Origin of the sequence: Caldivirga maquilingensis IC-167 (assembly GCF_000018305.1) — an archaeon.
Classification (GTDB): domain Archaea; phylum Thermoproteota; class Thermoprotei; order Thermoproteales; family Thermocladiaceae; genus Caldivirga; species Caldivirga maquilingensis.
Genome location: NC_009954.1, coordinates 1153429 through 1211099 on the forward strand (window position 1 = coordinate 1153429; position 57671 = coordinate 1211099).

General features: G+C 42.7%; 60 protein-coding genes and 1 tRNA gene (2 of these 61 only partly in view). 32 read left to right on the forward strand and 29 right to left on the reverse strand.

Features of this window, described 5'->3' with window-relative positions; translation table 11 throughout:
* Positions 1-97, forward strand: partial view of a hypothetical protein gene (locus tag CMAQ_RS05600; RefSeq protein ID WP_012186142.1) — the final stretch only. The gene continues 1517 nt to the left of window position 1, outside the view; 97 of the gene's 1614 nt are visible here — the last part of the coding sequence; its start codon lies off the left edge, out of view; its stop codon occupies positions 95-97.
* Between the two features lie 175 nt (positions 98-272).
* Here the strand turns inward: CMAQ_RS05600 and CMAQ_RS05605 are convergent, their stop codons facing one another.
* Both CMAQ_RS05605 and CMAQ_RS05610 read right to left on the reverse strand, forming a co-directional pair.
* Positions 273-1202: an MBL fold metallo-hydrolase gene (locus CMAQ_RS05605; protein WP_012186143.1), complete on the reverse strand. Its 930-nt coding sequence runs from the start codon at positions 1200-1202 to the stop codon at positions 273-275.
* 126 nt (positions 1203-1328) lie between these two features.
* On the reverse strand, positions 1329-2216 hold the full coding sequence (locus CMAQ_RS05610; protein ID WP_012186144.1) for an NAD(P)-dependent oxidoreductase: 888 nt from the start codon (positions 2214-2216) through the stop codon (positions 1329-1331).
* A 168-nt stretch (positions 2217-2384) separates the two neighbouring features.
* On the opposite strand from CMAQ_RS05610, the gene CMAQ_RS05620 reads away from it, so the two are divergent.
* The 3 genes from CMAQ_RS05620 to CMAQ_RS05630 all read left to right on the forward strand — a co-directional run bounded on the left by CMAQ_RS05620 (position 2385) and on the right by CMAQ_RS05630 (position 5590).
* Positions 2385-2570 (forward strand): hypothetical protein, encoded by a 186-nt coding sequence (locus CMAQ_RS05620; RefSeq protein ID WP_012186145.1) that lies wholly within the window; start codon positions 2385-2387, stop codon positions 2568-2570.
* Between the two features lie 104 nt (positions 2571-2674).
* A complete protein-coding gene (locus CMAQ_RS05625; protein ID WP_232203732.1) occupies positions 2675-4168 on the forward strand; it encodes a radical SAM/SPASM domain-containing protein in 1494 nt (497 codons plus the stop codon).
* A gap of 9 nt (positions 4169-4177) precedes the next feature.
* Entirely contained in the window at positions 4178-5590 is a 1413-nt protein-coding gene (locus tag CMAQ_RS05630; RefSeq protein ID WP_012186147.1) for a B12-binding domain-containing radical SAM protein, read from the forward strand.
* Positions 5591-5634: 44 nt separating this feature from the next.
* Here CMAQ_RS05630 and CMAQ_RS05635 read toward each other — a convergent pair whose 3' ends face one another.
* The 3 genes from CMAQ_RS05635 to CMAQ_RS05645 form a co-directional block, all read right to left on the reverse strand.
* The gene (locus CMAQ_RS05635) at positions 5635-6291 is read right to left on the reverse strand and encodes a hypothetical protein (RefSeq protein ID WP_048062700.1); all 657 of its coding nucleotides are present in this window, start codon (positions 6289-6291) and stop codon (positions 5635-5637) included.
* A 77-nt stretch (positions 6292-6368) separates the two neighbouring features.
* Positions 6369-8900 (reverse strand): Ig-like domain repeat protein, encoded by a 2532-nt coding sequence (locus CMAQ_RS05640; protein ID WP_012186149.1) that lies wholly within the window; start codon positions 8898-8900, stop codon positions 6369-6371.
* A gap of 48 nt (positions 8901-8948) precedes the next feature.
* Entirely contained in the window at positions 8949-9494 is a 546-nt protein-coding gene (locus CMAQ_RS05645; protein WP_012186150.1) for a 30S ribosomal protein S4, read from the reverse strand.
* Positions 9495-9674: 180 nt separating this feature from the next.
* Here CMAQ_RS05645 and CMAQ_RS05650 point away from each other — a divergent pair, with 180 nt between their 5' ends.
* A complete protein-coding gene (locus tag CMAQ_RS05650; protein WP_012186151.1) occupies positions 9675-10529 on the forward strand; it encodes a carbon-nitrogen hydrolase family protein in 855 nt (284 codons plus the stop codon).
* Positions 10530-10618: 89 nt separating this feature from the next.
* Here the strand turns inward: CMAQ_RS05650 and CMAQ_RS05655 are convergent, their stop codons facing one another.
* Together CMAQ_RS05655 and CMAQ_RS05660 are read right to left on the reverse strand one after the other, a co-directional pair.
* A complete protein-coding gene (locus CMAQ_RS05655; RefSeq protein ID WP_156769853.1) occupies positions 10619-10825 on the reverse strand; it encodes a hypothetical protein in 207 nt (68 codons plus the stop codon).
* A 161-nt stretch (positions 10826-10986) separates the two neighbouring features.
* A complete protein-coding gene (locus tag CMAQ_RS05660; RefSeq protein WP_012186153.1) occupies positions 10987-12294 on the reverse strand; it encodes an L-fucose isomerase-like protein in 1308 nt (435 codons plus the stop codon).
* Positions 12295-12482: 188 nt separating this feature from the next.
* Here CMAQ_RS05660 and CMAQ_RS05665 point away from each other — a divergent pair.
* Positions 12483-12556: transfer RNA gene (locus CMAQ_RS05665), tRNA-Met, on the forward strand.
* Between the two features lie 137 nt (positions 12557-12693).
* On the forward strand, positions 12694-13656 hold the full coding sequence (gene speE, locus CMAQ_RS05670; protein ID WP_198002054.1) for a polyamine aminopropyltransferase: 963 nt from the start codon (positions 12694-12696) through the stop codon (positions 13654-13656).
* Positions 13657-13769: 113 nt separating this feature from the next.
* Here the strand turns inward: speE and CMAQ_RS05675 are convergent, their stop codons facing one another.
* On the reverse strand, positions 13770-14627 hold the full coding sequence (locus CMAQ_RS05675) for an NAD+ synthase (protein ID WP_012186155.1): 858 nt from the start codon (positions 14625-14627) through the stop codon (positions 13770-13772).
* Positions 14628-14856: 229 nt separating this feature from the next.
* On the opposite strand from CMAQ_RS05675, the gene CMAQ_RS05680 reads away from it, so the two are divergent.
* Positions 14857-15852: a phosphate signaling complex PhoU family protein gene (locus tag CMAQ_RS05680; RefSeq protein ID WP_012186156.1), complete on the forward strand. Its 996-nt coding sequence runs from the start codon at positions 14857-14859 to the stop codon at positions 15850-15852.
* Between the two features lie 17 nt (positions 15853-15869).
* Here the strand turns inward: CMAQ_RS05680 and CMAQ_RS05685 are convergent, their stop codons facing one another.
* On the reverse strand, positions 15870-16388 hold the full coding sequence (locus CMAQ_RS05685; protein WP_156769854.1) for a hypothetical protein: 519 nt from the start codon (positions 16386-16388) through the stop codon (positions 15870-15872).
* A 73-nt stretch (positions 16389-16461) separates the two neighbouring features.
* Between CMAQ_RS05685 and CMAQ_RS05690 the strand changes: the two genes are divergently transcribed.
* On the forward strand, positions 16462-16653 hold the full coding sequence (locus CMAQ_RS05690; RefSeq protein ID WP_012186158.1) for a DUF1922 domain-containing protein: 192 nt from the start codon (positions 16462-16464) through the stop codon (positions 16651-16653).
* Here the strand turns inward: CMAQ_RS05690 and CMAQ_RS10405 are convergent.
* Positions 16619-17185, reverse strand: a complete 567-nt coding sequence (locus tag CMAQ_RS10405) for a metallophosphoesterase family protein (RefSeq protein ID WP_012186159.1) — start codon at positions 17183-17185, stop codon at positions 16619-16621. The two genes, CMAQ_RS05690 and CMAQ_RS10405, sit on opposite strands and share 35 nt — an antisense overlap.
* Positions 17186-17276: 91 nt before the next feature.
* On the opposite strand from CMAQ_RS10405, the gene CMAQ_RS05700 reads away from it, so the two are divergent.
* Together CMAQ_RS05700 and CMAQ_RS05705 are read left to right on the forward strand one after the other, a co-directional pair.
* Positions 17277-17708, forward strand: coding sequence for a helical membrane plugin domain-containing protein (locus CMAQ_RS05700; protein WP_012186160.1), 432 nt, complete (start codon positions 17277-17279; stop codon positions 17706-17708).
* Positions 17686-18342, forward strand: a complete 657-nt coding sequence (locus tag CMAQ_RS05705; RefSeq protein ID WP_012186161.1) for an HAD family hydrolase — start codon at positions 17686-17688, stop codon at positions 18340-18342. The genes CMAQ_RS05700 and CMAQ_RS05705 overlap by 23 nt, the downstream gene beginning before the upstream one ends.
* Before the next feature lie 276 nt (positions 18343-18618).
* On the opposite strand, the gene CMAQ_RS05710 is transcribed toward CMAQ_RS05705, so the two are convergent.
* On the reverse strand, positions 18619-19422 hold the full coding sequence (locus tag CMAQ_RS05710; RefSeq protein ID WP_012186162.1) for a hypothetical protein: 804 nt from the start codon (positions 19420-19422) through the stop codon (positions 18619-18621).
* An 86-nt stretch (positions 19423-19508) separates the two neighbouring features.
* Here CMAQ_RS05710 and CMAQ_RS05715 point away from each other — a divergent pair, with 86 nt between their 5' ends.
* From CMAQ_RS05715 to CMAQ_RS10570, 5 genes are all read left to right on the forward strand, one after another.
* Entirely contained in the window at positions 19509-20387 is an 879-nt protein-coding gene (locus tag CMAQ_RS05715) for a hypothetical protein (protein ID WP_012186163.1), read from the forward strand.
* 122 nt (positions 20388-20509) lie between these two features.
* Positions 20510-21055 carry an RNA 2',3'-cyclic phosphodiesterase gene (thpR, locus tag CMAQ_RS05720; RefSeq protein ID WP_012186164.1) on the forward strand — a complete coding sequence of 182 codons (546 nt, stop codon included), beginning with the start codon at positions 20510-20512 and terminating at the stop codon, positions 21053-21055.
* A gap of 67 nt (positions 21056-21122) precedes the next feature.
* Positions 21123-22199: a DNA repair and recombination protein RadA gene (gene radA / locus CMAQ_RS05725; protein ID WP_012186165.1), complete on the forward strand. Its 1077-nt coding sequence runs from the start codon at positions 21123-21125 to the stop codon at positions 22197-22199.
* 127 nt (positions 22200-22326) lie between these two features.
* Positions 22327-23214 (forward strand): CBS domain-containing protein, encoded by an 888-nt coding sequence (locus CMAQ_RS05730; RefSeq protein WP_012186166.1) that lies wholly within the window; start codon positions 22327-22329, stop codon positions 23212-23214.
* Positions 23214-23507: a hypothetical protein gene (locus CMAQ_RS10570; RefSeq protein ID WP_012186167.1), complete on the forward strand. Its 294-nt coding sequence runs from the start codon at positions 23214-23216 to the stop codon at positions 23505-23507. Before CMAQ_RS05730 ends, CMAQ_RS10570 begins: the two co-directional genes overlap by 1 nt.
* On the opposite strand, the gene hemC is transcribed toward CMAQ_RS10570, so the two are convergent.
* Positions 23457-24374: a hydroxymethylbilane synthase gene (gene hemC, locus CMAQ_RS05740; protein WP_012186168.1), complete on the reverse strand. Its 918-nt coding sequence runs from the start codon at positions 24372-24374 to the stop codon at positions 23457-23459. The genes CMAQ_RS10570 and hemC overlap by 51 nt on opposite strands.
* A gap of 47 nt (positions 24375-24421) precedes the next feature.
* Complete coding sequence (locus tag CMAQ_RS05745; RefSeq protein ID WP_048062702.1) at positions 24422-25663, reverse strand: glycosyltransferase family 4 protein; 1242 nt, start codon at positions 25661-25663, stop codon at positions 24422-24424.
* Between the two features lie 124 nt (positions 25664-25787).
* Here CMAQ_RS05745 and CMAQ_RS05750 point away from each other — a divergent pair, with 124 nt between their 5' ends.
* Positions 25788-27140, forward strand: coding sequence for an FAD-dependent oxidoreductase (locus CMAQ_RS05750; protein ID WP_012186170.1), 1353 nt, complete (start codon positions 25788-25790; stop codon positions 27138-27140).
* A 104-nt stretch (positions 27141-27244) separates the two neighbouring features.
* Here the strand turns inward: CMAQ_RS05750 and CMAQ_RS05755 are convergent, their stop codons facing one another.
* On the reverse strand, positions 27245-29056 hold the full coding sequence (locus tag CMAQ_RS05755; protein WP_012186171.1) for an ATP-dependent DNA ligase: 1812 nt from the start codon (positions 29054-29056) through the stop codon (positions 27245-27247).
* A 152-nt stretch (positions 29057-29208) separates the two neighbouring features.
* The gene (locus CMAQ_RS05760; protein ID WP_012186172.1) at positions 29209-30945 is read right to left on the reverse strand and encodes a SelD-related putative sulfur metabolism protein; all 1737 of its coding nucleotides are present in this window, start codon (positions 30943-30945) and stop codon (positions 29209-29211) included.
* A 98-nt stretch (positions 30946-31043) separates the two neighbouring features.
* Between CMAQ_RS05760 and CMAQ_RS05765 the strand changes: the two genes are divergently transcribed.
* From CMAQ_RS05765 to CMAQ_RS05785, 5 genes are all read left to right on the forward strand, one after another.
* A complete protein-coding gene (locus tag CMAQ_RS05765; RefSeq protein ID WP_012186173.1) occupies positions 31044-31274 on the forward strand; it encodes a sulfurtransferase TusA family protein in 231 nt (76 codons plus the stop codon).
* A 76-nt stretch (positions 31275-31350) separates the two neighbouring features.
* The gene (locus CMAQ_RS05770; RefSeq protein WP_048062979.1) at positions 31351-32157 is read left to right on the forward strand and encodes an aldose 1-epimerase; all 807 of its coding nucleotides are present in this window, start codon (positions 31351-31353) and stop codon (positions 32155-32157) included.
* Between the two features lie 40 nt (positions 32158-32197).
* Positions 32198-33412: an Nre family DNA repair protein gene (locus CMAQ_RS05775; RefSeq protein WP_012186175.1), complete on the forward strand. Its 1215-nt coding sequence runs from the start codon at positions 32198-32200 to the stop codon at positions 33410-33412.
* Entirely contained in the window at positions 33405-34106 is a 702-nt protein-coding gene (locus CMAQ_RS05780) for a hypothetical protein (RefSeq protein WP_012186176.1), read from the forward strand. Before CMAQ_RS05775 ends, CMAQ_RS05780 begins: the two co-directional genes overlap by 8 nt.
* A 73-nt stretch (positions 34107-34179) precedes the next feature.
* Positions 34180-34596 (forward strand): FHA domain-containing protein, encoded by a 417-nt coding sequence (locus CMAQ_RS05785; protein WP_048062981.1) that lies wholly within the window; start codon positions 34180-34182, stop codon positions 34594-34596.
* A gap of 429 nt (positions 34597-35025) precedes the next feature.
* On the opposite strand, the gene CMAQ_RS10410 is transcribed toward CMAQ_RS05785, so the two are convergent.
* Positions 35026-36612, reverse strand: coding sequence for a serine/threonine-protein kinase (locus CMAQ_RS10410; protein WP_012186178.1), 1587 nt, complete (start codon positions 36610-36612; stop codon positions 35026-35028).
* 53 nt (positions 36613-36665) lie between these two features.
* Between CMAQ_RS10410 and CMAQ_RS05795 the strand changes: the two genes are divergently transcribed.
* Entirely contained in the window at positions 36666-37679 is a 1014-nt protein-coding gene (locus CMAQ_RS05795) for a 2-(3-amino-3-carboxypropyl)histidine synthase subunit 1/2 (protein ID WP_012186179.1), read from the forward strand.
* A 60-nt stretch (positions 37680-37739) separates the two neighbouring features.
* Here the strand turns inward: CMAQ_RS05795 and CMAQ_RS05800 are convergent, their stop codons facing one another.
* A complete protein-coding gene (locus CMAQ_RS05800) occupies positions 37740-38435 on the reverse strand; it encodes a DUF72 domain-containing protein (RefSeq protein WP_012186180.1) in 696 nt (231 codons plus the stop codon).
* Positions 38436-38644: 209 nt separating this feature from the next.
* On the opposite strand from CMAQ_RS05800, the gene CMAQ_RS05805 reads away from it, so the two are divergent.
* Positions 38645-38977 (forward strand): DsrE family protein, encoded by a 333-nt coding sequence (locus CMAQ_RS05805; protein WP_012186181.1) that lies wholly within the window; start codon positions 38645-38647, stop codon positions 38975-38977.
* Between the two features lie 58 nt (positions 38978-39035).
* Here the strand turns inward: CMAQ_RS05805 and CMAQ_RS05810 are convergent, their stop codons facing one another.
* Positions 39036-39662 (reverse strand): DNA-directed RNA polymerase, encoded by a 627-nt coding sequence (locus CMAQ_RS05810; protein WP_232203733.1) that lies wholly within the window; start codon positions 39660-39662, stop codon positions 39036-39038.
* Positions 39663-39744: 82 nt separating this feature from the next.
* Here CMAQ_RS05810 and CMAQ_RS05815 point away from each other — a divergent pair, with 82 nt between their 5' ends.
* Positions 39745-41592: an aldehyde ferredoxin oxidoreductase family protein gene (locus CMAQ_RS05815; protein ID WP_012186183.1), complete on the forward strand. Its 1848-nt coding sequence runs from the start codon at positions 39745-39747 to the stop codon at positions 41590-41592.
* On the opposite strand, the gene CMAQ_RS05820 is transcribed toward CMAQ_RS05815, so the two are convergent.
* Genes CMAQ_RS05820 through CMAQ_RS05835 form a run of 4 tightly spaced genes read right to left on the reverse strand, consistent with a single transcriptional unit; the run spans position 41566 to position 44852 of the window.
* Positions 41566-42174 carry a LysE family transporter gene (locus CMAQ_RS05820; RefSeq protein ID WP_048062705.1) on the reverse strand — a complete coding sequence of 203 codons (609 nt, stop codon included), beginning with the start codon at positions 42172-42174 and terminating at the stop codon, positions 41566-41568. The genes CMAQ_RS05815 and CMAQ_RS05820 overlap by 27 nt on opposite strands.
* 57 nt (positions 42175-42231) lie before the next feature.
* On the reverse strand, positions 42232-43374 hold the full coding sequence (locus tag CMAQ_RS05825) for a mandelate racemase/muconate lactonizing enzyme family protein (RefSeq protein WP_012186185.1): 1143 nt from the start codon (positions 43372-43374) through the stop codon (positions 42232-42234).
* Between the two features lie 6 nt (positions 43375-43380).
* Complete coding sequence (locus CMAQ_RS05830; protein ID WP_012186186.1) at positions 43381-44556, reverse strand: UxaA family hydrolase; 1176 nt, start codon at positions 44554-44556, stop codon at positions 43381-43383.
* A complete protein-coding gene (locus CMAQ_RS05835; protein WP_012186187.1) occupies positions 44553-44852 on the reverse strand; it encodes a UxaA family hydrolase in 300 nt (99 codons plus the stop codon). Before CMAQ_RS05835 ends, CMAQ_RS05830 begins: the two co-directional genes overlap by 4 nt.
* Before the next feature lie 139 nt (positions 44853-44991).
* Here CMAQ_RS05835 and CMAQ_RS05840 point away from each other — a divergent pair, with 139 nt between their 5' ends.
* The 4 genes from CMAQ_RS05840 (at position 44992) to fni (ending at position 49024) form a co-directional block, all read left to right on the forward strand.
* Positions 44992-45348, forward strand: a complete 357-nt coding sequence (locus CMAQ_RS05840) for a hypothetical protein (RefSeq protein ID WP_012186188.1) — start codon at positions 44992-44994, stop codon at positions 45346-45348.
* Between the two features lie 37 nt (positions 45349-45385).
* Positions 45386-46585, forward strand: coding sequence for an MFS transporter (locus CMAQ_RS05845; protein WP_012186189.1), 1200 nt, complete (start codon positions 45386-45388; stop codon positions 46583-46585).
* A 69-nt stretch (positions 46586-46654) separates the two neighbouring features.
* Complete coding sequence (locus CMAQ_RS05850) at positions 46655-47821, forward strand: aminotransferase class V-fold PLP-dependent enzyme (RefSeq protein ID WP_012186190.1); 1167 nt, start codon at positions 46655-46657, stop codon at positions 47819-47821.
* Between the two features lie 78 nt (positions 47822-47899).
* Positions 47900-49024, forward strand: a complete 1125-nt coding sequence (gene fni, locus CMAQ_RS05855; protein WP_012186191.1) for a type 2 isopentenyl-diphosphate Delta-isomerase — start codon at positions 47900-47902, stop codon at positions 49022-49024.
* 59 nt (positions 49025-49083) lie between these two features.
* On the opposite strand, the gene CMAQ_RS05860 is transcribed toward fni, so the two are convergent.
* Entirely contained in the window at positions 49084-49980 is an 897-nt protein-coding gene (locus CMAQ_RS05860) for a hypothetical protein (RefSeq protein WP_012186192.1), read from the reverse strand.
* A 166-nt stretch (positions 49981-50146) separates the two neighbouring features.
* Between CMAQ_RS05860 and CMAQ_RS05865 the strand changes: the two genes are divergently transcribed.
* On the forward strand, positions 50147-50302 hold the full coding sequence (locus tag CMAQ_RS05865; protein ID WP_012186193.1) for a 50S ribosomal protein L40e: 156 nt from the start codon (positions 50147-50149) through the stop codon (positions 50300-50302).
* Here CMAQ_RS05865 and thyX read toward each other — a convergent pair.
* The 3 genes from thyX to CMAQ_RS05880 all read right to left on the reverse strand — a co-directional run bounded on the left by thyX (position 50292) and on the right by CMAQ_RS05880 (position 52774).
* On the reverse strand, positions 50292-51080 hold the full coding sequence (gene thyX, locus CMAQ_RS05870) for an FAD-dependent thymidylate synthase (protein WP_232203734.1): 789 nt from the start codon (positions 51078-51080) through the stop codon (positions 50292-50294). The two genes, CMAQ_RS05865 and thyX, sit on opposite strands and share 11 nt — an antisense overlap.
* An 82-nt stretch (positions 51081-51162) precedes the next feature.
* Positions 51163-51894 (reverse strand): transcriptional regulator, encoded by a 732-nt coding sequence (locus CMAQ_RS05875; RefSeq protein WP_012186195.1) that lies wholly within the window; start codon positions 51892-51894, stop codon positions 51163-51165.
* A gap of 115 nt (positions 51895-52009) precedes the next feature.
* Positions 52010-52774, reverse strand: coding sequence for an alpha/beta hydrolase family protein (locus CMAQ_RS05880; RefSeq protein WP_012186196.1), 765 nt, complete (start codon positions 52772-52774; stop codon positions 52010-52012).
* Positions 52775-53412: 638 nt separating this feature from the next.
* Here CMAQ_RS05880 and fbp point away from each other — a divergent pair.
* Entirely contained in the window at positions 53413-54621 is a 1209-nt protein-coding gene (fbp, locus tag CMAQ_RS05885) for a fructose-1,6-bisphosphate aldolase/phosphatase (RefSeq protein WP_012186197.1), read from the forward strand.
* Between the two features lie 874 nt (positions 54622-55495).
* On the forward strand, positions 55496-55765 hold the full coding sequence (locus CMAQ_RS05890) for a hypothetical protein (protein WP_048062706.1): 270 nt from the start codon (positions 55496-55498) through the stop codon (positions 55763-55765).
* 55 nt (positions 55766-55820) lie between these two features.
* On the opposite strand, the gene hjc is transcribed toward CMAQ_RS05890, so the two are convergent.
* From hjc to CMAQ_RS05905, 3 genes are all read right to left on the reverse strand, one after another.
* A complete protein-coding gene (hjc, locus tag CMAQ_RS05895; protein WP_012186198.1) occupies positions 55821-56243 on the reverse strand; it encodes a Holliday junction resolvase Hjc in 423 nt (140 codons plus the stop codon).
* Between the two features lie 64 nt (positions 56244-56307).
* A complete protein-coding gene (locus tag CMAQ_RS05900) occupies positions 56308-57411 on the reverse strand; it encodes an MFS transporter (protein ID WP_012186199.1) in 1104 nt (367 codons plus the stop codon).
* A gap of 42 nt (positions 57412-57453) precedes the next feature.
* Positions 57454-57671, reverse strand: partial view of a hypothetical protein gene (locus CMAQ_RS05905; protein ID WP_012186200.1) — the 3' portion only. 136 nt of this gene lie beyond the right edge of the window; only the last 218 of its 354 coding nucleotides appear in the window; its start codon lies off the right edge, out of view; the stop codon is at positions 57454-57456.

Genomic DNA, 57671 nt, shown 5'->3' on the forward strand with positions numbered 1-57671 from the left:
GTGGCTTGACTTCGCGCTGGGCCTCTGGGATTACTGCTGGTCTAAGGCTGTTCACGACGTCGAGTCAGTTATATCCACATTCAGAGAACTAATGTAAATAGAGATGCAGTTAAAGAGTAACGAAGGCCACACTGTGTAAGTGAATTTTCTTAATTGCATCGTGGTTTACACCGCTCGCCTACTTCTAATCACTCTATTTATTAAGTAGGGAAATTAAGTGTTACTGCAGTTTATCATGAGATTAAATTACTAGTGATGTGCAGTATGGTGATTCACTTAATTGAGTAAAGTTCAACATCACCCTCCTTAATAATCCTAAGCAGCCTCCTCCTCTTATAGAATCTTATTATAGCGTTGGCTGTTATTAAGGCCTGTGGGTACAGGCTCCTCTTAACCCCATACTCATGTATCAGGTTATCCGCAAACTCGCAGATTGTTAATGGTCTTTCACTGAGGAGTACCTTGGCTATCCCCAGTAGCCTATTCATAGCCTCAATTGAGGCTTCAATAAATTCTTCAACTTCATTCCCCTCAAGAACCCTCTTGGAGAATGGTAGGTAATTATGCCCTGGTACAAGCATCTTAACCTTAATACTCTTAAGCGTATTCAGTGTCTGTAAGTAATCGTCAATCGATGAAACCTGTGGTATTGAATCTGTTGTACTCAACCCCCTTATGCCTAAACCCTGCACTGCGTCTGATGTAAACATTACATCATCCACAATACACACCACAGTACCTGAAGTGTGGCCGAAGGCTTCAATACACTTAACGCCATTTAAATTAAGCATACCTCTAAAGGATTCGTGAACCACTGGTGAACCAACTTTACTCCTAAAGTCTCTTATGAAGGATTCCGTGAATTCAGGGGTGAAGCATGACCTATATTTAAGTGAGAAGAAGGAATCCACGTTAATGACATTATTGTATAAGAACCCTCTGGCAGCCTCATGCGCAATCACCCTAACACCCCTACTGGCTAAGTAACCGCTTCCACCTGCATGATCCTCATGGGGATGCGTTATTATAGCCACCTTAGGTAGCCCTATTACCTTAACCACATCCTCAATTATGCTTGAGGTTGATGTATCGAGTAATACTCCACTATCCTTTACGTAAACCATGTTTAACTCAACATCACCGTAATACGTACCTACGAGACTAACCCTACTGGTTAAATCCCTAATAGTAACCTCAACCATACCCTAAGCCTAGGTGTGATATTTAAAGTATTACACCATTAATATATTATTCCTCATTACGTAGGCGTCTCATTAAGGTTAATTATTGAAGCTGTTTAAATCATCACTAAGACTCCTGATGCGTTATTAACGTTGAGTTGAGTTACGTCTCTTAAGTATCTTAATTACTGCTGAGAAATCATCATCACTTAACCCATCTGCCTCGCTCATTCTATATAATTGAAGCGCCAATGCAGCCATTGGTACTGGGACCCCTAACCTGCTAGCCTCCTTATTAACCAAGTCGAGGTCCTTTCTCATGTGTTTAGTGGCGAATTGAGTGGTGAAATCATTGTTAATCATCTTAGGTACCTTAAGTTCCGAGGTTGGTGACCTAGCACTTGACAGTTTAGTTAAAACATCCATTATTACACTACTGCTTAACCCCATGGCTTCACCTAAATTAACCACCTCGGCTAATGCTGCTACGTAGGAGCCGAGTAGGGCATTATTAATTAACTTTGCGTAGAGTCCATACCCATTTGGCCCAACGTGAACTACATAGCGGGCAAAGTGCTTAACTACCTCGTAGGCCCTCTCGTAAGCTTCCCTCTCACCACCAATAAGTACCACAGCCTCACGCTTCTCAATGAGTATTGAAGTACCTATGATTGGTGCATCAACCATTAACCCACCCTTCTCCTTAATCTTGTTAGCTAACTCAATTGATGTGGAGGGTGATATTGTTGACATTTCAATCACTAGGGAACCTTGCTTAATCCCATTAATTACACCGTTCTCACCCAGCATAATGGATTTAACGGCATCATCATCAGACACTATTGATAATACTACATCAACGTTCCTAGCTAATTCAGCAGGGTTATTGAACACATTAACCTTATTCTCCTCAGCGAACTTAATGGCCTTGCTCATAGTCCTATTAAACACCCCTATTAATAATCCATCATCCTTAAGATTCTTGGCAATCCTCCAGCCCATTGTACCTAACCCTATTAACCCTACATTAACCATAAGCCCACTTACCCTGATTAAAGTTAAACTTAACGCTCACGTTAACCCCTTCAGAGCATTAGCTTACTTCCTTAAATCCAAGGCCTTGAGTAGGTTTAAGGCATCATGTCTATTAATGATGATTACGCTTAGGCTAAACTATATTTACCACCCTGATGTTGATTAGTTATGGAGTTGGATCCAAGTGTAGCACGCTTAGCATATACGCTATCTATAATATTCCTAGTCCTGGCTCTCTTCGCATTACCCTTTGATATTCATGTTGAGGCAGCCTTAATAATCGACCTAGTGGTAATAGGAATGTTGGCTGCATTCCTAGTATTCATCATAGTTAACGTTAAGAGGAGTTCATGAGTAGGTCCACCTTAATGTGGAAGCATCATTGTGCAGTAAGTTGGTTTAATGGGTAAACAGGCTAATATTCAGGTAATGCATTATGAGGAATTATGTCCTCAATCATGGATAATATTACTAATAAAGTCTCTGAGAGAAGTGGTACGGGTGCATTAATCGCCGCCATTAGGATGCTTAATAGGGGTGCTGTACGTCATGCATTATCAGCCTTAATGAAGGAGGTTGAGTTTAATGGTGAGAGGAAGCCACTGCTTGAGTGGGTTATGGCGGCCTACGCTGGTAATGAACCCTGCCCAACCATTGCTCATTTGGCGTCACCGTTCTTTAAGGCTATGGTTAAATTAACCATGAGCTACTTCCATGCTGATGAGGATGAGGTTAAGCAAATACTGAGTGACCCAGCTATTAGGAGGGGTATTGTTACTACACTTAAAGGTATTGCACTATTCGGTGTAACCACGCCTCAGAAGCTTCCAGCCCCATTCTTCATAGTTTGGAACTTCACTAACCTATGTAACCTTAAGTGTATTCACTGTTACCAGAATGCTGGTAGGCCATTACCAAATGAATTAACCCTAGAGGAGAAGCTTAGGGTTGTTAAGGAGCTTGATGAGGCTGGTGTACCGGCAATAGCCTTATCAGGTGGTGAACCAACAATACACCCAGACTTCTTAACAGTATTAAATGAAATGAATAGGAGGGGTTTCTACTCCGCAGTGGCCACTAATGGGCTCATGTTCGCTAATATGGAGTTCGCTGAAAGGGTTAAGAAGGCTGGGTTAAGGTACGTGGAGATTAGTATTGATGCTGCTGATCCAGCAGTCCACGATAAGTTTAGGGGTGTTGAGGGGGCTTGGGATAAGGCGGTTAGGGGGCTTATTAACGCCGTTAAGTTAGGCTTCAGCACTGCCTTAGCCTTCACAGTGACTAAGACTAATATTGACCAGGTTGATAAGATACTTGACCTAGCCCAGGAAATAGGCGTGAGGAGGGTTGTCTTCTTCAACTTCGTCCCAGTGGGGAGGGGTCGTGAAAACCTGGATATTGACCTATCCCCCGAGGAGAGGGAGAGTTTCATGAGGCATATTTACATGGAGATGAAGAGGAGGAACATGGAGATAGTCACCACGGCACCATACTACGGTAGGGTTGTTAACCAATTAAGTAACAATAAGGACAATGCCCCAACACACTTCGTGATCGCCAATGACCCGATAACAAGGGAATTAACAGAATTCATCGGTGGCTGTGGAGCTGGCAGAATATACGCGGCCATTGAACCAGAAGGCACTCTCACTCCATGCGTCTTCTTACCTTACCCAGTGGGTAACCTTAGGACTAAGTCGTTCTGGGATATTTGGATGGATCCGTTTATGGAGAATTTCAGGGATAGGGGTAGGCTTAAGGGCTTCTGTGGTCAATGCCCATATAAGATGATTTGCGGTGGTTGTAGGGCTAGGGCATACGGCTACTTCGGCGATGTCCTAGCCCCGGACCCAGGCTGCATATATAATTCCAAGGAGTGGAGGAGGCTTAAGGAGGAGGCTGAGCAGTGGGCTAAGATTAAGGTCACTGCTTCTAAGCTAGGGTTTAAGTGAGGTGATTAAATGAGGGTGCTGTTGGCGGTTCCACCGGGTATTGATAAAATGGAGATATATAAGGTCCTTGGACTCAGGGCACCACCACTTGGGTTAGCTTGGATTGCAGCGGTCCTTGAGAAGGCTGGTCATGAGGTTAAGATAATTGACTCACCCACTGAGGGTATTGACTTAGGAGCCTTCATCAATGAGGTTAAGGCATGGAGCCCTGATATTGTTGGCTTAACATCATTAACCCCAACAATATATAAGGCTTATGACACAGTTAAGGCAATTAAGGAGTATGATAAGGACTTACCTGTAATAATGGGTGGACCACATGCATCATTCATGTATGAGGAGGCTTTAAATAATGGGGTTGACGTAGTGGTTAGGGGTGAGGGTGAGTACACTACCCTGGATCTCGTTAACACCATTGAGAAGACTGGGATGAATAGGAATGGGCTTAAGGAGATTAACGGTATAGTATTCAGAAGTGGTGGCGAGATCATTAAGACGAGGGATAGGCCACCAATAAGGAACCTGGATGAGTTACCATTTCCAGCACGCCACTTATTACCAATGGATAAATACACCATATTCGGTAAGCCAATTAAGATAATTCACGTAATGGCCAGTCGCGGTTGCCCATATGGTTGCTCCTTCTGCTCAACCTCATACTACTGGGGTAGGTTAATTAGGTATAGATCCGCTAAGAATGTTGCAGATGAGATTGAGGACGCTGTTAATAAGTATGGTGCAAACACAATAGTCTTCACTGATGATGAATTCACCCTAGGTAAGAGGTTTGTTTACGAATTCCTAAGGGAACTGGAGGAGAGGAAACTGGACATAAACTTCTCCTGTGGTTCAAGGGTTGATACCATTGATAAGAAGATGATGAGTGAGTTATTAAGGCATGGGTGCACTGCACTGTACTTCGGTGTTGAGTCAGCAAGCCAAGACACAATAAATAGGATTGGTAAGAAAATAACCATTGAGCAGGCTATTAAGGTGTTTGAATGGGTTCATGAACTTAAGGTTAATGCAGTGGCGTCATTCGTCATAGGCTTCCCGTGGGAAACCATAGATGACATGAAGAATACTGCTAAATTCGCGGTTAAGCTTAACCCATCATACGCTCAATTCACGGTAGCTACACCATACCCTGGCACACCCCTTTACTACCAGGCTGTTAACGAGAATCTCATTGAGGATTGGAACTGGGAGCATTATACAACATTAAGGGCCATCATGAGGGGTTACAGGTTCACTAGGCAGCAGGCTGATAAGATGCTTCAATACGCCTACAGGGTCTTCTACCTAAGGGCAGGATTCCTAGCGAAGGAGCTGTTAAGCGGTAGGTTAAGCATGGTTATTACAGCTATTAAGAATTCAATTGTCCCATGGTTCATTGATAGGTTAATGAGGCGGAGTGAGTAATCACTTATGTAAGGATTTTAATTTAAACACTAAGTTAATTTAAACTAAGCATCCCTTATTATTCGTAGAATCCTCTTCGTCGGCAGTAAGGCATTCTCAAACTGCTCCTTACTTATTCTCAACCCCAGTAGATTAACCATGTTTAATACTGTATTAACCTCACCGGAGAGTTCACCTCTCTCCATGTAATTATGAACCAGGTCCAGGATTGATACAGCAGTCTCCTTACCGAAAACCTTCGCAATCCATATTAATGCATCGGGAACATTAATGAGCACCATATTCCTACCGGAGAGCCGTATAAGTAGGTAAATGTAGAGTAGGGTCACGTTATTCACCGTTATGCAGCCATTTAACCTACTGCAGTCACGGTTACTCATCATGTAGCCATCATAAATGTGGATACTACCCTTGGTTTTTGAAATCCTTAAGTAAACCTTAATATCACCTAACTCAAGTAGCTTAATGTTCTTACCCAATTTATTCCTCATTCTAAGTAACCTCCTAATTAATTTATATACAGAATCCCTATCGCAATTCCTCATTGTTAACACTGATGTTGAAACAACTGGTAATCCCATACAGTCTAAGCCCAGTGATAAACATAAGTTCGCCCTACGGTAAAGTATGTGTAAGATTAGATGCATTGCATCGAAGTGTAAGATTGGACAGGTATGTTCTGGAATTGATTTATAATCCACAGCTAACTAAAGTAGTGGCATATTTATTAAACATACCCCATGGTAAAGCCATGAAGAGGTATAGGCTTTATTCATTGTTAACTATGGCGCATGAGTAGTGATATTATGAGACCCATTATGATGGCTAATGCATATATTGTGAAAATATACCATGGGATTCCAAACACACCTGAGACAACGTAGACCACAATGGGGCCTACGTAAGCATCATTAAGCCACTCATTCCCAAGGTACTTAACGTAAATAATCCAGGGCCCAGCCTTATCAGTAACTATCCTTAATACCGTTTCATTACTCACCACAGTATTAATACTTCTTACTCTTCCACTTGAATTAACCAGTATTGATGCATTAGCCCTTGTTGGTAAATTATTATTAACCTTAATTAGTATGAGCATTATTATTGAGCTGCCTGAGGCTATTGTACCATTATTAAGTACCCTAATTGATACCCTTGGATTAGCCTTAATTACCTTCACAAACTCATTGAGGCCACATGATAGGTAATTATTGTTACCGGGCCAGTATACGGTAATATTGTATAATCCTGGGTAAGGTGGTTTATATGATTCTTGAAACTTACCGTTAGTTACATAGGCTATGATTAATGACTTATTTACGTAGATTGGTATTTGACTAATTGGTGCAGTTACATTACCACTTATTGAGAGTTCACTCCCCACTATGAATGATCCATTAATACTCATTCTAATTGTGCAGGGAGCCTTCAACACCATTAGTGATGCCTCAGCCACTGATGGTAAGTAATTACGGGAACCTGGGTAGTATATTGTTAAGTTAAAGTAACCTGCCTCATTAGGTTTCACATGCGTGTAACCTGTACCATTGATTACATTAATGTAACCTATGAATGATTTATTTAAGTATAGGTAAACTGAGGCTGTGATTCCTGGATTTAAGTTAACCATTACTGTTAATGAATCCCCGTACACTATGGTTGAGTTAACTAAGTAACTTATATTGACCTTAGCCGGTGCAACAATTACCTTAGCTTGGCTAGTTATTGAGAATGATTGCGATGGGGAGTATGTTACGTACACTACGTAAACACCAGTATCATTAGGCTTAAATGTTAATGAGGCGTAACCACTTGAATTCGTGGTTATTGAGCCTAATGCAACGTTAACCCCATTTAAGGTTACTTGGTATTGAAGGGTTTGATTAACTATACCGTATCCCTCAGCTGTTAAGTTAACTAGCATACTGGCTAATTCCCCGTAAGTTATGTTAAGTAACTCAGGTGTAATACTCATGGTTGGCTTGAGTACGTTAAGTAGAATTATGGTGCTGTAGTAGTATGAGTATCCCCCGTAATCAACCATGATTAGAGATACGTTTAAAGGCATTGGGCCGGGTTGAAGCGCCAGTAAACCAACTTCAAATCCTCCATTACCCCTCAGGGCCACTGGGCTACCAGTAATGCTTACTGGGAACTGGGGTGATAATGGGGAGATGTACACCTTCTCATTAACTATTGGGGCTGGTACATTAACATTAAAAACGATCCTAGAATTAACACCAAGCGGCACCGTTGAGTTAGGTGATGTAATCAATGGTACCGGTTCATACGCATTTATGCTGAATTTAACCAACCCAACAGTGCAACTACCGTACATGAATACTACTTGAGCATTATAAGATCCAGTGTCAACTATGAGGAAGCTATTACCGGTAACTTGATTATTAATCATGGTTTCCATGGTTAAGTTACTTAAGTATGAACTATAGAAGTTCACGCTATGACCAGTTACCACGGGGATACTTGAACCGTTAGTAACCCTTAAGGATGCTGAACCATAGGTAACGTTAATGGAGTACCATGGTCTCACTGAATTAACCTGAAACATATACGTGGAGTAAGCCTGCCCATTGAATGCTAATTGAGCTGAAACCGTACCATTCATGAATGTTAACGGTTCCCGGAACACGTACTTACCATTAATGGTAACGTTATAAGATGAGTAAACACCACCCATATTACTAACCAGGTTTAATTTAACAGGTTCAGCTGAGTAAAGTATAAGGTTTAGTATCGGTGATGAGTAAGGTATAATTACCTCAGAGTTATTACTGGGTGACGTGGTTAAGCCGCATTGAGTCAAGTATGCGTTAACTATTGTTGGTTTATACATTATTAGGTTATAGAATCTGCTTGTTGTGAAGTTCATTACACTTAAGGTAACGTTAATGGAGTAGTTACCATATGGTAGTGAGTAGACTGGTACATTAACTAATTGATAGGAACCCGCAGTGAGGTTGAGTAGAGTTGAGTATGAGTATACGTTGCCAATCCTAATACTTAGCATTGTACTCTCATTAATGGGTTCAGTGGAATTAATTATTGATGCGTTAATTAGCAGGGTGAAGTAGTTTAAGGGGGTTGACACCACGTTATTAACCGGGTACTTAACCCAATTCTCATACGTTAAGCTGATTAAATTAACACTAAGAGTAATGTTGAGCACGGGCTTAGTGTAGTTGGTTATGTGGGTTGCATTAGTTAAGCCACCGGGCGGGTTAAGCTGCGGATTAGCTACAATAGCCAGTGAAGCCATTGCAAGCACTAATATTAGTAATAGTTTCCTCATATTCAATGAATTGGGTTAAGGGTATCCTTATTAAGCATTATTCAAACCTCATTGATTAACCGCTTGCCCTCCCTGATTAACCTGTTGAGTTACCTTAGCCTTAACTATGCGTGACGTTGGTGCGAAGCCTATGCCATCCTCAAGGTTCCTTGGGACAAGGTAACCAGGCGACCTGACTCTAACACCATTTATTGATATGTGACCGTGCACTATTAATTGCCTGGCCTCATGAATTGACCTAGCCATACCCTTCCTATACACTAGTGTTTGAAGCCTGCGTTCAAGTACTGCTGTTACATCCAGTGCTAGTACTGAATCCAATGGTATATTAATATCGCTTATTAACCCCATTCTAAATAACCTATCCTTAAGCCTCTTCTCAGCCTCCCCCCTAATCTCCATTGGTGCTGAAAGTATCTCCCTAGCCCTATGCTTAATGCTCCTCAATAATGCTCTGGCTAACCAAAGCTCCTTCTTATTCCTCAAACCATACTCACCAATAAGCCTAAGCTCACTCATCAATAAGTCACTATTCCATAGCCTCTTCGGCTTCCCCTCAACATACTTCTTCTTCGGCCTCTTAGGATCCCCCATTACGCTCAACGTGAGTATATGGTATATAAATATTTCCCATCATTAATTCACCGGGGTAATTATAATAACTTAAAGTTCATACTGCTTAATCTAAAAATAGGGCCCACCACGGATACCACTTTAGGTGGGTATTTTACTTCATAGTGAAATTAATTAACCTAAGAATTGGGTATACGAGTTATGAGTAATGAAGTGGCAGTATGCATGGGTCAGATTAAGGTTAATTTCAGTGATGTTGAGGGTAATTTAAGTAGGGCTATTGAAGCCATTAAACGCTCCGCATCAATGGGTTGCAGTATTGTTGTCTTACCTGAAACACTGGATGTTGGTTGGCTTAACCCTGATGCAGTGGAGTTAGCTAAACCAATACCCGGCCCATATAGTGATGCATTAGCGGATGCTGCGAGAGAAAGCGGCATCTATGTTGCGGCTGGTTTAACTGAGAGGTATGGTGGGAGGATTTATGATGCCGCAGTGTTCTTATCACCTAAAGGTGATTTGCTTTGGAAGTATAGGAAAATTAATCTTCTTCCTGATGAGCAGTCAATATATGAGGTTGGTGATAGGGTTGGGGTTGTGGAGACTGAGTACGGTAGGATTGGTGTCAACATATGCATAGATAACGCACCTAGTAACCTAGTTCTAGCGCACTCAATGGCTAGAATGGGGGCGGTTATGATACTTTCACCATCAGGTTGGGCGGTACCATCCACGTATGATTTAAGTAGGGAAGGTTACTTAAATGGACCCTATGGTAAACATTGGGTAGTCTCATATACCACAATGGCTAGATTATATGACATAGCCATGATTGGTGTAAGCAGTGTTGGCGAAATGAGTAAGGGGCCTTGGAGGAGCTGGAGGCTAATAGGCTCATCATTAGCAGTGGGACCTGGAGGAGTAGTATTGGCTAGAGGTAAGGAGGGTTATGATGCTGAGGATTTAATAAGAGTCAACATTAATGCATCACCAAGACAGGTTAAAGGTACTAAGTATGCTGAATTCCTATGGAGCAGAGGCTACTTCATGCCTTAGCCACTTCATTAAATCTACAACCACAAAGTGCTTAAGCCCTCATTCACTTGGCTTAATCATAGCATAAGCTAGTTTTAGCGTGATCTTGATTAATTAACCCTGTATGTTCTTGAGGCGGTATCGTAGGTGAATGTGGTGAATGTTAAGCCGCCGTAAATCACGAATACTTCATTACTGGGTTTCCTATTATCTTGCTCATAGTCTATATATGTGTTGTTAACCTTAACATTGGTGATTCTATTCCTCATGATTCCTTTAGTTAAACCTAATGTGAAACTTCTTCTTGGAATGTTCATTTTACTCACCTCGAGTTACTCTCCCACCCTAGGTTTTATAAAACTTTCTCCTTTCAGAAAACTTAACTCATAGTTAATATAGGGGATTCAGTGATCAATATAGGTGATTAATTCCACAGGTATTAATGAGTCTTTTGAATTCACGTTAATTATCTTACTGATTATGCATCCTCCTCAAGGATCCTTAATCCAAGTAGCCTTGCCATTACCTTTAAGTCCTCCCTCCAGTCACCGTAAAACACTACCCTATGCCACCCAGCTCTCCAAACCCAATTCCTCGCCAATGCCTCTACATTAGTCTTAGCCACCAGCTTCGTGGCGCATGCCTTTAAATGGTATTCATTATTAATTGCCTTAGCCGTATGTATGGCTAATAACCTCTCCTCTGGGCTTAAGCCAATCACGGTCACGGTTTCATTCACAGGTAGCTTAACGTGTATTGAAAGCTTCTTACCACCTCCATGTGCTGGTGTTATTATGTATGGGCTTAAGTCACTTGAATCAAAGCCCCTAGCGTTTACTGGTGCGTAGCAGTGGAAGTAAACAATCTCGCCTTTACCCATATCTGGTGCTGGATCATTTATGAAGCCTGGGACATTAGCGTAAAACTTCATCAGCAGCATTAATGTTCCTGAAATCAAGTCTCCTTCACATACTGATACAACCCTATCCCTAAGTGTAAGCTCCATGAATGGTAAGCATGGCCAAGTATCTAGGAAGCCACTATTATAGAGCACTATATCATCAATTGTCACTGCATCTGCCTTATAATCTTCAATAAGCCTCCTAAGAGCCAGGTAAAGCTTAGCAGGTTTAATTAAGTCACTTATAGTGTGTTCAATAACCTTCTCAGCATTGTTGAACCACCTCTCCGCAATAGGCTTAGCCTCATCATCAGTAACTCTACTGTAGTACTTCTCGTTGAAGTCCCTAATGTTAATTAAATCCACCTTAACACCGAATATTGATTGAAGGTAAGACGGTAAACTATAGAGATCTATGCTTAACGGGTACTCTAGGTGCATTAAATTCAATTCATCAGGCCCAATCAAGGCAATAATCCTAGAATCCCTTAACCTACCTATGGTCTCAAGCATCCTCACGTACTTATCCAGTGGACTTAAGTTAAATAGGTCCCTTAACACGATACCGAAAACTGGTAAATTAGCCTTAAGCGCCCTGGAGTACTCCATTAGGAACTCACCTGAACCACCGTAAGTATCTGAGACTAGTATTGTTGGTATGCCCCTTGATAATATTGGCCTAACAATACCTGGAATACTCCAGAAGTTAAAAACCAGTGAACCCACAGTGCCACTTGGTAACTTGGACACTGAGTCCACTGCCTCATTAATACTTGATATAGTGAAGAAGTTAAACTCAATGCTGGGGAAGGCTTTCAATAGGTGTTGCTCAGCATTATCAATGAAATCCTTAGAAGCACCTATGAAGAACACTGAAACCCTCATAAATATAGAATATGTTCCTTAAATATAAGTTTTACCATAATATTACGTAATTTTAATTCATTCATAGTCTAAACCCCAGTACTAGTGGATCAGTTGCATGATTTAATGGTAATTAACATGTGGCAGTTATGTAAACCAGTATTGAGTAGGGGAAACCCTTATAAACACTCCACCTCTTCAAGAACTTCAGCGGCGTAGGGAAGCCTGGTATCCTGCGGGGCTCATAACCCCGAGGTCGGTGGTTCGAATCCACCCGCCGCTACTTCCCGTATGCGTAATGCTCAGCTTAAGTGAATTCAACTTGTTTAATACATTATGTTGGTTTAGATTCATTGAGTGAACTATGAAGATCCAGGGTTTCATTATTATGTACTTGGGTTAATGCTTAATAAGGGGACTATGCATTACTCATGGCGATTAGGCGTAATGAGTAGTGTAATGGATCAGGTTAGTAGAATGGGTACGTACTTCATAGAGTTTGAGACTCCATTCAGTTGGCATTTAAGGGCTGTTAATAGGGTCCTCTACTCAGGTGAATCAAAGTACCAGAGGATAGCTGTGGTTGAGTTTAAGGATTTAGGTAAGGCACTGGTGCTTGATGGTAAGGTTCAGAGTTCGTTATTCGATGAGTATGTTTACCATGAATCCCTAGTTCACCCAGCAATGGTGCTTAATGGGAATCCAGAGAGGGTGCTTATAATTGGTGGAGGGGAGGGTGCAACAGCTAGGGAGGTGCTTAAGTGGGATACGGTTAAGGAAGTGGTGATGGTTGATATTGATGAGGAGGTGGTTAGGGTTTCCAAGGAGTATTTACCTGAAATGCACGGTGGATCATTCTACGATAAGAGGTTCAAACTGATTATAGGTGATGGGAGGAGGTTCCTGGAGGAATCCAGTGAGAAGTTTGATGTAATAATAGTTGATGCAACAGATCCATTGGAGGGTGGTCCCTCATACCTCCTCTACACTGTTGAATTCTATAAGCTTGCTAAAAGTAGGCTCACACCCAATGGAGTCTTAGCCACGCAGGCAACCAACATGGCTTATGCCTTAAGGGTTCTATCAGTGATATACAGGACTATTGGGAGTGTGTTCAGTAAGGTGAGGCCTTATCAATCATACATGCACTCCTACGATGCCCCCTGGGGATTCATGGTGGCCAGTGATACTGCTGATGCCCTTCAATTAACTCAAGCGGATGTTGATAACGCCTTAATGAGGCATGTTAAGGGTAATACCAGGTATTACGATGGGTTAACCCACGTTCACATGTTCACTTTACCAAGGCACATAAGAATCGCACTTGAAGATAAGGAGGTTAAGCCAGCCACTGACTCAAACCCAACCTTCATGCCCATGTAGCCTATGATGCCTTATAGTGTTAAAACTAAGGTAAGGCATGTATTTATAAAATTAGGTTCATAGTTATGAATCACTGCGCCTAAATATTGATGAGGTGTATTAGAAGCCTTACCTTAGTAGCCATTGTAGTGAACCGGCATACGCCAGTCAAGCCCAATAGTCCTTAACCCAATCCTAGGCACCACTGGGGTTCTACGCTTATGCTCAGTTGTAACCACTCTCCTCCATACCTGTTCAATAAGGTTAAGAGGCTTCCCAGTGGCCTCCTGAGCCTTCTGTGGATTCATCCTTAAGTCAACTAACGCATGGAGGATAACATCAATATCAGCGTAACTAACACCCAATTCACCCTCAGCGGTCTGACCTTCCCATAGGCGTGGGCTTGAGGGTTTCGTGACTATTGAGTCAGGTAAGCCTAAACGCCTCCCAAGCATTCTAACTTGACTCTTATACACATCCCCTATTGGCAATATATCAACACCGCCATCACCATACTTAGTGAAGTAGCCTATCAATAACTCACTCTTATCCCCGGTACCGGCGACAATCATGTTGTTTAGGTTGGCGTAGTAGTACAGTATCGTCATCCTTATTCTAGCCAGTATGTTGCCGTTAGCAACAATTTCACTTTCCTTGAAGGCAGGTATTGTGCTTGAGAATGATGCCCTAATGGGGTCTATGTTAACAACATCATACTTTACACCCAGCATCTGGGCTAGTTGAATAGCGTCCTTAACATCCTCAGGCGGCGTTGTCTTGTATGGCATTATTAAGGCTAGGACCTTATCCTTACCTAAAGCCCTAACCAGCAGTGATGCGGTTACACTTGAGTCAATACCACCACTAAGCCCTATAACAGCACCCTTAGCGCCCACGCTGTTTACGTATGTTCTTATGAAGTCCACTATCCTTCTTTCAATGTAATCGTAATTAACGTTCAGTATCCTATCAAGGGTAATCCAAGGCTGCATAATAGGTCACGCCACCTAGCCTAATTAACGCTTTCGTCTTAAGGTTAACGGAATCAATAGTCATACGTTGTGCTTAAACCTAAGTATTATTAGGTGTATTTAACAGGAGTGGTTTTTAACTAATCATTAATCTTATTGCATATTACTGATGAATTAATATGAATTAATACGAGTGTTTAGGAGTGTTCTAGGGTAAAGATTTTTTAACTGGTGTGTGTATTAGGAATTCATGTCAATGTACCGTAGGGTTATTAGAATTGGGGAGAAGAGCATAGGGGTAACGTTACCTAAGCAGTGGCTTGATTCATTGAATATTGGGCTTGGGGACTTAATAGAGGTTAAGGCAGTGGAGGATATGTTAATAATAAAGCCCGTTGTCTCCGAGCATGGTTCAAGCAACGCTGTCGTATTATCATCGGGTGATAGTTCTGATGAGGCCATGAGGATAATAATAGCCGGCTACATTGAGGGTTTCGACGACATAATGGTTAAGGGTCCTAGGGAAAGCATTAGGCGAGCCTACCAGATTATTGAATCCAAGCTCCCTGGCTCCCTCATACTTGAGGGTGAGGAGGGTATTATAGTTAAGGTTGCTACATCGGAGACAAACATTGACCTTAAGATGGTTATAAACAGTACTTCAACAATACTCAATGCCATGTTTGATAAAATATCAACGTACCTAGAATCCAACGACTCCTCACTACTTGATGAAACCGTGAGCATGGATGATCAAGTTGATAAGCTTTACTTCCTAGCCTTAAGAACAATTAAGAAACTATCCTTCAGGGATCCTAAGGAATCAATAGATGATACAATAATAGTGAAGAACATGGAGCATGTTGCCGATGCCCTAGATAGAACGGCGAGAACCCTTAAGAGAATGCAGAATATTGAGTCTGAATGCCTCAGGGAGCTTAACAATAGGATTAAGGATGTTTGGTCATACACACTTAGGGCAATAAACTCCTATCAATCCGGCTCTAAGGAACAGGCATTGAAGGTTATAATGAGTAGGGAGGAGTTATTAAACAGGATGTTTAACCTAGTGAGGAAACCATGCGGTGAAGAGATGGCTGGTATAATGCATGAACTGCAGTTAATAATAGCCTTATCAGTGGATATAGCTGAGGCAACGTTCTCAAACTACGTTAGATCAGTCACCAGGAGGCAACCCAGTAAGGAGATTGATAAGGATGATGAAAGCCAGCTTAATGAAACATGAATCATAATGCATTTGAATTAAAGTATACTTGACGCCTCCCAGAGAATCTTCGATGCAATTGACTTATCTCCAAGGTAGTATCGCTCATGGGCAGCATCCGAAAGGGCAACTGAGGCCAATGCCCTAAGGGGCATGTTAACGTAGGTACGCGTAATCTCCTTAATCCTAAGCCTTAGGTCACTTACCCTCATTATTAATGCTGACCCAATAATAACCATTGAATCACCCAACTCCTTAATTAAGCCATTAATCCTTGACACACCCTCCTCGGTAATAGCCATCATGGTAATCCCCCTATCCCCACTATACCTATTAACTAGGCCATTATTAATCAACTTCCTTAAAGCATTCCAAACATCACTTGAGTACCATGGTGGATACTCGTAACTTACCCCCAGGTGATTCCTGAGCAGGTACAGTATCATGAATAGTCTTAAAGCCTCCATCCTAGATTCACTCAATATGAGTAATATTACGTCACTAAGCTCAAGCCTTCTAAAGCCCGGTAAACCACTGAGGTTACTGGTATTACTCATTAATGGGTTGGTTAATGTCCAGTTATTAAGCATTTGCGGAAAGGTTTATTATCCTACTCCTTAATTCAATGCAGTGGAGTATTTAATCGTCAGATGCCCCAGGTGCAGTATGCCCTCAGCCGTGAGGCTTGGTTCAGTAAGCCACATGTGCCCCTACTGCGGTAGTAGGTTCAGGATAAGTGAAGGCACTATAATTACTAAGGCTAGGAATGGTAGGGAGGCCAGTGAACTCATAAGGAGGATCCTGACTCAATCCCATTATTAGGCTTAGTGAGTTCATCAGCCCTCATTATTAATCCACCAAACTCACTCTCGTTAAACCACCCGCATCCCTGAATCCTCACCCTAATTAGTCCTGAATCCAAGGTAATGATGGCCATGGTTCCATCCCCACTGTTTAAACCCATTAATGAACCAGGATTAACCACTATTAATTCACCCAGGTCCTGGATCATTGCCTTATGAGTATGGCCAGTTAACACTAATCTGGCGTTAAAGTAATGGGCTAGCCTCCTTAAATGCAGCCTAGCCTCCTTCTGATGACCATGAATAATGAGAAGCCTTAAACCCTCAAGTTCAAGCAACTCCTTATCCGGCAACGGCATTGGATCGCTTTCACCAGCAACCACTATTAATTCACCCAGTTTCCTTAAATCATTTAAAACATGTTCATTAGATAAATCACCAGTGTGGATTATTAAGTCAAAGTGCCCGTTGGTGATAAGCCTCAATAGGCAATTATCAGGTAATCCACCATTAACTATATGGGTATCACCCACTACAGCTAGCCTAATCATGCAGTTACTGGTAAGCCTCCAGTGTTATTAAACCCACACCCTAGTGATTGGCCCTGGGAATCTTTATAATTTAAGCCACTGGATATTAATTATGAGTTGCAATTGCCAGTGTGAGGAATTGAAGGAACTCCTGGAGGTAATGAGGAGAATTGAGGATAAGCTTGATAAGGCTGGGTTATCAGTGTTAGCTGACGTTGACCTATCATCAACACTAACATTAGTTATCAAATTATTAACTGAACCTAAGGTAATTGACCTAGTTGATAAATTAACTAAGATACTTAACATGCTAAGCCTAATAAACCCCTCAGCCCTTGTAACATTAACCTACTCCCTAAGCTGTATGAGTAAGAGCCTAGATAACGCTGAGATACTAAACGCACCTGAGGTCACATTCAATGACTTATTGAAAGAGTTATCTAAGCCAGAGTACAGTAAGGCATTGGGCATCGTACTATTAATACTTAGGAATGTGGCCAGCTGCATTGAGGGGGATGCACGTGTTAAAGGGAGTGGTACTTGACTTGGATGGAACCCTAGCGGACACTGCGGTGATTCATGGTGAGGCATGGAGAATGGCGATGAGGGATTTAGGCATACAGGCGCGTATTAGCGTTGAGCAGTTATTGGGTAAGAGGGCTCCTGAAATAGCCCTAGAGCTTGTTGAGGGTAATACTGAGTTGGCTCAGAGATTATTGGAGAAGAAGAATATTTACTTCAAGAGTCTTGTGGGTTTAGCTAAACCCAAGGCCTGTGCAGTTGAATTACTCAAGAGCCTTAGGAATGCTGGGATTAAGTTGAGTGTAGTCACTTCATCAAACAGGGTTTCAGCATATTCAGTACTGGAGGCAGTCAACATGATTAATCTCGTGGACTACATTATAACAGGTGATGATGTGAATAAGGGTAAGCCTGATCCAGAACCGGTTATTAAGGCGCTTAGGTTAATGAATAATGAACCAAGAGAAGTAATGGGTGTGGGGGACACTATACATGATTATGAGGCTTACTTGAGGGCGGGCTTAAAGGCAATAGTGATAGTGATTAACCCACTCATGGTTAACCACATTGCTCAATTCAAGGATGCAATAATCATTGATAACCTATGCGTACTACTTAATGCACTTGACGTAATAATGAAACATAATGCTGAATGAGGTAATAACCCATCTAATGCTTGTTAGTAACATTACTTATAAGGAATGGTATTAATGGCAGGAATAATCTATAATCCATGCCTCATAATGTCATAAAAGCGGCAAAATACGGCTAAACTTAATTTCATGAGTGTTGGAATATGTTAATAGAGAATAATCTACTCCATTGAAGTAAATAGGAAAATATAGGTAAGGTAAACTAAAGGTGGTGTTGATTCTCAATAGGCTTCTTCAGAGCGCCTAAGAGTGTATTATAAATCATAAGATGGAGTGGGGCTAAAGGCTCATTAATGTTAAGTACACTATGCTTGAGGGTATGTATAGTATGGCTAAATATATTATGGCAGCGTGCTCAAATGGAATTCCAGTGTCTAATGCTGTTAAGGTGGCTAGTATGGTTAATGACATTATTGGTGCTAGGTAGCTAATAATGTAAAATGGTATTAGGACTTGCTCAGTCACATGTGCTGTAAAGTAGTAGAGTAGGCTTATTAGGCTTATTGATATGGATATTGGGACTAGTGAAACCATTATGTTAGTTAATTCCCTAAGGTGAACAATAATTGGCTTTAACCTATATGAAATAACGTAATCAATTACCGCATAAATGAGTAGGGAAATTAAGGTTACGTACCATGGTAACGTTGGGCCAGCGTAGGGGAATAGGATAATTAACTTAACATTAGCAATCCATGATATTAGAACACTGAGCAGAACCAGTGGTGTTGATATTGCCAATAGTATTAATGGATTAATGTAGTATAAGTAAACCCAAGCCGATCTAAGGGATATGAAGTTAAGAACCTTGTAGAATGTTGATAATCCGCGTAAAGCATCATTGAATTCGCTTGGAACCTTACTAAGTAATTCAGAGCCTTTATCAGTTATGAAGTATCTACCATTCCTCTTAACCACAATACCCCTAGCCCTCATCTGCTCAAGATCATACACTATTATGGATAATGGCATGTGCGGAACAAGCCTAGTAATCTCCTGAAGACTCTTAGGCCCATCCTCAAGCAGAGTAAGTAGCGTAATCCTCCTTGGTGTTGAAACTAAGCTAGCTAAATCCTCAGCCACATGTAGCTAAGCCTGGGTTAACTTTAAACAATTACCGTTTAAGTAAGTTTTATTAAGTGCATTACCGTTAATAGTAGGGTTAGGAGATGGAGGATTTAGATAATGTTAAAAGAACAATACTTGCGTACATTCAGAGGAAGCGCAGTGTTAAGTTAAGTGAATTAAGGCAATGGGCCTTAGAAAACAACATAGGTATCCTCACACTCTACTTATCCTTAAGTAGGCTTATCCAGGAGAGGCAAAAAGACCTAACCCTAGGTCCCCCTGAACCCCTAATTAGCGGTAACATTAAGTTAATGGGTAAGTCACTTGACCTTAAGTTACCCAGTGAAATAACTATACAGGATAAAGCCAAGAGAAGGGAGGGCATTAAGGTTAATCAACGTAAACGCATAAGGGGGCAGAGGACGCTCCTAGATGTTCTCAGTAGCGAGGAAGCCACTAAGAGGGAGCAAGAGGTGAGGCAGGAGGTGGTAAATGAGGTTAAGGAGACCACTGTGCAGGTTCAAGGTGTTGAGGCTGAGGTTAAGGACCAGGGGAATCAGAGTGAGGAGACACCTATTAAGCAGCCTGAGCAGGTGGAGCAAAGTAATACCCAAGTTAATCAACTTAATCAACCTGCAGTTGAGGAGCAGGTTAAGGGTACTGGTAATGAGACTATTGACCCATCTCAATTAACTCTAAGTCAATTATCCCAATTGGTTGCATCAGAGTTAAGGATAAGCACTGAGGAAGCCACTAGGTTAATTTCATCAATTGGACAGTACTTAAACAGGTATTGGAGCGTTGGATTACTTAGGTTAATTGAGGATACTGTCAGGGGCAGTAATCCTGACTTAATTCAAAGGCTACTTAAGGTGCTTGAGAGATTAGGCTTCATTGAATTAACCAACCCAGGCATAGTTAATAGGAGGAGGAACATTAAGTTCCCTGTTTCAGACGCGAAGATAAGTGACTTAGTTTAATGGGATTAATTCTCATTATCATACCAATGATGCAGGACTTCATGCATTAGGAATCTCTAGATTATGCTTTAAGCCTAGATGATGCAATACTTTTAACTGCTTCCTGAGGTGATGGATTAACTATGGTTAGGTTATTTGTGGCAGTGGACTTATCCGATGAGGTGAGGGGTAAGGTAATTGCCTTTAGGGATGCAGTATCCAGTAGTGGCGCTGATGTTAAGCCTGTTGAGGATGAGAACCTTCACATAACCCTACGCTTCCTAGGTGAGGTTCGGGATAACCTTCTTCCTGAAATTATGCGTAACTTAAACTCACTAAGCTTCAGTAGCTTCAGGATGCATGTGAAGGGTACTGGAGCATTCCCATCAGCATCATCCCCAAGGGTTATTTGGGTTGGTGTCGAGGAGGGTGGTGACCAGCTTAAGGCTCTTCATGATACTGTTGAGGAGTTAGTGGGTAGGTATGGGGTTAGTGATGAGAGGGAATTCACACCCCACATAACTGTGGCTAGGGTTAGGGGTAGGGGCAGTGTGTTGGGTAAGTTAATTAACCAATGGAGGGACTTCGACTTCGGGTGGCAGACCGTGGATTCAGTAATACTTAAGAAGAGTACGTTAACCCCAAGGGGCCCAATATACGAGAACCTACTGATCATTAAGCTTAAGTAAGGGTTAAGGGGGTGCAATATTAGAGTTAGGTTTTTAAGCATTACCATCATTTTCAGTTCGAGTAGATATGCCACAGGTTAGGAGGAGGGAGAAGGCTAGTGAGGAGGTGGAGGAGCCCATTGGGAATGAGGAGGACACTGAGGCGACCACTGAGCCGTCAGCGGCACCAGTGACCACTGCTCTCCAGTCTCCGTCACAGTCCTATGACGTTGAGGAAATAGAGGGTGTTGGTAGGGTTACGGCCCAGAAGTTAAGGGAATCAGGCTACAATACTGCCTTAGACGTAGCCTACGCCGGTGTTAAGGAGCTTGCAGATGTACTTGGCAGTGAGGATAGGGCTAGGCAAATCATTGCAGCTGCCCAGAGGCTTGTTGGTTTAAACAACTTCGTGACTGCCCTTGAGGTTTATGAACGTAAGAGGAATGTTCAATACATTTCAACCGGCGTTAAGGCACTTGATGAACTGCTTGGTGGGGGTATTGAGACCAGGGCCATAACTGAGCTTGCCGGTGAATTCGGGTCGGGTAAGACTAACTTCTGCCATCAATTATCAGTAATGGTTCAGTTACCTGAGGATAAGGGTGGATTAAAGGGTAAGGCACTATTCATTGACACTGAGAATACGTTTAGACCTGAACGTATTGTTCAAATAGCTAAGTACAGGGGTCTTGACCCTAAGGAAGCGTTAAAGAACATCTTCTATGCAAGAGCCTACAATAGTGATCACCAGATGCTCATAATTGATGAGGCCAAGAAGATAATTCCCAAGGAGAACATTAGGCTAATAGTCATTGATTCATTGGTGGCTCACTTCAGGTCAGAGTACCCTGGTAGGGAGAATCTTGCTGAGAGGCAGCAGAAGCTTAACCACCATATTGCTCAATTACTTAAGTTAGCGGATATATATAATGCAGCCGTGGTTGTTACTAATCAAGTAATAGCGCAGCCGGATATGTTCTTCGGAAACCCATTGAAGCCGGCTGGAGGCAATGTTATAGCTCATGGAGCCACGTATAGGATTTGGCTTAGGAAGGGTAAGGAGAATATTAGGGTTGCCAGGATCCTTGACTCACCAATGCACCCTGAGAGTGAGGCGACGTTTAAAATAACTGAAGAAGGGCTTATTGATGGTGAACCACAGTAGTTTAATTTAATGGTGACTCACTAATATTACAGTTATCTTAACTGCAGTAAGCAGTTTAGGCAGTATATTTTACTGTTATGTTAATAGCCAGATAATTTTATAAACCGGTTATTGACTATTGGTATGAATGAGTTTCCCACCAACATACATGAGGGTAGTGGAGGCGTTGCTGGAGCTGTATAATATGCATAAGAGGCCGATTAAGAGTAAGGAGATTGCTGATAAGTTAGGGATGAATGAGGGTACTATAAGGAACATTATGGTTGCCTTAAAGGCAATGAACCTAGTTGACAGTAAAACTGGGCCATACGGTGGATTCATACCGTCTCAGAAGGCTGTGGAATTCGTTAAGTCACCAATGGTTATTAATCCAGTTAACGACATTGCTCAAATATTCGTAAACGGTAAGCCAATTAACGTTTACGCCACTGGCATTGAGTTAGTGAACGTGTTTAACCCATACATGAGTAAGGCCATAATAAAAATCCTCGGTAATGTTAAGGCAATTCACCCAGGTGATAATGTTAGGATTGGTCCAACAATAAACGCCAGGATTATTATTGAAGGCATTGTGCTGGAGGATAATTCATTATCTAAGGAATTAGTAATAGTGATTAAGAAGCTCCTTGCAATACCGAAGATAAGGGTACTTGACGTTATGACTAAGGAATTAGCCGTGGTTAAGCATGATGAACCATTAACAAGTGTAGCTAAGTTAATAGCGGATAGGAAGATTAGGGCATTACCCGTTGTGAATGATAATGGTGAATTAATAGGCTTAATAACAAGCTCAGACTTGGCGAGGGCCTTTAGTGATGGGGCCCTCACGGCATTGGTTAAGGATTACATGAGGCATGAAGTCCCCATAATAAGTTGGGATAGGGACATTTACGACGCCATGAGGCTAATGATGAGTTACAACATTGGTAGATTAATAGTGATTAACCAGGAGCAGAAACCGGTGGGTATAGTGACTAGGACAGATATATTAAGGTACCTGGCACCCTTAGGTTAATGAAATGTGAGATATGTTTAATCAATGAGGCATCCAGAGTATGCAGAATATGCGGTAGACACGTTTGCCTCGACGATTACGATGAGGGTAGGGGTATTTGCTCAATATGCAGTAGTACGCTATGTTACATATGTGGTGAAAGGCTTGCCGTGTCATTATGCGCAAGGTGCGGTAAACCAATATGCAGGGTACATAGCGTTAGGGTTGGGTTAATTAGGTACTGCCTCAACTGCGCTAAGGAATTAGGAGTACTTAAGCAACCTAGCCACCAATCCACGGGCATTCCTCAGTAAATCTTCAGCAGCCACCCTACCAGCCTCCTCAGGGTTCCTGGCATCAATCCTGGTTGAGTTAATGAACTTCTCAACACCATCAGGATCCACTACCCCATAAGTGAAGTCGAAGTATCCATCATCCAGTAACGCCAAGCCCCCTAAGGGTACGTGGCAACCAGCCCCTATTCTACTTAGGAAAGCACGCTCAGCCGCAGCCTCCTTGAATGTTTCCTCATCACTACTACGCCTCAGTACCTTAATTAAATCATCCCTATCCCTCCTTGCAACAACACCAATTATACCTTGTCCAGGGGCTGGTGGCATTAATTCAGGGCTTATTTCACTTACATTAGCATTAATGCTAAGTCTCTCCAGGCCTGCGGCAGCCATGATTAAGGCATCGTATTCACCATTATTAAGCTTCCTAATCCTCGTATCAACATTACCCCTAATGGGCTTCACCGTAACGTCACGCCTTAGGGAGAGTAGGAATCCCCTCCTCCTAAGGCTTGATGTACCAACAATTGAGTTGAGGGGTAATGTATCCACCGTGTACTGCCTGAGGGATACTAAGGCATCCCTCGGATTATCCCTTGGAGGTGTCATTACTAGTGTTAAGTCATTACTTATTTGAGCCGGCATATCCTTTAAACTATGTACAGCCACATCAGCCTCACCCCTGAGCACTGCCTGATTAACCTCCCTCTCGAAAATACCCTTAACCCCTATTTCATAAAGTGGCTTACTTAAGTCAACATCACCAGTAGTCTTAACTATAATTAGCTTAAACTCAACATCCTTATTAAACTCAAGTATCCTATCCATAACTATCTTAGTTTGCTTAAGGGATAACGCCGAACCCCTCGTGGCTATCCTAATAATCATCAGTAACGTTCCCCCATGACTCACTGATAAACCTTTGCTTCGTAAACTTAAATGACGCGAATAGAATCAACCACCCTAGGTACCTTAACACTAGTCTCCTCAGTCTCCTCGTAGGCTATTCTACCTAACATCTCCCACTCGTTGAGGGCAACATTAGTCCAATCAAATCTCTTAATGAATATTAAGCCCTCGTTAGCCAACTGCTCCCTATACTCCTCATCAGTAAGCAGCTTAGCCGCAGCGAGAGCCATGGAGTTAATGTCCCTAAAGGGAACCCTTAAAACCGCCCTAGTCCTGTAATTAAACCTAATTGCAGGTATATCGTAAGTAACCACTGGTACACCGTGGGCTAAGGCCTCAATGACAACTAACCCTATTGAATCCAATCTAGTGGGGTACACGAATACCCTAGCCCTAGCTAGGTAACTCAATAATTCACGCCTAGTTAAGTTAACCCTAACCTCTGTGAATTCACTTAACCCTAGTCTCCTTAACCTAGCCTTCACAATCCTTGGCGTATCATCATCAGCAGCCCCCATTATCATTGCCTTAGGCTTAAGCCCCATTCTCCTGTGCATTATGTTTAGGACTTTAATGAAGTCGAAGACCCCCTTCTCCCTCTTTAATCTACCGAAGAAGACTAAGTCAATGTCCTTATCACCGCACCTCCAACATGACTCATCAATACCCACACCTGGGTCAAGTACCTTAACCCTAGCCCTTAAACCCATGAGCCTCATCTCATAGGGTATTGACTTAGACACCGACAGCACAGTCTCCCCGGATAACACTACCTTAGCTATTAAGTACTCGAATAACTTATCGCCAATGTAACCCATACCGTTTAGCCTCAGGTTAAGGGACATTAATCTTATTGGATTCATAGGTAAGTCAATGTCAATTGCCCCAATCACCGGGGTTAATTGAAGTAAGGCAGTCCACTTAACGCCAATACTCTTAAGAAGCATCATCATGCCCACGTGCTCATGTGGAACATATAGTAAGTCAAAGTACTGTAGATCCCTCTTAATATTATTCATGGCGTCGTAAATGTATTTAGGGTAAGCGTAGAAGCGAGTTATCTCCATGGGCGGTAACTCAACTGTATTATTAATCACGAAGTCCCTGAACCTCCCCTCAAAGTAAACATCAAGCATGTTTAGGAGTTTAACGTAGTAATTCCTAGGTATTAGGAAAGTAGGTCTCCTAGGGTATCTGGAGGAGGTCTCCAGTATCCTCACGTGTCCCCCGGTTAGTGAGGATAATATGGTGAATAACGCTACCTGCATCTCTCGAGTCATTACAGCGCCTATTTTATTAATATTTCCGGATAATGCACTACACTTAATTCATTAATGCGTAATGCATCCCAGGTGAATAATGCATATATAGGTAAAGTAACCCACAGTCCCCATGACTAGGAAAGTAGTCATAATAGGTGCCGGTGCCGCGGGTGCATCGGCGGCTGCTAGGGCTAGGAGACTTGACCCTGAGGCTGAGGTTACCCTTATTGATAAGGGGCCATTAATCAGTCACGCACCCTGTGGAATACCATACTACATAGGTGGTGTTGTTAAGGATGCTGGTGAATTAGCCGTATATAGCCCGGAGGAATTCGCCAGGGAGAGGAGGATTAATGTTAGGGTTAACGCTGAGGCCATTGATGTTGATTCAAGTAACCGCATAGTGCTTGTTAAGGAGGGTAATAGTGTTGTTAAGTATGAGTGGGATGTCTTAATATTAGCCACTGGGGCTAAGCCAATAGTACCATCAATTGAGGGAAATGACTTGAGGGGTGTGTTGACGCTTAGGCTCCCCCATGAGGCAGGTAGGCTTAGGGAGGAGGCGTTGAGGGCTGATAAAGTGGCTGTAATTGGGGGTGGTTACATAGGCCTTGAACTGGCTGAGGCCTTAAGGGCATTGGGTAAGAGGGTGATGCTCTTTGAAATGATGCCTCACGTCCTACCCTCAACCCTAGACGAGGACTTAGCTAAGCTAATACATGATGAGTTAATTAAGAATAACGTGGAACTACACTTAAGCGAGAAGGTTGTAGGGTTCCGTGGTGTTAATGGGGAGGTTAAGAGTGTTATAACTGATAAGGGTGAGTATAATGTTGATAAAGTATTCATGGGGGTGGGGGTTAGACCTGACGTGGACTTAGCCTTAAAGGCTGGTGTTAAGCTTGGTGAAACTGGTGCAGTTTACGTTAATGAGTACATGGAGACCAGTGTACCGGGTATTTACGCTGCGGGTGATGTGGCTGAGACGTGGAGTATGGTGACGGGGAGGAGGATGTATGTTGCCCTTGCCCCACCAGCCAATAAAATGGGTCAGGTGGCGGGTGCTAACGCGGTTAAGGGTAGGTTCCTAAAGTTCCCGGGGGTGCTTGGTACTGCGATAACTAAGGTGTTTAACCTATACGTGGCTAGGACAGGCTTAACGGAGAGGCAGGCTAGGGAATGGGGATTTAAACCATACTCAGCCACCGTTAAGGTTAAGACAACAGCCCACTACTACCCCGGGGGTGGTGTTGCCACAATAAGGCTTACAGCAGATGAGGATACTGGTAGGGTTATTGGAGCGCAGGTGATTGGTAATGATAGGCTCATTGCAGGTTACATTGATACTGCAGCAGCCTTAATAGGTAAGGGGGCTACTGTTGATGACTTCTTCTTCGCCGACTTATCCTACTCACCGCCAACTGCACCTGTGTGGCATGGTTTAATAGTGGCTGCTAGGGTTCTCTCAAGGGGTAAGTATTAGATTCATGATCAAGGGGGTGTCAGGTGGGTAGCCGCCTTAAGTGACCCACCATCACACGCCCCGAATTTAAATCCAGTGCATTGGGTTTTAATAGCTAACTCAATTCAAGGCACTTGATCAGTTAACTTAACCTTCTTCTGATTACTGTACATTTCAAATATCTCCTTAACCGTTGTTGCATCCTCCGGCCTCTTATCAGTCCTATACCTACCTGTGAACCTTGGGAACCTTATAGCCAACCCCACGTCACCCTTAAGCATGACGGAGCAACAAGTGTGGAGTGGGGACATGGTTATCTCCGCGCCGGTTATCTCCAGCACTAGGCCTGGTGTGAACCATATGTCCGGCTCCATTTTCGAAACAACCCTGGGGTGTCTATGCGGTATTTTATATGGTTCAAGCATTTGAGGCAGCTTCTTTAGATCCTCATCAGTGAAGCCGCTCCCAACCTTGCATACTGTGTAGAATTGATCAGAGTCAGGGTCGTATGCGGCTAGGAGGAGTGCACCATAGGTTCCGGCTCTCTTACCGCGTCCCCAGAATGCCCCAACCACCACTAGATCCATTGTGTCTGATAACTCGCTCTTATAATCCCTCTTATACTTAATCCACAACCAACCCCTAGCCCCCATTTCATAGACTGAGCCTAACTTAACTGACTTACACATGACGCCTTCACAACCTGACGATATTGCGTCCAGGAAGAACTTCTCCAGTGAATCCGCATCATCGGTTATTATCCAGTCGGCGTGGTGAACATGCTCATGTGGCTTAATTATTGAGAACAGTACCTTCTTCCTATCGGGTAGAGGTAGGTCTGTTAAGTCCTGTCCATTAACGTACATTACGTCGAATAAGTATAGGTTAATGGGGTACTCCTCAATAGCCTCCTTAATATTATGCTTCCTCTTCCTATGCATTAATTCCTGAAACGGCTTAAACTCCCCTGTATCCGGGTCAATTGCAACACCCTCACCCTCAACTATGAATTCCTCAGCATCAATTGCCTCACGGGCGTACTCGGCTACATCAGGGTACTGGTTAGTTATATCCTCCATCCTCCTACTGAATATTTTAACAGTACCATCCTTAAGCTTATGTATCTGCATCCTCTCACCATCATACTTAAACTCACATATGGCAACCCCACCAAGCTTATTCAAAATCTCCTTAGGGCTACTTAACCTCTCAGCAAGCATAGGCTGTATAGGTACACCAGGCGTAACCTTAATCGCCTTAACAGCCTCCTCACCCCCCTCAGCCAGTGTCTTAGCTATCTTACCGAGGTCCGGGTAAACGTGGTAAGCCTTCTCCAGTAAATCCCTATTAACATCAAAGGCGTCTGATAAGGCATCTAGAATAGTCATGTCAGCCACCCCCAATCTTAACCTCCCTATGACGAATCTAGTAATGTACTTAGCCTCATCGGGTTCGGCATCAGTTAATAGACTTGACAGTAACTTAACCTTAGTGTCCTGGGCTCCTTCCCCAGATGCCTTTGCTATGGCCATTAAAGTGTCGTAGACCTTACTGATCGTTAGCCTCCTCTTAGGTCCAGTGTCAATGAAGTCGAATATAGTGCCACCACCCCCCTTACTCCTCTTAATCTCCGCAGCCCTCTTAGCCACCTCACCTGCATCACCAAGCTTCTTATACAATTCCTCAACCTGCCTGATAGGTAAGCCAGTGGCCATGGATATTGCCCTAAGTGTTAGCCTTTCAGCTAAACCAAGCTCCACACCCTCCCAGTCAGGCCTAAGGCTACCCAGTAGGAAGTATATGACCTTATCAATGACCTGTGGTGGCGTTTTAGCAAGTAGGCTTGAGAGTGCCTTAGCCATAACAGTCCTCTGCGTTGTAGCCTCCACTAACTTAAGTACGGATACAATATTGGAGAATTCTAAGTCAGATTCCACATCACTCTAAGCGGCCTAGATATTAATTAACCTTACGTTAGGTTCTGCATCATCATGTGAATAGCCTTATAAGTAAAGCTTATGCGTGATGCTAATTATGAATAGGCTTAGTTACCTTCTTAACGTTATTCAATTAACCCTTGAGGTGTAGGTCACTCGATGGTGAAGTCTTGGAATTCACCCTTATAACTACTCCACTTAATGTTTAATTCCCTCACTTCCGCAATATTAATATTCCTCAGCGACTCTATGAACGCCTTAATATTACCCTCCTCCCCCTCAACAATTATGAGGACTGAACCATCCTCATTATTCCTAGCAAACCCTGTTAATCCAAGGGATTTAGCATTCCTCCTCACTAATGGCCTAAACCCAACCCCCTGAACCTTCCCCGTAACCATTATCTCAGCCCTCGCAAGCCTCAATGCTGCCTGTCTAGAGACGCCTTGAAGAATATTGGAGGCTATGGTTAGTTTAGTAAGCATAACCTTATCCTTAATATACCTAGTCACGTAGTCGGGAACTATTAGGGTGCCTTCACCCCTACCCACGACTTCACCTATCACCATTGGCTTTAAGCCAGGTATCTTCCCTAATTCATCTAATACATCATCAACCAGTCCACTGGAGACCACTAGTGCCACTGCACCATTTGTGCCAGCGGTGGCGTCTGAAATAATGTAGTTTGATGCAGCGAATTCAGCAACCTCAGGGCTTATTAAAGGTATGTTACTTAACCTAATCTTAACATTAGCCGTCTCGGCGAGCTCCTTAAAGACAAATATCCCTGGGCCACTAATATCTATTGTTGCGGCAACGTGTTCATCATCATTGAATCTCCGCCCAAGTTCAGGTAAGTGATTGTAAATTACCTTAGCAACATCAATGTTCGGTTTAGCCATTTGATTCAAGGCATACTCCTTAATCTCCTCAAGCTCATCAACAGTCATGACCTCCCTCTCAAACTTATCGTATAACTCCTCATCAACGTGAAGAGCAACGTAAGTCCCTATTATGCTTAATTCACCGAAGGGCCTAGTTACAATAATCTTAAAACCCTCCTTAACCTCATTATAGAACATCGGTGGCTCCCTATCAAGCCTACTGGCCACCGTGGAGCCTATTAGTAAGTAACCTAGATTAGGCTGCTCAACATCATGCAGCCTCCCACCTAGCTCATTGACGTAAGCCTTAACCTCATTAAACAATCCATGCTTATACTCACCTGGTGCATCATACACTGGGTAGAATTCAAGGTCCTTAAAGGCACCCTTTGAGAATAAGTCATTGAGGGCATTATTTAATGCAACTGAGACCTGTCTACGGGACGCTATTTCATCCATTGGATCTATGACTTGTATAGTATCATTGTTAACTAGGGTATAGGCATCATCCTTATTCTTAACCTTAATGAAATCCAGGACATGAATACTGGCGTTGGGTTGAGTACTCACTATACTATGACCCTTACCTATAACTAACTCCTTATTAACCTTAGCCAGCTCCTTAAATAACCTTATCATAATGTTAGCGAATGAATCAGGATCGCTGGCGTTGCCTTGAAAAGACTCAACGAGTAGTATTAACGCATCAGGGTTAAAGTCACTAATAGTGTTAATGGGTAGCTTCGGTGAATCAACACTAGTTATAACCCTCATTAAATCTAATTCACTACCCCTGAGGACTGCCACATCCTCGCGTGGAGCTATTTTAATATGTAATTCACCCAGTTCCCTCTTCACAATGGATAAAGCTGGGTAGAGCACGTTATAGAGGTCAACCTTAACGGAGCATCCCAATGCAAGTGAAGTTAAGTTAACCCCTATGGAGGCGTACTTACTAACATGCTTCAGGAATCTGCTCATTCTCTCTTCTTTACTTACCTTCATCAATACCGCATTTCCTGTATTGAATTTAAAGGAATGATCATTATGCATTTTATGCCTAGGTATTTCACATCTAAAAAGAAGCTTAAGTAGTCTCCATTATGAGTACCCAGTATGAGATAAATGTTAGTGGTATGAGCTGCCCAACACCGTTAAACGTGGTGGCGAGGGAATTGGTTAAGGTGCCTATTGGGTCAAGGTTCGTGATAAAGACTGATGACTACGTTTGCTATATGATGCTTCTAAGGTTCTTGAAAATACTAGGGGAGTCCGTGGAGAATAATATTGAGCAAGGTAACTCCTACATAATTATTGGGGTCAGGAATACTTAAGTGGGGTTAAAAGCAAGCGTATCATTAATTTAACGACAGCATATTTTTAACTGCACGGCTTAGTCTAGAGGTTATGATTAGGCTTAGGGAAGGTAACTCCGAGGCCATTATTTATGAAAGGGGGGCTTACCTATACTCATGGAGTATTGGGGGAAGGGATATTATCCTGAAGGGTAATCTTGATGCACCAACCAGGGGAGGTATGGCTATATTAATACCATACGCCAATAGAGTAAAGGGGGCTGAGTACGTGTTTAATGGCGTTAAGTACACGTTGCCTATTAAGTGGTGGCCACCTAGGGAGGATAATGCAATTCACGGCCTAGTCCTTGATAAGGACTTCATAGTGAAGGAGTCAACAGTCAACTCAGTGCTGCTTAACTACGTGCTTAGGCATAGTGGGTACCCGACAATACTAGATATCTTGGTTAAATATGAACTCAGTGGTGATGCATTAAAGGTTAGCTTCACCATAAGTAATATTGGGCCCTCAGAAGCACCACTCACAGTTGGCGCCCACCCCTACTTCCTAGTATCCAGTGACTGGAATATTAGGACTGGTGGCGAATCATATCAATGCGAGGCAGTGGATAAAATACCCACAGGTAGGTTGATTAGGCGTGAATTAAGTAGGGGTGATTGGGATGACTGCTTCATTGTTGATGACCCAATTGAATTAACATCATCGTATTCAGGAATAGTAATGACTAGGGTTAACATGAAGTACCTCCAAGTCTACACTGGTATCCCCAATGCAGTTGCGGTTGAACCAATGAGTGGTGCACCTGACGCGTACCATAATGGAATGGGCCTCATAGTTATTAAACCCAATGAGACTAGGGAATTCTCATTCACGATTAAGGTAACTAGGATTCCTACTTGAAACGTTTTAAATACCCTCAACTACTATAGTTCAGGTCGCAGTGACTGGGATTAGGATAAGGCCTGAATTATGCTTGGCGTGTAAGGGATACAGGAACCTATGTGGATTACCCAAGTGCCCGCTCCTGGAGAGGAGGATTACGTTAAGTCGAATTGAAAAGTACATTAATGGTAATGTTAATGGGTCCTCACCCCCATCAGTGGTGGTTGGTGAGCATGGTTACCCATTAGTAAGGGTTATGATTGGTATACCGCCTAACGTGCATGGTGATGCAGCCTCAAGTTACGATAACCCAAGTGAATGGTGGGGTAGGTTAAGTTTATTCGATATTATTAGGCTTAGGTCATCCATGGTTGCTGCATCAACCACTGTTAAGGTTAATAACGTTGATAAACTCTATGATAATGAATTAGCACCAGCATCAGTATCAGAGCGGCCTGTGGATATGGAGGCTTTACTTAAGGGTAAGTTAACTGGAGTCAGCATTAATGAACTACTAGCCCCCACTCCCCCCTCAGTTAGGGCGTTGAGTATTAGGATTAATGATAATCCCAAGGTACCTAAGCCCATTGAGAAGTTAATCAACGATGATGCTGAGGCCAATGATGCTGTTTGGGAGGCCTACAGGGCAGGGATTAGTGTTTACTCATTAATAAGGGCATTATCAGTGGGTATGCTGGGTAGGAGGAGGAATCGAAGACTAGTACCCACTAGGTGGGCCATTACTGCTGTGGATTCAATCATAGGTAATAGATTGAGGAGTAGAATCAAGTCAATGCCTGAGTTAAGCGAGGATCTACTCTTCTACGGCGAATACCTGGGTAATAGATTCATTATAGTGCTTAGGCCTGGTGCATATAGGGCTAGGTGGATTGAATTATGGTACCCGTCCTCAGCCCTTGTCCTAGGTAATGAGGCTGCTGTTCACGTTGTTGATGAGGATTATAGGGGTAGGGTTAATGACATGGATGGTGGCTTTTACGCAGCTAGGTTATCTGCATTAGAGTACCTTAGTAGGATTGGTAAATCAGCTGAAGTAATAATATTTAGGGAGGTTCTTCCAGAGTACTTCGCAACGGTTGGTAATTGGCATATTAGGGAGACTGTTAGGAGGGCTTTTGAGAAGGGCCCAATTAGTAAGGGTGATGAAGTTTACTCAACATTAGTTAATTTACTTAAAAGCAAGGAAATAGTAAAATACATGCCCAGTAGGCTTAATCGTATTACAGATTACATGGGTGTTAATAATGGTTAAGGTGAAGCCAATAACTGAGGTGGAGACACTGATATTCCATAACATACTAGCCATAGTGCTTCTAGTACTCATGGTGATGCTCTACGACATCCTAGCCAGATACATGTTCAGAGTACCAATAGGTGTGGGTACTTCATTATCAATTCTACTATTCCTCCTATTGGTTTCATCAGCAATGGTTCTACTCACCAGGGTCTATGTTAGGGAGAGGATTATAACCTGTAGAAACGCCAACAGCCTAGTAGGCGGTGTTACGGCGTTACTGTATATTTCAATATACTCAGCCTTAACCTACCAGTCACCCTATGCTATGGCTGCAGCTGTATTAATGGGTATTGTATTAGGCTTCGGAGTATACATGACAACCCTGGTTGATGCCTCAATATGCCAAAAGATACCAAGCATTAGTATTAGTTTAATTGATCCTCAGCTTGAGTTTAATAAGGTCATACTGGTGAGGAATAGGGTTACAGTGGGGAGTGGTAGGGATAGTGATGTAATCCTACCTGTTAAGGCGGCTGACTTATTCATTACAATAATTAACAATAAGGGTAAGGTAACTGTTACCGGTAAGGGTCTCATGATTGAGGATAAGGGTAAGCTTAGGAGCATTGATTCAGTGGAGATAGGTGTGGGTGAATCCTACATCATATGGATTAACAATGTTAAGGTTAAGTTAACCCGCCTAAGCTAAGCTTAATTTAATAATACTTAAGAGTGTACACTGGGCTAAAAGCATATAAATGCCCACTGGATTAGATGCCGCGATGCATAATAATAAGGGTAATGCCACCCTTAACGTTAAGGATCTAGGAGCAGAAACAACCAGCCGTGTTGAGCAGAAGCCGGTGAAAAGGATTAGAATAACCTTCATAGAATCAACCACTGACTCACTTAAGAACACAGCTGTGGATCTTGACGTAGTGTACTTCGATTCAATAACCATAGGAAGGGCACCGGACAACATAGTGGTTATACCTGATATAACGGTTTCAAGGAGGCATGCAGTAATATCCAGGGACTCCAGTGGTTCAATAGTTCTAGTTGACTTAAACAGTAAGAATGGTACATACGTGTATAATAATGGTGTTTTTGAACGCGTTAATAAGGTTGAATTAAAGGATGGAATAGTGATAAGGCTAGGCATATACACTATAATAAGGATAAATCTGATTCAGGGATAAGATCCAAGGCACTGTAACTAGTAATTAAGTAATATGCCTCATGATTGAATACGTGTACTAAGTAACCATGCCTGACCACTCGCCCTGGAGGGTTGGGTTTTCTTTGGACGGCTTATTGGCTTGTGGTTTACCGTCTTCATTCTCACTGCTTCACTGCCGGTGGGGGCTTCCCTTCACCCTGCTCTGCTCGTCCAGCGGTAGACCACGGGCTAGGTCTTCAGCCCAATTACCCCTATCCCTCCATGGGACTCGGGGGTATGTGGAGTGGTCCCTCATGTGGGAACACTTGAGTAAACCATCATAAACCCCACCATGAGAATGAATCCCCTACACAGGATAACCCCACCAATCCCAATAAAGCATTAAACCCTACCCCGCCTTAAAAAGGTGAAGCTCACCGTCCTTTGTCACACGCTTAAGTTAAATTGGTTAGGATTGTAGAGGGGTTGTTAAGATGCTTAGTACAGTAATAACCTCATCAATGCTTGGACGCATTTGAGGATTCATGCTTAGGCTTCTCAGTATAATGTCGGTGAGTAGTGGGGGTATGTGTGGATCCATGGGTGGTGTAATGCCTCTTAAGATGTATTGCTGTGGGTTAAAACCCATGAGCATCTCATACATTATTAAACCCAGGGAGTATACGTCAGCCCTATCCGTGGCTGCCTTATTCATGAGAACCTCAGGGGCTGAGTATGCTAGGGAGAATTGAGATATTTCAACACTCTGCCCTGCGTAAACCCTTGAAGCCCCTAAGTCACCGAGCTTAACTACCCTCCTATTCTTATCCTTGAATAGGACGTTCTCAGGCTTAAGATCAAGGTGAAGCATACCCATGCTGTGTAATTCCTTTAAGGCAATAGCCACCTCATACGCAATTCTAACAGCCTCACCTACACTTAGTTTTCCCTTCTCCCTAAGGTAACGTCTCAATGACCCATACTCCATGTAATCCATAACTATGTATGGTGGATCCTCCAGGTAAGACTCCAGGTTCCTGTAGGGTAATTTATCCTCATTTATGTGTATTTCATAAACCTTAACCACCCTATCACTGTTAACTAGTAGGTAACTGGTCATCTCTCTCTTAAAGGATTGAACAACCTTCAAGTCACTGGCTAAGGGAGTGTTACTAGGGCTGGTGTATCTGAGAACCTTAATGGCGTACTTCTCATTACCGTAACGACCCAGTAACACGTAGCTGAATCCCCCAGTGTCAATAACCTTCTCAACGTAGTAACGGCCACCAATCCATGCATCAACCCATGTTTCAGGCGGCGGCACACCCCTATGGTATCTCACTTTCCTGAATGTTGCCAGTGCCGGTATTAGTAGGAGTGATGCTTGGGGGATAAAGATTAGTGAGGTTGATGATAATGCAATAGCTAAAGCCCGCTTAAGCCTACTTGACTTAACCATTGGTATCGTTAACACGAAGCTCGCTAAAATGCTTAGTGAAGCTTGAAATAAACTGGGTTTTAATCTTTGACTAAGTAGAATTAGTATAAGTGGGAGTATTGAGAGAATATACATTACCCAGGATGGGTACCTGTAGGTTGATTGAAGAGGACCATTGTAGGCTCTTATCGTAATGTACATTAGCAGTAGGAAGCTGAATATCATGTATATTAAGGAGTATGTAGCGGCTGATGAAGCAACCACAAGTACGTAGTAGACTCCAACTAGGAGGTAACGTGACCAGGCTGGTAATTGAATTACAGTTAATGAAACAGCTATTGAAACCCCCACCATTACTACCAGTTCACTTATGAACCCCAGTGAATTAAGGTTACTGTATGTGATTAAGGCCAGGGCCAGGTACAGTGCGCTTATTGTTGCGTAATTCTTAGCGAAGGGGAATAGGAGTACTGGAAGCATGGTTAAGGTGGTTGCTATTATCATAATCATGCTCTCATTAAACGTTATCCCAACTGCCGTTACCAATACTGCTAAGGCTAGGGTTTCAGTAATCCTCTCAATCAAGTCATAGTAACTGTACCTTGGTTCACTGCGCATTTCAGTTAAGCAACCCATGTAGGGTTTATTAACCTAAAGTCTAATGGAAAGCGATGATAGTGGAGAATGTGTTGGTGGAGGGTATTGATGAGTTAAGGGGGATTATTAATGATAGAGTGATGATTGAGGCGCCAATAGGTCTTAATAATATTGCAGTGAAGTTATCGAAAATAATTATTGAGAAGTATGGTGTTAAGGAAGCAGTAGTAAGCGGTAGGAATGCCTGGGGGGCATGTGACATAACCACTCCACCGCCTGGCTTCGACATTATACACATTGGTCATGCGTTACCCCCGAATATTGAATCATTAATGAGGATTAATGGCTATGTGATTGAGAAGAACGGTGAAAAGGCAGTTATCACTGGTAAGGGGTTTAAGGCATATATCCTACCAGCCTACTACATGCCTAATGATGGTGTCGTTGAGGCTTTAGTCAAGGGCCTACAGGGGTATGAGGGTTCACTAGTCCTTTACCCAATCCTATACAAGCTTTACGCGGAGTCAGTGGCTAGGGGGATACGTGGAGCCGCGGTGGGGCCGTTCACAGGATGCTTCATGCCCATTAGGGCTAATAGGATTGTGGTGGTTTCAGGGGGTTACTTCTATGCGTTAACAGCTAAGTTAATTAACCCAGGTTCAAGGGTAATGGTGGCTGATCCACATAGGGTTGTGGTTGAGGATGTGGAGTCGGTTTACAGGAGGTACATTGGTTTAAAGGTTAATTCACTGTTAAGGGCTATTGATGCGAGGAGGATAGCCATATTATTAACCAGTAAGCCTGGTCAAGGCAACATTAATCATGCCTTAAGCGTTAAACGTAGGTTACAGCAGAGTGGGAGGGATGCCTTCATACTCTACGTTGATGAGGTCTCAGCTGAGGCTATAAATAATATTGATGCTGACGCAGTTGTTATTGAGGCTTGTCCGAGAATAGCCTTAGATGACTTAGATAGGGTTAATAAACCACTCATAGCGCCGCTTGAGGTGAATTACATTATTAACGGTAAGATAAGTGAATATAAGGCAGCTGCAGCAACATTGATACCGCTTAATAGTGGGTACTAGCTTATGCCTAACCATAACTTAAGCAGTGCCTTACGGCAATGACCTGGTGTTTAACTAAGATTAAAGGTTTCTTAAAATGCTTAACATTGCCTTAGCGTTCTCCAGCATCCAGTGGTCATTATTAAAGAATACGTAAACCTTAATTGGATTAAGGGATTTAATAACCTTAGCCACCTCAATTAATTCACCCTCACTGTAATTGTGGAAGTACCAATTACTCCTCCCATGCATCCTCAAGTAAACAACACCATTACTTGATCCTATCCACTTAATTTCAGGGGAGTCTATGGATACCATTGTGACTTCAAGTTCATTAATTGAATTAACCACGCTATCATTAAACCAACCGCGCTCCCTAAACTCAACCGCAATTCTCTCACCACCTCCTATTTCACTTATGAAGTCGTGAAGTCTACTTAAGTTATCGCTACTGTACTTGAATGATGGAGGTAGTTGAATTAAGTAGAAGTCGATGCTATTGTTAAGCGGCTTAAATAACTCAATCATCTTACGCCACCATTCAGGGGCATTACCGCTAAGCTTAGCCACATGGCTAATGTACCTATAAGCCTTAATAGACCATCTTAATGCTGAAGCCTTACTAGCCCATGAATTAACCATAGTGGGTTTAGGTAACCTATAGAATGATGAATTCAACTCAACTGCATTCAACCCACTATACTTAACGTACCAATCCAGTGAACGCCCCTTATTCCAATCATATAACCAACCTGAGGTGCCTACGTAAATTTCCATTTAATCACCAATGCAGTAACCAGGATTCAGCCTTTTAAGGTATATGGACGTGGAGTTTCATACTAATTAATATAAGGCCACCTTCAGTGTGTAGTCTTTACATTAGTTAAATGTTAAATTACCTAGGTAAGTAAGTCTAGGAATTTAATCCATGTTATTAACATCATGTGAAATAAGGGATTTAATAGGCATTTAACCCCATAGCACCCATGAATTATAGGGTTGTTGCACAGGTATCGGATTTGGATAAGGTTAAGGCGGCGTTGGTGTCCTGCAGGAACCTGCTTGAGGATTTAGGTAACGTGCAGCTTGAGGTTGTTTTCAATCAAATGGCAGTTAGGGCATTAGTCAAGGGTAGTGAGTATGAGGGTGATGTTGATGAGCTTATTAAAATGGGTGTTCTTATTGTTGCCTGTAGGAATGCCATGAGGTTGAATAATATTAATGAGGGGGATTTAATTAACGGTGTCGCCATTGTTAATGCTGGGGTGGGGGAAATTGTGAGGAAGATGGCTGATGGTTGGCTATACTTAAGGCTGTGATGCTAACGCATAATAATTAAGCCGTTACGTAGTAATTGCCGCTCCATTTACCGGGAAATCACTGCCCCGGCTTACTCTGAGGCTTCTTCTTGGCCTTAGTGGCCTCCTCAATCCACTCAATTTTACCCAAGAAGGGTTGCCTCATAGTCATTGATACGTTTAACCTAATTCCATTAGCCGTCGACACGTAACTAACCCCAACTATCCTAGCCCTAACCACATCCCCTCTACCAACCTTCTTCTGCCTATTCTTCTCCCCCATGAAGACGCCGCTCTGCCTATCGAAGAGTACAACGTTCTCATCCATTACCTGGGACCTATGTATGAAGGCTGTTAAGGCACCTATTCTGACGTGGGCGCCATACTCCTTAACATCAACCACATCCCCCTCAACAATCTCATTAATCAGTGGGACGAAGACAAGTGCCTTAAAGGAAACCTTATGGTATGTTGCACCATCACCGTAAACTATGACACCCCTCTTATCAACCTTCACATCGAATACCGCTATAAAGACCCCTAACTCCCTATCAACCTTACCCTCATAGTTACTTCTCAACTGCTCGTAGGCAATCTTATCAATAGGTTCATTAAACACCGAGGGGGGAACCCTAATGTAATCCTCTACTGTTATTACCCTAAACACACCCCTACATGGATTAGGCTTATTTAAACCTTGCATCATAGGCCGCATAGGGAAATAAACCTTAAAATTAGGCTTAACAAGCAAGAAACATTTATTAACACGAATCCTTAAATGAGCCCTTATGCTGGGTTATACGAATAAGATTGCGAGGATTAATTTAAGCACTGGTAAGGTTTCAATTGAGGAAACACCCGAATGGTTAATAAACACTTTCATAGGAGGCAAGGGCTTCGTCTACGGTATACTCTCCAGGGAGGTTAAACCCGGCACTGACCCGTTATCAAGTGATAATAAGATTGTTGTAGCGGCCGGTGCGTTAGCTGGATTAGCTCCGGCATCGGCTAAAACCATAGTGGGTGCTGTAAGCCCATTAAGCGGCTTAATTCACGACACCAGCGTTGGGGAGTGGTTCTCATACATGCTTAGGGGGGCTGGCTTTGATGCATTAGTAATAGAGGGTGCCTCCAAGGAGCCGGTTTACCTGTGGGTTAATAAGGGTAAGGTGGAGATTAGGGATGCTTCAAGGATCTGGGGAATGACCACTAGGGAGGCCGCTAGGGCTGTTAGGGAGGAGACTAATAGGGCTGCCTCAGTAATGGTTATTGGGCCAGCTGGGGAGAACTTGGTTAAGATATCTAACATAATGGTTGAGGGTGAGAGGGCTGGTGGCAGGGGTGGTCTTGGTGCTGTCTTCGGTAGTAAGAGGCTTAAGGCCATTGCAGTCCACGGTGTACCGAACATTAAGGTTGCTGATCCTAACGGGTTCCTAAATGCAGCCCTAGACATATACAGGAGGTTCCAAACCTCATCTGACACCTCTGAGTCAAGGGAGTTTGGGACAACCAATGGCCTAATGTACAGTGGTTCAATAGGCACATCACCGGCCTTCAATTACGGTAGACCGAGGCTTGAGGAGGATTTAGCCCGTAAACTCAGTGGGGCTCACTTTAAGGAACTTGGCCTTGAAGTTAACTTCCCGCAGAAGCCCATTAAGATAATTGGCGCATTATGCCCGGTTAAGTGCTCAAGGTGGTTTAAGATACCTGGAGAGGAGGATCACGTTAAGCCTGAGTACGAGACACTGGGTCTAGTGGGTTCAGCCACAGGGGTGTTTGATGAGAGGTACTTCCTTAAGGCTAATAGGCTTGTCAATGACCTTGGCTTAGACGCAATAGGTGTTGGTAATGTTATTGGATGGGCCATGGAGCTTTACGAGAAGGGCCTATTAACTAAGCAGGACACTGGTGGTATTGAGTTGAAGTTCGGTAATGGTGAGGCGTTGATTAAGATGATTGAGGACATAGCCTACCAGAGGGATTTAGGTAAGGTGCTGGCTCAGGGTGTTGCAGATGCAGCTGAGATACTGGGTAAGGGGGCTGAGTACGCTGTCCACTTTAAGAAGATTGCCTTACCTGCCTGGTACCCTAATGGGCCATTAAGGGGCCTCGTGATATCATACTTAACAGCAGATGTTGGTGGAAGCCACTTAAGGGGTTGGCCTCAGATGCATGATCCAGATACTCCACTTAAGAATACTGTGGAATCCATGATTAATGATAGGGATAGGAAGGTTGCAATGGATGCCATGGGGCTCTGCGTGTTTAACCCGTACTCGGTGGATGACATGGTTAAGTTGTATAATTTGGCAACTGGTAGGAATGTTAACAATGAATACGTATTAAAGGTGAGCACTAGGATAGATACAATAGCTAGGATATGGCATGTGCTACTGGGTTACGTTGATGCGTGGAGTCAAGTACCAAGGAAGATGATTGTTGATGAGGAGGGGCCGAAGTTTAAGCGTGAGGAGATTGAGGAGGCTGTTAAGGAATTCTATAAACTGAGGGGTTGGGATCCTGAGACTGGTTTACCATCCCATGATTACTTGAGGCAATTGGGTATTGAGTGGATGATACCGTATAGGGATGAGGCTGAGAGGATTCTAAGGCAATACACCCCTAAGAAGTAGGGTTAAACCAATGTACATGAAGTAGAGGGCGAAACCCATTATTGCAGCCCCTGAAACCGTCTTCACAATGATCTCATACCTACCCCCAAGGTACCTCTTCCCAGTGTATACGGCTAATGGGTAGGTGATTATCCAGGCTAAAATACCTGTGAATAAGCCCGCAATACTGAACACACCCATTATTGATATTAACGTTAACCCAGCTGACAACCACCACCCTATTTGATAAGGATTTGTAACACCCATCACGTACCCCTTGGTGTAATTCCTAAGTACACCACCTAAACCATGAGCACTAGCAGTAATGCGGGAGGGCCTCAGCATTAATACGGCTAGGTAAATCATTACCCCACCACCAATGAAGTACACGTAAGATACGTAGGGTTTCACAAGCCTGTACAGGAAGTAGGTTATTATCATTAACGTTGCGTCAGCAGACATTGCACCAGCCCCAACTGCAGTACCGTGAAGAGGAGTCTTAAGGGCCTCAGCGGCTATTAACGCATTCATAGGGCCTGGTGGTACAGCCAACGATAAGCCTAGGGCTAGGCCAAGCAAATACTCGTAAACCGCATCAATCATTGTTAAAGCTGGAGGAGGGTGAACTTTTAAGCATTGAATCAGCATCAGTGAACTCTATTAGTGAAAAACCAATGGCGAATACTTGCTAACATACGGGTATTTACCCAAAGCCTCCTCATTCACATTAACCCCGACTCCACTGTTCATGAGCCTTGATAGGCTTACTTCACCATCCTTAACCTCAACATCCACATTATATATATCCTTAATCCAGGACAATGGCCACTCAACAATAGCTATATTACTTACCACTGAGGCGACGTGGAGTGTATATAAGTGGGTGAGTATTGACTTATGGGGTCTATGGTGAGGGGCCACTGGTTTACCTAACGTTGATGCTTCCTTAATAATATCCATAAACCTAATTAAACCCCCCACCTTGGATACATCTGGTTGAATATACATTAACTTAATGCGCGCCAACTCCTTGAAACCACCTATGTAGTACTCATTCTCCCCAGCAGCTATGGGTACCGGTGACTTATCGGCAACATGGGTGAGTAATTCATAATTATTCGGAGGCCATATTGGTTCCTCAACCCAATAAGGCTCATACCTATGCACCTTATTCAGGAAATTCAATGCCTCCTCAGGTTTATTGAAGGCGGCGTTTAAGTCTAAGGCAACCTTAACACCATAACCCATGTTTTCCCTAATGGCCTTAATTGAGTCAACGGTATCGTTAACGTGTTGATGAAGCTTAACGGTGTTGAATCCATTACTTAACGCCTTATCAACAGCCTTAACAACATAATCCACCGTTGAGTACCTGGGGAAACTGGCGTAAACCGGTACCTTATCCCTAATCCTAACACCCAGTAATTCACTAATAGGCTTATTAAGGTACTTACCTAAAGCATCCCAGAGCGCCATCTCAAGGCCACCCATGGCGCCTGATACAACACCACATAACCCTGCCGTGAATAGGAGCTTCTCAAGCTTATTAACCAGCCTATGCACGTCACCCACATTCTCAATAACCTCACCAGTGACCGCTGGGATTATTACATCATTAAACACCCCAATGTATGAGTCAATGATATTACTACCGTAAACAAGCACCTCACCCCAGCCTATTAAGTCCCCTAATTCAACCTTCACGTATAGTTGACGACCCCAAGCCTCCTGAAATACTGTGGGTGGATCATCAATGTACGGTATTGAGACTGGTATTAACTTAATGGTGTTTAACTTAGGCATTATTACTCACGCACTCACGTATAGTTTAATGGGTGAGAATTCATCATGCTGAAGCGCCTCAGCTGCGGTTAATCTACCATTCATTACCCTTAACGCGTAGTTGAAGATCCTATCCCCAGCCTCCTGTAGGCTAACCTTAAGCTCCAGTAGGTCTGATACATCAACGTCAATGTGCTCACCCATTGCCTTAACGGTCTTTGGGTTGGCTGAAATCTTGATAACAGGTATTATTGGATGACCCACCACGTTACCTTGACCTGTGGTGAAGAAGTGAAGCACAGAGCCCTTAGCGGCGAATAACGTCACAGCCTCCGCGGCTGCTGATGAAGTGTTAACGAAGCATAAGCCCCCGTTCCTTGGTACTGGGTCCAGGTAATCGGCAACACACGTAATTGGCCTAGTGCCTAATTTCTGAATGTTGCCTAGTGCCTTCTCCTCTATTGTTGATAAACCGCCTTTAATATTGCCTTCAGTTGGCTGTGAACCAAGTAGGTCAACGCCTTCCCTTTCAATTACCTCAACGTACTCGTTGTAAATCCTCATGAATTTACTCCTTAACTCAGGATCCTTTATGCGACTGGCTACAATATCCTCAGCCCCCGTTAGCTCTGAGGTTTCACCAAACATTACCGTATTCCCTAAATCCACCAACTTATCCACAGTATGCCCTAATGCTGGGTTTGATGCTAAGCCTGATGTGGTGTCTGATTCACCGCACTTTATACTGAACACTATGCCTGTTAAATCAACCTCAGTTCTCTGCTGCTCACCAGCATCCTGAACAAGCTCCTTAGCCTTCCTAGCCGCTGCCTCAATGGTTTTTAAATCACCATTACCCTCAATACTGAATACGTAAACCGGCTTACCCGTCTTAGCTATCACATCAGCAACCTTATTAGCCCAATTATCCTCAATACCAATAACTATGGCGCCGTATACATTGGGATTAGCCCCAGTGCCGGATAATACATGGAATAGTAGATTCAAGTCCCTACCGAACTGTAATCTACCGTATGGGTGCGGTATAGCCACAGTACCCCTAATTAACTTAGCCACACCTAAGGCGGCTGTGTTTGATAAGTCATCAATGGGTATTATGGCTACGTGGTTCCTTACCCCTACGCTTCCATCAGGCCTAATGTACGCCTTAATGGTTGGGTATTTGCCAGCCACATCACTCACCTTTTACTTAAGTTACCCCACCTTAATGATTTTAGATTATGTGTATGAACATGTTCCCCAGCCTTAATATCCTTCACAGCAACCCCAATTACCCTACCATACTTAATAACCTTCTCCCCAGCCTTAATATCCCTTAAAGCAATCTTATGGCCAAGTGGAATATCCTCAATAGCCTTAACTATAGGTCCATTGGACTTATCCTCAATGTATACGCCGTGAGCCTCCTCCCCGGCACTTATATCATCTATGGCTACCCCCACGTTATCCTCCTTATTATGTATCGCGAACCTAGCCATAGTAGACGGATTAACTGTAGAGTTTTATACTTTTCCGTATACATGTGAATCAATCATGGTGTTAAGCCTTCTAGTTAAGGTCATTTGAAAAATATCTAATGCACAACGTTTAAATACTAGCACCTTAGCCATCACCAGTATGAGTAGTAAACATGCAGTAAACCCAGGTAAAGAACCATTCTACTTTAAATCCTTCGACAAGGTAATAGGTGTGGCTCATAATGCCTCAGAGTTAGCCAATGAATTTAAACGCCTATTAGGCAGTAATGAGGAGGCCCTTGAGTACCACTTGAGGGAGGGGCATATTGTGCAGTGGCTTAGGTACATTGGTGAGGATGAATTAGCCGGTAAGCTTCACGGTGTCACTGAACCCAATAAGGCCCTTGAAATAATAAGTAAGCACATTAGTAGGGCTGATTCAAGTGAAGTCGAGAAGGCTAATGGCCCACAGACCAAGCCACATAGGAAACCCAGTGCAGGGGGAAGACGGCGTTAATTAAAAACTATTTTAAATTCAGGTAATTGAAGCCTTAATGTCATTTAAGGCTATTGGGCGTGAGGGAGTATTACTTGCCGTGGCCAGTTCCATAACCGGCATTATGTTCGGTGCTAACTCAGTCATATTATCAATATACATGCTTAACATAGGTATGAAGCCGACTTTAATAGGTGTTGTTATTGGTGCTTCATCCCTCATGAGTGCCCTTGGATCATTAATCACCGGCTACTTATCCGACTTCATTAATAAGTTAAGCCTATTCACGTTTCTCTCATTAGCAAGTGGTTCATTGATACTACTGTTGGTTACTGGTTTACCACCAGTGATAACTATGGTTTACCCGCTCATTGCCTTGCTTAACCGCAACGTTATATCCATTGCTATTTCCGGTGAGTATGCTAGACGAAGGGGGATATCCAGTGAATTCTTCAGCTTATCATCTTCACTTAACGTAGTATTCAGTGTTATTGGGTCATCAATAACTATGTTACCAAGCTACATGGGTAGAATGGGGTATGACTTAGTCTTCATTATTGAATCACTATCAGTGTACTCATCAATACCAATAATGCTTATAGCCATTAGGAGAATAGGCATTAATGTAACTGAGGTTAAGATCAGCAGGGTTAGTTTAAGGGAGTTAAGGGAGTTGAAGTCATCGTGGTTACTTAAGAGGCTTATTCCCGAATCATTAATAGGACTTGGGGCGGGGGTAATAATTCCCCTCTTTAGCCTGTGGTTTTACTTAAAGTTCCACATAAATATAAGTAACTTAAGCATAGTGTACGCTGCATCAAATGCAACGTTAGCATTAGGTACATTAACGGCACCTATGATTTCAAGAATACTGAGAAGTAGGGTTACCTCAGTAATATTACTGGAGGGTTTAGCTACAGGTATATTAGCTTTAATGCCAATCATACTGAACATCCCTTCATTACTGGTACTCTTCATAGTTAGGAACACCTTAATGAATATGGCTAATCCTCTACTAACATCATTAATCAACGACCTAGTGCCGGGGGAGGAGAGGGGGAGGGTTTTCGGTATATGGATGCTCCTATCATCAATACCGCGTGCACTGGGTCCGGGAATAGGGGGTTACTTAATGGGTTCCGGTTACCTGGATCTTCCACTATACATAACATCACTACTATACGCCACTGCAGTGGCCTTATTCTACGTTCTGCTTAAGGATGTTGAGAAGATGAGTAGGTTAACCATAGGTAGGTGAACCCTGCATGATTTAAGGTTGAGGAATCTTAAGGCTTAAATTAATACAGCCTATTCAGAGTATTCCAACATGGGTGTTTTGGATAAGTTAGGTGTACGTAAGGTTATTAATGCCTGTGGTACACTCACAGTACTTGGTAGTAATAGGGTTAGTTCAAGGGTTTTAGAGGCAATGAGGGAGGTTGCGGATTCCTTCATTGATATGAATGAACTCCTAGTTAAGTCAGGGGAATACATTGCCAAGTTACTAAATGTACCCGGTGCATTAGTAACAAGCGGTGCCGGAGCCGGCTTAGTACTGGCTGTTGCAGCAGCTATTACTGAGGGTGATGTGGATAAGATGAGTAGGTTACCCTTCACTGATGGGTTAAGGAATGAGATTATTATCCAATATCCACACACAGTGGGTAATCCATACGTTTACCTCATTAATATTCCAGGGGGTAGAGTAAGGATTGTGGGTTCACCAAGTGGTGTTAATGAAAACGATATTAAGAATGCCTTAAATAAAAACACAGCCGCAGTACTTCACTTCCAGTATGAGCCACAGGAGGGTGAGGTGCCTTTAAGTAAGGTTATTGATATTGCCCATGAATTTAACACGCCAGTTATAGTTGATGCCGCTGCCGAACTGCCACCATTACTTAACTTAACAAGGTTCATTAAAATGGGGGCTGACTTAGTAGTGTTCAGTGGCGGTAAGGATATTGGTGCACCCGGTGATACAGGCTTGATTCTGGCTAATAATTTAAGGCTCCTTGAGGCGTGTAGGTTAATGAGCCCATTCAGTTACATTAATGTTAATGGGCAATCCAGGGTATTCATAGGTAGGGTAATGAAGATTAGTAAGGAGGATATTGTAGCCCTAGTCGCGGCACTGGAGGAGTACGTTAAGGTTAATCATGAGGAGAGGTTAAGTGTAATGAATAAGATGGCTGATGAAGTAATAAGTGAATTAACCGCAGTATTACCGGGTATTAGGATTGAGAAAAGGCTGAATCATCCTGGGGAGAGGATAAGGCCGGTAACAGTACCTAAGGTTGAGATTAAGTTACCGAGAAGGTACACGGAATTATACATTAAGTTACTAAGGGAGGGGGATCCACCAATATACGCATGTGAATGTGAAGGTAATTTATGCATTAACATGCATACGTTAAGCCAGGATGAGGTTCCCATTGTTATTAACAGGTTAAAGGAGGTGATTAGTAGGTATCCGCCAGTAACTAATCAATGATCCCAATAATGAGTCTTGTCACTGCTGGTGCGAAATTAGAGGAAGCTTTATTTATATGCGTCACTGAGCCTATTTTGGATGATTGGGGGTCGTAAGGATGAGCATATTAGGATTGCTTCAAGTAGTGATGTTGAGGTTGGTGATTCATTGTTTGATGGTGTTCAATTAATTCACAATGCTTTACCGGAGATGGATTTTAATGATGTTGACTCAACCATTGAATTGTTTAATAAGAGGCTTAGCTTCCCATTCATAATAGGTGCCTTAACCGGTGGCACTGAGACTGCTGGTAGGGTTAATGCTGTTTTAGCCAAGGCCGCTGAGGAGTTTGGGATAGGCATGTATGTTGGTTCACAGAGGATAGCATTAATGAAGCCTGAGACCGCTTGGAGCTTCAGGGTTGTTAAGGATAATGCACCAAGCGCCCTAAAAATAGCCAACCTAGGTGCACCCCAGGTTTCTAGGCTTAGTGATAGGGATTTGGTGGATTGGGTTAATGAGGCAGTGGATATGATTAACGCTGATGCAGTGGCAATACACCTTAATCCAGCACAGGAATTATTCCAACCTGAGGGTGAGCCATGGTTCAGTGGTGTTTTAAGTAAGTTGAAGCTCATTAGGAGGGTTGTTAATAGGCCTTTAATAATTAAGGAGGTTGGTAATGGTGTATCCATGGAGGTTGCAAGAATGCTTAACAGTATTCCACCCGATGCAATTGATGTCGCCGGCCACGGCGGCACATCATTCATTAGGATTGAGGCAATTAGGGGTGGTGATGTTAATGAGGCTGACGTGTTTAGGGATTGGGGTATACCAACTGTATTATCCATTTGCGAAGTGAGCAGCGTCTACGATGGCGTAATAATAGCCTCTGGTGGTGTTAGGAATGGTTTAGATGGTGCTAAGGCAATAGCCCTAGGTGCAGATGCATTCACAATGTCAAGACCAATGCTGGTATCGGCATTAAAGGGTTATGAGGCAGTGAGGGAGTTGATTAATAAGTTAATGTGGGAGTTCAAGGCAACAATGTTCCTAACAGGATCAAGGAGAGTGGAGGACTTAAAGAAAACACCAGTAGTAGCAAACCTACCAATACTACTATGGCTAATACAAAGGGGAGTAAAATGCAAACTAACAACAAACATATACAACCAAATAAAACCAATAGCCAGCGTTCTAATGAGTAATCTGTTTGGTGAGTAAATACGGGTAAACTAATTACTCCTACTTCCCTGTAAAATAAACCAAGTAATGCCGTTAAGTTAAAGCCTTACTGATTCCCTTAAGCTGCTTATAGCCCTTCTAAGTAATTCATCAAGGCTGCATGAGTATAATTCAATCATGTCAAGCCCTATCTTAAGTTCACTTAACTTATCCAGCATAATGTTTGTTATTTCATATAGATTACCACCCTTTATCTGATTCCCGGTTAACACGGTCTCGCCGTTAACATTAACCCTTACCCTTTGCCCCTCATTCTCCAGTTCAATGATGTAGCCGGTCATTGTTAACTCATAAATGTAGTAATCAGTGGTGTAGAGTTTAAGGAAATTCCTGTACTTACCTATATTATTAATGAGCGCGTTAACGACATCAATGGGTTCAGGTAGCTTAAACTTATATTCACTGAAGTATTCAACGTAAACACTGGAGTATACGTCAATAATGAAGTCAACAGGTACGTCGCAGCCAAGTATGTAGGCAACCTTTAATTTAGCATTATGGGAGGGTTTAGTATTACTCTTCACCTTTATGTTTAATTCACCACCCTCGAGTGATATGTTTAGGATAAAGTATTTCATTAACGCTCTCTTATTCATGTGGTATACTATCCACTCCTCATTCCTCTTACACACTGTGATTAACTCATAGTCACTACTGGTTAATTGCATGCACTCGTTGAATTGCTCCGTGGAAACCTTATTGATATTTACCCCTGGTTCCAGGTTATTCATTAATTCCTCCATGTTTGCCACAACGTACTCTATTATGCCTGAATCAAGCCTGTAATCATATTCATTTAATGGATAATACTTAAACACCTCCTGGGGAAGTAATGGTTCAACATAACCTAGTGTAATGATCTTACCTATAAAAGCCTCTTTAACAACATCCTCATTAATAACCTTAGCCAGCGCCTTTAATTTAATTACATTCACTGCACATGTGTCTCAGTGAATGTATTTATAAGCATTTAAGCTGAGGCGGTGGTTTATTGACTTAAGGCTATTTCTCAAATTTACCTTAATGGTGATAAGTAAACAGGTATTTTGGGCGGGTTTCGGTAGCGTAATGTTTTAAAATGGCGGGTATAAGTGATGCTCTATGCCTATAAGTGACCCCGAGAAGCTTAGGATAGCTGTTGAGCATAGGTTCGGTTACTGGATATGTAGGAGATGTGGTGCAAGGAACCCCATTGGGGCTGAGAAGTGTAGAAGATGCGGTAGTAAGGATTTAAGGCCGAAGAGGTTTAAGCACTAACCCTACCCTGCTCCTCATTCATTAATTCCCCTAGGCTAATGGGTATGCTTAATCCCCATTTCTCAAAGGCCTGCCTAATACTAATAATCCTGCAGTCACTGGTTCCGTAATACTCGCTAAGCTTCTCAACACCCCTGCAGTAGTCTGGGTGGAGTTTAGTGAGGTTTATCCAAATCCACCTTGCTGTTATTGGGAATTTATCAATGACTGTGGTGAACATTAACCATGCTACTAGCCTAATCTCATGAAATGCCCCTAGGCCTGTTCTAAGTGGTATGAAGTTTAGGAAGAATTCCCTAGCATTCATTTGAACCCAAATCCTACTAGCCATGGCATTGGGTAGAATGTACCTTGCATCCTCAGGTACTTGACTACTCCTTAGGTTAACATACTCCTTAGCCGTGAACTCAATTAACCTACTTACTGCGCTTAATTCACCTGGTGGTGTAATGAATCTTAACTGACCCTTAGCGTAATCAACATACCTCTGACTCTCCTGCCAGTATGAGGCTAACCTATGTCTAATAAGCTCATGGGTTAAGGCCCTACTACCCTCAATAAGCCATTGAGCACCCATGAACTCGAAGACGCTTGAATGCCCATCCCTAAGGAAGCTCAGGATCCTCCTCTTAACAATACCTTGATCACCCTTAACCCTTTCAAGAGCCTTATCAATGGAGTAACCCCTATATATTACATCAGCCATAGCCGCCGTAACATCCTCACTACCCCAGGTGGATAATAAGGTCACTGTTGGTTTAATTAAGGAGTACTCCACGTTGATTAGTTTCACTGTGATTTAAAACCCCCTAAGTTATTTCGAATTAATAATCCACTAGTAGGTATCTCAATGTAGCGGGTTAACCAAGTGATCTAAGTACCCTAACCATTTCATCAACATCCATGTTACTCATGGCTAAAGGTATCTTCTCCCTCCTAGCCACTTCAATACCTAGGTAATCCGGTTTATCTAAGCCATGTAGAACAACTATTGATGGTTTAAAGTCGACGAACGCCATCATCGCCTTTATGGCTACTAAAGGTGACCTACCGTACCTAGTGTTAATGAATATGGCAGCCCTCTGGGTTGTTGAACCATATAGCTTAAGGTACTCGTATGATGGGACATCAAGCAGTAGCTTAATGCTATCAACCATGGTGTATCCGTGAATATCCATTCTCGTGGCTGGGGGCACTACTAGGGATGCGTTTATCGCCTTTAGGAATGTTTCGAGGCTTATTGGGTTAACGTAATCCTTCATATCAACCACAGCTAAGGTATACTTATCACCAATTGATAATTGCTTAATGAGTAGTTGAAGCCTTGAACCACCCTTCTCCAGTTCAATATCTATTAAGGCTTTAACAAACTTCTTAATGAAGTATGATCCAGGGGACTTCCTCCTACCTGACTCATAGTCACTGATCACACTTGGTGTCGTTGATAACTTTATGGCCAACTCAGTTTGAGGTATGTTGAAGTACTCCCTCCAGCGTTTAAGCTCCTTACCCGGTGAATCAGCCATAACTATTGACCCGGCTATTAAGGTGGCAACCTTATCCACCATGGTATTCTCAATGGTTTCCTCCACGGTTTAAATGAAGCAAGTACTATTTAATACTTTTTCGCCTAATTCCGTTAAGTAAGTTAAGCCTTGAATACTCTCCCTAAGATGCATTACTGGAATCAAAGCATCAATGAGGGGATTAACTAACCCTCAACTTCTCCCTCAGCCAGTTTACTATTGCCTCAATTACCTTACTCTTAATCTCGTAATCAGAGAATACGTGTCCCCCCTTATCCAGTAGCACTAGTGTCTTGTCATTGTACTTAACCCTGTTGTGGAATTCCACGGATTGTTGATACGGTACCGCCTCATCATCCTTAGCATGTATGATCATTACTGGTACGTTAATTAAATCCGCAACACTCATTGCATCGGAATTAGCCATCTTAGTCACATTACTAACCCTAAGCCTAAATGCCCCAAAATACACGTAATCACCCCTAGCCTGCTCCAGTAATTTACCTATTCCACGGAAGGATATTCCCGGTGAGAGTAGGATTACTGCCTTAACAATATTAGGCATCCTTGAGTAAATCCTTAAGGCAATATGACCACCCATGCTTAAACCAATTAAGGCGAGTCTACTTGAGTCAACGTAACCAAGCTTAAGAGTGTAATTAACCATGTACTCAGCGTCGTTTACGGCGTTTTCAATATCGAAATCCTCAAATAGCCCTGAGGAGTCTCCATGATTCCTGTAATCAAACCTAACAACCACAAAACCTGCCCCACACAATGCCCTAGCAATATCAACGTAAAGCCTATTAGCCTCAATATGATTACCGGTGAAGCCGTGAAGCATCACAACTGCAGGAAACCTACCTGAGGCATTAGGCCTATCCACAATACTAAACAACCAACCATCATTAACAGGCAGTATTGAGGGGGATTCAGTGCACTGCATAATACGTGGATGCACGGTTAGTTTTAAGCATTAGTGCCCAGGGTATTAAACCCCTCACCCTACTAGGTTCCTTCCCCCGCAGAGCCTCAGGGAAGTGGTTGGGAGTTACATTACATGAAACCCTAGCCCTCTGGGGCTGGGGAAGACCAGAGTATATTGGTTACTTAAACCATAATACTGTGTTAACGCCTTAGCTTCCTCAACAGCCCTTATAAGCTTCCCACTAGCCCTATGAATCTAATTAATACTCATTTCTTAAGGCATCTTTCAATTAATTCAACTCTAAATTTAGAGATACTATACGTTAATTAATGGTGAATAACTTAATGGTTACGTGAGGCATCATTAATTATGAATCTAATTCCACAATTATTACTATGTTAAATGTAAAAACATGTTTTTGAAAATCACTATGATTAATATTGAAGTTAAGCGTAATGCTAATGCTGTTTAATAAATGTCAAATTTCTGACCGAGCCATTAGTTTATGTTCGGTGTCTTCTTTAATACATTTATCATGATGGATATTTAGGCAGTTAAATTATTTAATACATTTTTACATGCATTAATTTATACAGCGAATTATATATTATATATTATGGCATAAAGTTTATAAGGATGTGTTATAATATATTATTATGGCGCCTAAAACCACCGTATCAGTAATAAAGGCTGATATTGGGGGAATACCTGGTCATGCTTGGGTTCACCCAAAGATACTTGAATACGCCAGTAGTAGGCTTAGGGAGGCTGTTAAGAGTGGATTACTAATTGATTACTACGTGTTTAATGTTGGCGACGACATGAGCCTCCTAATGACTCACACTAAGGGTATTGATAACCCTGAGATACATGGATTAGCGTGGAGTGTATTCAAGGAGGCTACTGAGAATTACGCCAAGAAGTTTAAGCTATATGGTGCTGGGCAGGACTTACTTAAGGATAGCTTCAGCGGTAACGTGAGGGGGCTTGGACCCCAGGTTGCTGAAATGGAGTTTGAGGAGAGGCCCAGTGAACCATTAATAATCTTCGCAGCGGATAAGACTGAGCCGGGTGCATACAACTTACCCATGTATAAGATATTTGCAGACCCATTTAACACCGCTGGCTTAGTTATTGATCCTCAGATGCATGGTGGATTTAGGTTCGAGATAATAGATGTTTACGAGGGTAAGGTTTACCTACTCGATGCCCCAGAGCACATATACACTATACTTGGCTTAATAGGCACACCTGGAAGATACATTATTAGGAGGGTTTACAGGAGGAGTGACTTAACCCAGGCAGCGGTTGTGAGCGTTGAGAGGCTTAACCTAATAGCCGGTAGGTACGTGGGTAAGGATGACCCAGTGGCCATAGTTAGGGCTCAACACGGCCTACCAGCCGTGGGTGAGGTCCTTGAAGCATTCGCCCTACCCCACCTGGTGGAGGGTTGGATGAGGGGTAGTCACACTGGCCCATTAATGCCAGGTAAGTTCGTAAGCATTGACCCAGCTAATAAGATAGCCATGGGTCCTAAGATGACTAGGTTCGATGGACCACCCAAGGTCGGTGCCTTAGGCTTCCAACTACATGAAGGCTACCTAGAGGGACCCGTGGACATGTTCGATGACCCAGCCTTCGACTTTAGCAGACAAATAGCAGCCTTCATAACAGACTACATTAGGAGAATGGGGCCAATAATGCCGCACAGGCTACCACCGGAGGAGATGGAGTACACGACCCTACCGCAAATACTATCAACGCTTAAACCAATCCCGGTTGAGGAGTATGAGAGGAATAGGTTAAAGTACATAAGCGAGAAAATTAGCCCAGTAGCCATAGCTGGAGGAAGTACCGGTGACTGAGCGGAATAAAGAAACCGGACTAGTTCTTAAACCCGGTTATCACACCTTATTAAGTTATGTTAAGTATCATTCCATAAAAATTATACCCCTCATAGTATCTTGGGCTTGCCTCCTTAATCTCAAGTCTCCTCTTAGGGGTTGATTTATTGAAACTGAGTAGTGATTAATCCTCCTGATTCATATGGAGGTAAACCCTCCCTCAGTGCACCTGGATCCATTCCCCATATTCCACAACCTAAACACCCACATCACACCATCCACCATATGGTTTATCCCAGCTTTGCAAAAGAGGCTTACTGGATAAAATAAACGATAGGTTCTTAAAATACTCCTGAATGTTCACTATTTTATGACTGGAACACAGGATTCATTAGCAGTATGGGCGGTATTAGCAGTTGCTGTATCTCTGCTACTAGTTGGCTACCTGCTATACTTAGCTGCTAATCCACTAACCTGGTTTTTAATACCACTGGAATAAATATTCCCGCTAATGTAAATCTTCTGAATAATACTATACAAACGTTTAAGTTCAATGGAAATGTATTTACGTCAGCTGGAATAGCGTTACTATTAATAGTTATCATTATTATTATTTGGTCTTTAATCCAGTCTCAGAAAGGATACTTTTCACCATGGTAAGGCATTTATTGTAGGTTAATGATTTAGCATTGGTTTAAATCTAAGACGCGAATTCCTCATTGAGGTTATTATAGGATTCTGGTGAAACCTTCACCCCTTCATGATGAAAAATAAGGCATATTTTTAAATCTAAAGTAAAGAGGAAGCAATGCTCCAAAATAGCGAATATAACCTATCCTAGAAAAACAGAGAAATATAGAGAAAGGTTTATAAAGAATGCTTAAGCCCTTATACTATGGATAGTGAAATAAAGGGTATAGTAGTAGGAGCTGCAATAGCTGCAATAATTGCGATACTGTATATCGTACTATTTATAGCTAACTTAGTTGAAGGTTTCATAACTTGGTTTTCTAATGTCACTGGAATAAATATCCCCGCTAATGTAAACTTCATGAATCCTGTAATATCAACATTTACAACTGGAATAATGTTTGTAATTATTTTAGGTGCTTTTGTAATAGGTGCTATAGTTCTAGCTCTAATTTACAAGCATGGCCAATATTAATTTAAATTTTTAAGAACTACTTCATTAAAGGAGGAACTTTAAACAATAGCTTGAATCATAATAGGTTAATTAAGTTAATATTGATTATGCTTCTCACAAGGTCTTCAAGCCTACTTGCCTCCTTTATTTCACTGGTGGTGTAGGTTATTGCTGCGTCTCCATTACATGGTTTAATGGGCATTATCCTCCACGGCTCCCTAGCATACTTAACAACGACATAAGCCTCCCCACCAGCCCTCCCAGCGAATTCAATTAACCTATTAACCTTATCGCACCGTATGCTCACTGGTGTTGGTTTACCCCTGTACTTAACCTCAAGGATAATTACCCTACCCTTAAACATGGCTACTAAATCAGGGGCGAACCTACGCCTAACCCCACCACCACTGGCAGGTGCCCTAATTACCGCGAATCCAAGGCTCCACAGCCAGTTAGCCAGCTCCCTCTCATAATTAACCCCCCTACGTCCAAGCGGCATACAGTTTGATTAGATTAGTGTTATTAAGTTTAATAGGTAACGGATGGTTATTAGGGAATTAACATTACCCTACTACCCTACGCCTAACCAGTAGGAGGGGTAGTGGTGCCACTGAGGCTATGATCATTGTGATCCATGGTAACGTTGAATTACCCATGACTGCTGTGAATAATGGGCTTAACCACATGCCTACAACCATGTTTAACGTGTTAACTGTTGCGAGGCTCATGGTTGGGTTTGAATCATTAACGACAAGCGCATAGGAGGCGGTGATCATGAGTTCATTGGTGTAACCCACTATGAGTGTTGAGGCTATCATGGCGTAGGGGTTAAGTGTTATGATTAGTAGGAATGATAATGAACCCAACACCGCGGGTGCAATAATTAAGAGCTCCCTCCTACTGGTTAAATCAGCTAATTTACCTGATAAACCACCCACTAGGCTTGAGAAGAGGAGTAGTGATGTTATTAATGAGGCGTTAACTAAACCAACACCATGATTAACGGCGTAAGTGGGTAGTAGGTTACCGGCGGCGTAATTAGCCCCCCAATACCCGGCTGTGGCTAAACCCACTAATACTGCGCCCTTGTTTATGGATAAACCAGTGTCAATGGGCCTATTGAGTGGTGAACAGGTCTTAAGGAGTATTACGGATTCCAACAACCCCACCACGCTAATAATCAGTACTGCAACCCTCCAATTAACAATAGTGTAAACAACCCCGTAAACCAACCCTACTCCGGCTCCGGCACTGAACACTGAGTTATATATACCAAGCATCAACCCCTCTCTACCAGGATACAGATTAGTTACAACAGTGGCTGCCGTGGAGAAGAATAATGCCGCGCCAATACCGGCCAGTAGCCTTAGGGCTAGTATTTCATTAAAGCTTACACTGAAGGCCGTGGCTACCCCAGCCGCTGATAGTAGGGTTAAGCCGAGTACAGCAGTCTTAACGTTACCGATAAACCTAGCGATCACGCTTGCCGGTATTTGGAATGAGCCAGCCCCTATTATGAAGAAGAGTGGGACTAAGCCGAGTTCATAATTAGGTACTGTGAATTCCAGTTTAATTAACGGTAAGGCTGGTGCCAGGTAGTACCAGTAGACGCTGTATATGAATCTGGCGATCATTATGTTAACCACGGCTGATGCCTTACTAACCATTGAGCCGCATTAAGGATTAGCGTTATTAAGTTTAAACCATGGTTAACCAGGCTTAATAAAGCCCCTAAAGGGTTCACTATCCTTAGGTATGCTTATCTTAACTAAACCATCATTAAACAACACCAGGAACTCACCCCTAGTTAACCAACCCCCAACAGCCTTCAAGTGCTCATCAACCTCACTTATGAGGGCAATCCTATACTGCTTAGCATCAACCTCAATCCAAACCTCAAGAAGCTTGGAATCACCCAACTTATATA

Coding starts and splice junctions, on each gene's coding strand:
- CMAQ_RS05605 (WP_012186143.1), bottom strand. CDS start 1,202: ATGGTTGAGGTTACTATTAGGGATTTAACCAGTAGGGTTAGTCTCGTA.
- CMAQ_RS05610 (WP_012186144.1), bottom strand. CDS start 2,216: ATGGTTAATGTAGGGTTAATAGGGTTAGGTACAATGGGCTGGAGGATT.
- CMAQ_RS05620 (WP_012186145.1), top strand. CDS start 2,385: ATGGAGTTGGATCCAAGTGTAGCACGCTTAGCATATACGCTATCTATA.
- CMAQ_RS05625 (WP_232203732.1), top strand. CDS start 2,675: ATGGATAATATTACTAATAAAGTCTCTGAGAGAAGTGGTACGGGTGCA.
- CMAQ_RS05630 (WP_012186147.1), top strand. CDS start 4,178: ATGAGGGTGCTGTTGGCGGTTCCACCGGGTATTGATAAAATGGAGATA.
- CMAQ_RS05640 (WP_012186149.1), bottom strand. CDS start 8,900: ATGAGGAAACTATTACTAATATTAGTGCTTGCAATGGCTTCACTGGCT.
- CMAQ_RS05645 (WP_012186150.1), bottom strand. CDS start 9,494: ATGGGGGATCCTAAGAGGCCGAAGAAGAAGTATGTTGAGGGGAAGCCG.
- CMAQ_RS05650 (WP_012186151.1), top strand. CDS start 9,675: ATGAGTAATGAAGTGGCAGTATGCATGGGTCAGATTAAGGTTAATTTC.
- CMAQ_RS05655 (WP_156769853.1), bottom strand. CDS start 10,825: ATGAACATTCCAAGAAGAAGTTTCACATTAGGTTTAACTAAAGGAATC.
- CMAQ_RS05660 (WP_012186153.1), bottom strand. CDS start 12,294: ATGAGGGTTTCAGTGTTCTTCATAGGTGCTTCTAAGGATTTCATTGAT.
- speE (WP_198002054.1), top strand. CDS start 12,694: ATGCATTACTCATGGCGATTAGGCGTAATGAGTAGTGTAATGGATCAG.
- CMAQ_RS05675 (WP_012186155.1), bottom strand. CDS start 14,627: ATGCAGCCTTGGATTACCCTTGATAGGATACTGAACGTTAATTACGAT.
- CMAQ_RS05680 (WP_012186156.1), top strand. CDS start 14,857: ATGTCAATGTACCGTAGGGTTATTAGAATTGGGGAGAAGAGCATAGGG.
- CMAQ_RS05685 (WP_156769854.1), bottom strand. CDS start 16,388: ATGAGTAATACCAGTAACCTCAGTGGTTTACCGGGCTTTAGAAGGCTT.
- CMAQ_RS10405 (WP_012186159.1), bottom strand. CDS start 17,185: ATGATTAGGCTAGCTGTAGTGGGTGATACCCATATAGTTAATGGTGGA.
- CMAQ_RS05700 (WP_012186160.1), top strand. CDS start 17,277: ATGAGTTGCAATTGCCAGTGTGAGGAATTGAAGGAACTCCTGGAGGTA.
- CMAQ_RS05715 (WP_012186163.1), top strand. CDS start 19,509: ATGGAGGATTTAGATAATGTTAAAAGAACAATACTTGCGTACATTCAG.
- thpR (WP_012186164.1), top strand. CDS start 20,510: ATGGTTAGGTTATTTGTGGCAGTGGACTTATCCGATGAGGTGAGGGGT.
- radA (WP_012186165.1), top strand. CDS start 21,123: ATGCCACAGGTTAGGAGGAGGGAGAAGGCTAGTGAGGAGGTGGAGGAG.
- CMAQ_RS05730 (WP_012186166.1), top strand. CDS start 22,327: ATGAGTTTCCCACCAACATACATGAGGGTAGTGGAGGCGTTGCTGGAG.
- CMAQ_RS10570 (WP_012186167.1), top strand. CDS start 23,214: ATGAAATGTGAGATATGTTTAATCAATGAGGCATCCAGAGTATGCAGA.
- hemC (WP_012186168.1), bottom strand. CDS start 24,374: ATGATTATTAGGATAGCCACGAGGGGTTCGGCGTTATCCCTTAAGCAA.
- CMAQ_RS05745 (WP_048062702.1), bottom strand. CDS start 25,663: ATGCAGGTAGCGTTATTCACCATATTATCCTCACTAACCGGGGGACAC.
- CMAQ_RS05750 (WP_012186170.1), top strand. CDS start 25,788: ATGACTAGGAAAGTAGTCATAATAGGTGCCGGTGCCGCGGGTGCATCG.
- CMAQ_RS05760 (WP_012186172.1), bottom strand. CDS start 30,945: ATGAAGGTAAGTAAAGAAGAGAGAATGAGCAGATTCCTGAAGCATGTT.
- CMAQ_RS05765 (WP_012186173.1), top strand. CDS start 31,044: ATGAGTACCCAGTATGAGATAAATGTTAGTGGTATGAGCTGCCCAACA.
- CMAQ_RS05780 (WP_012186176.1), top strand. CDS start 33,405: ATGGTTAAGGTGAAGCCAATAACTGAGGTGGAGACACTGATATTCCAT.
- CMAQ_RS05785 (WP_048062981.1), top strand. CDS start 34,180: ATGCATAATAATAAGGGTAATGCCACCCTTAACGTTAAGGATCTAGGA.
- CMAQ_RS10410 (WP_012186178.1), bottom strand. CDS start 36,612: ATGCGCAGTGAACCAAGGTACAGTTACTATGACTTGATTGAGAGGATT.
- CMAQ_RS05795 (WP_012186179.1), top strand. CDS start 36,666: ATGATAGTGGAGAATGTGTTGGTGGAGGGTATTGATGAGTTAAGGGGG.
- CMAQ_RS05800 (WP_012186180.1), bottom strand. CDS start 38,435: ATGGAAATTTACGTAGGCACCTCAGGTTGGTTATATGATTGGAATAAG.
- CMAQ_RS05805 (WP_012186181.1), top strand. CDS start 38,645: ATGAATTATAGGGTTGTTGCACAGGTATCGGATTTGGATAAGGTTAAG.
- CMAQ_RS05810 (WP_232203733.1), bottom strand. CDS start 39,662: ATGATGCAAGGTTTAAATAAGCCTAATCCATGTAGGGGTGTGTTTAGG.
- CMAQ_RS05815 (WP_012186183.1), top strand. CDS start 39,745: ATGCTGGGTTATACGAATAAGATTGCGAGGATTAATTTAAGCACTGGT.
- CMAQ_RS05820 (WP_048062705.1), bottom strand. CDS start 42,174: ATGATTGATGCGGTTTACGAGTATTTGCTTGGCCTAGCCCTAGGCTTA.
- CMAQ_RS05825 (WP_012186185.1), bottom strand. CDS start 43,374: ATGCCTAAGTTAAACACCATTAAGTTAATACCAGTCTCAATACCGTAC.
- CMAQ_RS05835 (WP_012186187.1), bottom strand. CDS start 44,852: ATGGCTAGGTTCGCGATACATAATAAGGAGGATAACGTGGGGGTAGCC.
- CMAQ_RS05840 (WP_012186188.1), top strand. CDS start 44,992: ATGAGTAGTAAACATGCAGTAAACCCAGGTAAAGAACCATTCTACTTT.
- CMAQ_RS05845 (WP_012186189.1), top strand. CDS start 45,386: ATGTCATTTAAGGCTATTGGGCGTGAGGGAGTATTACTTGCCGTGGCC.
- CMAQ_RS05850 (WP_012186190.1), top strand. CDS start 46,655: ATGGGTGTTTTGGATAAGTTAGGTGTACGTAAGGTTATTAATGCCTGT.
- fni (WP_012186191.1), top strand. CDS start 47,900: ATGATTGGGGGTCGTAAGGATGAGCATATTAGGATTGCTTCAAGTAGT.
- CMAQ_RS05865 (WP_012186193.1), top strand. CDS start 50,147: ATGCCTATAAGTGACCCCGAGAAGCTTAGGATAGCTGTTGAGCATAGG.
- CMAQ_RS05880 (WP_012186196.1), bottom strand. CDS start 52,774: ATGCAGTGCACTGAATCCCCCTCAATACTGCCTGTTAATGATGGTTGG.
- fbp (WP_012186197.1), top strand. CDS start 53,413: ATGGCGCCTAAAACCACCGTATCAGTAATAAAGGCTGATATTGGGGGA.
- CMAQ_RS05890 (WP_048062706.1), top strand. CDS start 55,496: ATGGATAGTGAAATAAAGGGTATAGTAGTAGGAGCTGCAATAGCTGCA.
- hjc (WP_012186198.1), bottom strand. CDS start 56,243: ATGCCGCTTGGACGTAGGGGGGTTAATTATGAGAGGGAGCTGGCTAAC.
- CMAQ_RS05900 (WP_012186199.1), bottom strand. CDS start 57,411: ATGGTTAGTAAGGCATCAGCCGTGGTTAACATAATGATCGCCAGATTC.